Source organism: Ectobacillus panaciterrae DSM 19096, assembly GCF_000430785.1.
Classification (GTDB): domain Bacteria; phylum Bacillota; class Bacilli; order Bacillales; family Bacillaceae_G; genus Ectobacillus; species Ectobacillus panaciterrae.
In genome coordinates this window covers 24,889-82,559 of the sequence record NZ_KE387251.1, presented here as the reverse complement: position 1 = coordinate 82,559, position 57,671 = coordinate 24,889, and the positions used below count along the sequence as shown (strand labels likewise).

General features: G+C 37.3%; 42 protein-coding genes, 3 pseudogenes, 3 riboswitches and 2 other annotated features (1 of these 50 running past the window's edge). Of the genes and pseudogenes, 29 read left to right on the top strand and 16 right to left on the bottom strand.

Going from position 1 to position 57,671, the window contains the following annotated elements:
- Nucleotides 1-173: the 3' portion of a hypothetical protein gene (locus tag H540_RS0126740; RefSeq protein WP_028403178.1), read on the top strand. Its footprint begins 94 nt before the window's first position; 173 of the gene's 267 nt are visible here — the last part of the coding sequence; the start codon falls outside the window, past its left edge; its stop codon occupies nt 171-173.
- 543 nt (nt 174-716) lie between these two features.
- On the opposite strand, the gene H540_RS0126735 is transcribed toward H540_RS0126740, so the two are convergent.
- The 5 genes and pseudogenes from H540_RS0126735 to H540_RS0126715 form a co-directional block, all read right to left on the bottom strand.
- Nucleotides 717-1,604: a DMT family transporter gene (locus tag H540_RS0126735; RefSeq protein WP_028403177.1), complete on the bottom strand. Its 888-nt coding sequence runs from the start codon at nt 1,602-1,604 to the stop codon at nt 717-719.
- 38 nt (nt 1,605-1,642) lie between these two features.
- Nucleotides 1,643-1,729, bottom strand: a pseudogene (locus H540_RS32745) (FMN-binding negative transcriptional regulator); the annotation flags it as partial.
- 281 nt (nt 1,730-2,010) lie between these two features.
- Nucleotides 2,011-2,319 (bottom strand): antibiotic biosynthesis monooxygenase family protein, encoded by a 309-nt coding sequence (locus tag H540_RS0126725; RefSeq protein WP_034672004.1) that lies wholly within the window; start codon nt 2,317-2,319, stop codon nt 2,011-2,013.
- A 367-nt stretch (nt 2,320-2,686) separates the two neighbouring features.
- Nucleotides 2,687-3,118: a VOC family protein gene (locus tag H540_RS0126720; RefSeq protein ID WP_028403175.1), complete on the bottom strand. Its 432-nt coding sequence runs from the start codon at nt 3,116-3,118 to the stop codon at nt 2,687-2,689.
- A 336-nt stretch (nt 3,119-3,454) separates the two neighbouring features.
- Nucleotides 3,455-6,820 carry a trifunctional glycoside hydrolase family 18/polysaccharide deacetylase/glycosyltransferase family 2 protein gene (locus H540_RS0126715; protein WP_028403174.1) on the bottom strand — a complete coding sequence of 1,122 codons (3,366 nt, stop codon included), beginning with the start codon at nt 6,818-6,820 and terminating at the stop codon, nt 3,455-3,457.
- A 360-nt stretch (nt 6,821-7,180) separates the two neighbouring features.
- On the opposite strand from H540_RS0126715, the gene H540_RS0126710 reads away from it, so the two are divergent.
- The 4 genes from H540_RS0126710 to H540_RS0126695 all read left to right on the top strand — a co-directional run bounded on the left by H540_RS0126710 (nt 7,181) and on the right by H540_RS0126695 (nt 9,594).
- Nucleotides 7,181-7,423: an ArsR/SmtB family transcription factor gene (locus H540_RS0126710; protein ID WP_028403173.1), complete on the top strand. Its 243-nt coding sequence runs from the start codon at nt 7,181-7,183 to the stop codon at nt 7,421-7,423.
- A gap of 88 nt (nt 7,424-7,511) precedes the next feature.
- Nucleotides 7,512-8,117, top strand: a complete 606-nt coding sequence (locus H540_RS0126705) for an SET domain-containing protein (RefSeq protein ID WP_028403172.1) — start codon at nt 7,512-7,514, stop codon at nt 8,115-8,117.
- A gap of 198 nt (nt 8,118-8,315) precedes the next feature.
- Nucleotides 8,316-8,606, top strand: coding sequence for a hypothetical protein (locus H540_RS0126700; protein WP_028403171.1), 291 nt, complete (start codon nt 8,316-8,318; stop codon nt 8,604-8,606).
- A 682-nt stretch (nt 8,607-9,288) separates the two neighbouring features.
- Nucleotides 9,289-9,594 (top strand): hypothetical protein, encoded by a 306-nt coding sequence (locus H540_RS0126695; protein WP_028403170.1) that lies wholly within the window; start codon nt 9,289-9,291, stop codon nt 9,592-9,594.
- A 662-nt stretch (nt 9,595-10,256) separates the two neighbouring features.
- On the opposite strand, the gene H540_RS0126685 is transcribed toward H540_RS0126695, so the two are convergent.
- The 3 genes from H540_RS0126685 to H540_RS31615 all read right to left on the bottom strand — a co-directional run bounded on the left by H540_RS0126685 (nt 10,257) and on the right by H540_RS31615 (nt 16,245).
- A complete protein-coding gene (locus H540_RS0126685; RefSeq protein WP_425388189.1) occupies nt 10,257-12,767 on the bottom strand; it encodes a peptidase G2 autoproteolytic cleavage domain-containing protein in 2,511 nt (836 codons plus the stop codon).
- Nucleotides 12,768-13,680: 913 nt separating this feature from the next.
- Nucleotides 13,681-14,769 carry a GerAB/ArcD/ProY family transporter gene (locus H540_RS0126680; protein ID WP_028403168.1) on the bottom strand — a complete coding sequence of 363 codons (1,089 nt, stop codon included), beginning with the start codon at nt 14,767-14,769 and terminating at the stop codon, nt 13,681-13,683.
- A 345-nt stretch (nt 14,770-15,114) separates the two neighbouring features.
- Nucleotides 15,115-16,245, bottom strand: coding sequence for a CAP domain-containing protein (locus H540_RS31615; RefSeq protein WP_051317301.1), 1,131 nt, complete (start codon nt 16,243-16,245; stop codon nt 15,115-15,117).
- A 516-nt stretch (nt 16,246-16,761) separates the two neighbouring features.
- Here H540_RS31615 and H540_RS0126665 point away from each other — a divergent pair.
- From H540_RS0126665 to H540_RS31005, 10 genes and pseudogenes are all read left to right on the top strand, one after another.
- Nucleotides 16,762-17,265, top strand: coding sequence for a PepSY domain-containing protein (locus H540_RS0126665; protein ID WP_028403167.1), 504 nt, complete (start codon nt 16,762-16,764; stop codon nt 17,263-17,265).
- A gap of 275 nt (nt 17,266-17,540) precedes the next feature.
- Nucleotides 17,541-18,725 (top strand): PucR family transcriptional regulator, encoded by a 1,185-nt coding sequence (locus H540_RS31015; protein ID WP_245592370.1) that lies wholly within the window; start codon nt 17,541-17,543, stop codon nt 18,723-18,725.
- Nucleotides 18,726-18,803: 78 nt separating this feature from the next.
- Entirely contained in the window at nt 18,804-19,688 is an 885-nt protein-coding gene (locus H540_RS0126655) for a DMT family transporter (protein WP_028403166.1), read from the top strand.
- Between the two features lie 767 nt (nt 19,689-20,455).
- Entirely contained in the window at nt 20,456-20,662 is a 207-nt protein-coding gene (locus H540_RS0126645) for a heavy-metal-associated domain-containing protein (protein ID WP_028403164.1), read from the top strand.
- Nucleotides 20,663-21,433: 771 nt separating this feature from the next.
- Nucleotides 21,434-21,616: a YolD-like family protein gene (locus tag H540_RS0126640; protein ID WP_028403163.1), complete on the top strand. Its 183-nt coding sequence runs from the start codon at nt 21,434-21,436 to the stop codon at nt 21,614-21,616.
- Nucleotides 21,617-21,878: 262 nt separating this feature from the next.
- Nucleotides 21,879-21,962 (top strand): annotated as a pseudogene (locus tag H540_RS33705) (TerD family protein); the annotation flags it as partial.
- 548 nt (nt 21,963-22,510) lie between these two features.
- Nucleotides 22,511-22,783 (top strand): helix-turn-helix domain-containing protein, encoded by a 273-nt coding sequence (locus tag H540_RS31010; protein WP_051317300.1) that lies wholly within the window; start codon nt 22,511-22,513, stop codon nt 22,781-22,783.
- Between the two features lie 6 nt (nt 22,784-22,789).
- Nucleotides 22,790-24,412: a YceG family protein gene (locus H540_RS0126615; protein ID WP_081415294.1), complete on the top strand. Its 1,623-nt coding sequence runs from the start codon at nt 22,790-22,792 to the stop codon at nt 24,410-24,412.
- A gap of 14 nt (nt 24,413-24,426) precedes the next feature.
- Entirely contained in the window at nt 24,427-25,536 is a 1,110-nt protein-coding gene (locus H540_RS0126610) for a toxic anion resistance protein (protein WP_028403160.1), read from the top strand.
- A 359-nt stretch (nt 25,537-25,895) separates the two neighbouring features.
- Entirely contained in the window at nt 25,896-27,140 is a 1,245-nt protein-coding gene (locus H540_RS31005) for an MFS transporter (RefSeq protein ID WP_034672002.1), read from the top strand.
- 429 nt (nt 27,141-27,569) lie between these two features.
- Here H540_RS31005 and H540_RS31000 read toward each other — a convergent pair whose 3' ends face one another.
- Together H540_RS31000 and H540_RS0126590 are read right to left on the bottom strand one after the other, a co-directional pair.
- Nucleotides 27,570-28,532, bottom strand: coding sequence for an extracellular catalytic domain type 1 short-chain-length polyhydroxyalkanoate depolymerase (locus tag H540_RS31000; protein ID WP_051317298.1), 963 nt, complete (start codon nt 28,530-28,532; stop codon nt 27,570-27,572).
- Nucleotides 28,533-29,688: 1,156 nt separating this feature from the next.
- The gene (locus H540_RS0126590; protein ID WP_028403159.1) at nt 29,689-30,330 is read right to left on the bottom strand and encodes a DUF1232 domain-containing protein; all 642 of its coding nucleotides are present in this window, start codon (nt 30,328-30,330) and stop codon (nt 29,689-29,691) included.
- 140 nt (nt 30,331-30,470) lie between these two features.
- Between H540_RS0126590 and ytaF the strand changes: the two genes are divergently transcribed.
- Nucleotides 30,471-31,085 (top strand): sporulation membrane protein YtaF, encoded by a 615-nt coding sequence (gene ytaF, locus H540_RS0126585; protein ID WP_028403158.1) that lies wholly within the window; start codon nt 30,471-30,473, stop codon nt 31,083-31,085.
- A gap of 580 nt (nt 31,086-31,665) precedes the next feature.
- Here ytaF and H540_RS0126580 read toward each other — a convergent pair.
- The 3 genes from H540_RS0126580 to H540_RS0126570 form a co-directional block, all read right to left on the bottom strand.
- On the bottom strand, nt 31,666-32,460 hold the full coding sequence (locus tag H540_RS0126580) for a polysaccharide deacetylase family protein (RefSeq protein WP_028403157.1): 795 nt from the start codon (nt 32,458-32,460) through the stop codon (nt 31,666-31,668).
- Between the two features lie 273 nt (nt 32,461-32,733).
- Nucleotides 32,734-32,979, bottom strand: a complete 246-nt coding sequence (locus tag H540_RS0126575) for a hypothetical protein (RefSeq protein ID WP_028403156.1) — start codon at nt 32,977-32,979, stop codon at nt 32,734-32,736.
- Between the two features lie 359 nt (nt 32,980-33,338).
- A complete protein-coding gene (locus H540_RS0126570; protein ID WP_028403155.1) occupies nt 33,339-34,493 on the bottom strand; it encodes an FtsW/RodA/SpoVE family cell cycle protein in 1,155 nt (384 codons plus the stop codon).
- A 331-nt stretch (nt 34,494-34,824) separates the two neighbouring features.
- Nucleotides 34,825-34,935, top strand: a riboswitch (SAM riboswitch).
- Nucleotides 34,936-35,046: 111 nt separating this feature from the next.
- A riboswitch (cobalamin riboswitch) is annotated at nt 35,047-35,239 on the top strand.
- 158 nt (nt 35,240-35,397) lie between these two features.
- Between H540_RS0126570 and metE the strand changes: the two genes are divergently transcribed.
- From metE to H540_RS30995, 5 genes are all read left to right on the top strand, one after another.
- Nucleotides 35,398-37,698 carry a 5-methyltetrahydropteroyltriglutamate--homocysteine S-methyltransferase gene (gene metE, locus H540_RS0126565; RefSeq protein WP_028403154.1) on the top strand — a complete coding sequence of 767 codons (2,301 nt, stop codon included), beginning with the start codon at nt 35,398-35,400 and terminating at the stop codon, nt 37,696-37,698.
- Between the two features lie 528 nt (nt 37,699-38,226).
- A riboswitch (cobalamin riboswitch) is annotated at nt 38,227-38,416 on the top strand.
- Between the two features lie 151 nt (nt 38,417-38,567).
- On the top strand, nt 38,568-39,368 hold the full coding sequence (locus H540_RS0126560; protein WP_028403153.1) for a HoxN/HupN/NixA family nickel/cobalt transporter: 801 nt from the start codon (nt 38,568-38,570) through the stop codon (nt 39,366-39,368).
- A gap of 137 nt (nt 39,369-39,505) precedes the next feature.
- A complete protein-coding gene (locus H540_RS0126555; RefSeq protein ID WP_028403152.1) occupies nt 39,506-40,345 on the top strand; it encodes a methyltransferase domain-containing protein in 840 nt (279 codons plus the stop codon).
- An 80-nt stretch (nt 40,346-40,425) separates the two neighbouring features.
- Nucleotides 40,426-40,932, top strand: coding sequence for a DUF3189 family protein (locus H540_RS0126550; RefSeq protein WP_028403151.1), 507 nt, complete (start codon nt 40,426-40,428; stop codon nt 40,930-40,932).
- 495 nt (nt 40,933-41,427) lie between these two features.
- Nucleotides 41,428-41,674: a binding site (T-box leader), on the top strand.
- 35 nt (nt 41,675-41,709) lie between these two features.
- Nucleotides 41,710-41,992 (top strand) — a binding site (T-box leader).
- 183 nt (nt 41,993-42,175) lie between these two features.
- Entirely contained in the window at nt 42,176-43,114 is a 939-nt protein-coding gene (locus H540_RS30995; RefSeq protein WP_051317297.1) for a LysR family transcriptional regulator, read from the top strand.
- A 156-nt stretch (nt 43,115-43,270) separates the two neighbouring features.
- Here the strand turns inward: H540_RS30995 and H540_RS0126530 are convergent, their stop codons facing one another.
- Nucleotides 43,271-44,098 (bottom strand): TrmB family transcriptional regulator, encoded by an 828-nt coding sequence (locus H540_RS0126530; protein WP_028403149.1) that lies wholly within the window; start codon nt 44,096-44,098, stop codon nt 43,271-43,273.
- Between the two features lie 141 nt (nt 44,099-44,239).
- Between H540_RS0126530 and H540_RS0126525 the strand changes: the two genes are divergently transcribed.
- Nucleotides 44,240-44,869, top strand: coding sequence for a homoserine/threonine efflux transporter (locus H540_RS0126525; RefSeq protein WP_028403148.1), 630 nt, complete (start codon nt 44,240-44,242; stop codon nt 44,867-44,869).
- 565 nt (nt 44,870-45,434) lie between these two features.
- Here the strand turns inward: H540_RS0126525 and H540_RS0126520 are convergent.
- On the bottom strand, nt 45,435-46,148 hold the full coding sequence (locus H540_RS0126520) for an NAD(P)H-dependent oxidoreductase (RefSeq protein WP_028403147.1): 714 nt from the start codon (nt 46,146-46,148) through the stop codon (nt 45,435-45,437).
- A gap of 178 nt (nt 46,149-46,326) precedes the next feature.
- On the bottom strand, nt 46,327-47,235 hold the full coding sequence (locus H540_RS0126515) for a DMT family transporter (RefSeq protein WP_028403146.1): 909 nt from the start codon (nt 47,233-47,235) through the stop codon (nt 46,327-46,329).
- A gap of 187 nt (nt 47,236-47,422) precedes the next feature.
- Here H540_RS0126515 and H540_RS0126510 point away from each other — a divergent pair, with 187 nt between their 5' ends.
- The 7 genes and pseudogenes from H540_RS0126510 to H540_RS0126480 all read left to right on the top strand — a co-directional run bounded on the left by H540_RS0126510 (nt 47,423) and on the right by H540_RS0126480 (nt 57,344).
- Nucleotides 47,423-48,322: a LysR family transcriptional regulator gene (locus H540_RS0126510; protein WP_028403145.1), complete on the top strand. Its 900-nt coding sequence runs from the start codon at nt 47,423-47,425 to the stop codon at nt 48,320-48,322.
- 269 nt (nt 48,323-48,591) lie between these two features.
- The gene (locus H540_RS0126505; RefSeq protein ID WP_028403144.1) at nt 48,592-49,362 is read left to right on the top strand and encodes a DeoR/GlpR family DNA-binding transcription regulator; all 771 of its coding nucleotides are present in this window, start codon (nt 48,592-48,594) and stop codon (nt 49,360-49,362) included.
- A gap of 328 nt (nt 49,363-49,690) precedes the next feature.
- Entirely contained in the window at nt 49,691-50,659 is a 969-nt protein-coding gene (locus H540_RS0126500; RefSeq protein WP_051317296.1) for an ABC transporter substrate-binding protein, read from the top strand.
- Between the two features lie 74 nt (nt 50,660-50,733).
- Nucleotides 50,734-52,281, top strand: coding sequence for a sugar ABC transporter ATP-binding protein (locus tag H540_RS0126495; protein ID WP_245592367.1), 1,548 nt, complete (start codon nt 50,734-50,736; stop codon nt 52,279-52,281).
- Nucleotides 52,278-53,252, top strand: coding sequence for an ABC transporter permease (locus H540_RS0126490; RefSeq protein ID WP_028403141.1), 975 nt, complete (start codon nt 52,278-52,280; stop codon nt 53,250-53,252). The genes H540_RS0126495 and H540_RS0126490 overlap by 4 nt, the downstream gene beginning before the upstream one ends.
- Before the next feature lie 193 nt (nt 53,253-53,445).
- A pseudogene (locus H540_RS30990) lies at nt 53,446-55,482 on the top strand (glycoside hydrolase family 32 protein); the annotation flags it as partial.
- Nucleotides 55,483-56,441: 959 nt separating this feature from the next.
- A complete protein-coding gene (locus H540_RS0126480; RefSeq protein WP_028403140.1) occupies nt 56,442-57,344 on the top strand; it encodes an AEC family transporter in 903 nt (300 codons plus the stop codon).
- The last annotated feature ends 327 nt before the right edge of the window (nt 57,345-57,671 follow it).

Below are 57,671 nucleotides of genomic sequence, written 5' to 3'. Positions count from 1 at the left end.
TACTGTTGTTGGACATAGAAAAGCAGCTGGATAGGTGTATTATCAATTTAGAAAAAGAATACGGAACAAAAACAACCGAACTTGCAGAAATTCCGATTAATCGATTAATCTATCACATTTTAGATATTCGCAGGATAGTTTATCGAAAGAGAAGATCCTTAACGACTTTGTAATTTTAAAATGAAAAGTAGCGGTACCGCTACTTTTTTTCATGCTTGCAAAGGCAGGCCTTTATCAACACTCTAAACATCACAAAAAGACTTCATGTATCCCTGAAGTCTTTTTGCTCTTCTTTTGTGATGAAAGTGAGTTTATCTAATCGAATGTAAAATTGGAGGAAATTCTACATTTTTAAGATGCTCCAAATACCTCAATTTATACGCAACCTATATATGAGTGAATGATAATTTCGACATGTCCATGTACTATGTGCAACCAAAAGGGAGTATGGTATGCTTCTTCTCTCTGGTTTACCCTCGCATGAACCACTACAAAGGTTTGACCGCTGGATGATCTCTCCCCACTATCAAAAGACGGTTTTTTTATTCACTTGTATATAATTTATATAATCAGTGTTATTGGTAGTGTCCCATTATTAATTGTTTATTCTTTATTTGCCACTTATTTCTCAGTGAAAGCGATTTCAACAATGAATAATAGGAAAGCGAAAAGTAATTCCGCACTTGTAGACAATGTAATACTCTGCATTAACTCATCTATTCTATATTTTTCTTATAATTTAGTTTTAATAAACTTTTAAAATCTAGTTCAGCAATTAATACACTTAATAATAAGAGTGTTGCACCTAAGTAACCTTTAAATGTGAGAGTTTCACCTGTGAAAATGAAAGCAAAACCTGCTGAAAAAACAGGTTCTAATGAAAAAATAAGACCTGTATGTGTAGGACTCGTATATTGCTGTGCAGTTATTTGAACAATGAAAGCCATTGCCGTACAAAATATGCTTAATGCTAGGATTGAAAACCATGATTCGGAAGTGTCAGGAAGTTTTGGTGTTTCCATAAACATTGAGAAAATGATACTAAATAGGCCAACGAAACCAAGTTGTAAAACTCCAAGGGTAATCGAATTGACATGCTTAGTCATTGTGCCAGTAACGATGATATGAACTGCATAAAGTAAAGCACATAAGATACATAGTATATCACCATAACCTATCTTTAATTGGCTATTTAATGTTAATAGACCTATTCCTACTATGGCTAAAACAATTCCAAACATCACTTTTTTTTCAGGCCTTTGCTTTAAAAATATAGATGATAATACTGGAATAAATACGACTGTGAGACTCATTAAGAAACCAGCATTAGAAACAGATGTATACTTTGTACCGAAAGTCGCAAAAACATAAACTATAAACAAAATAGAAGCTAATGTAAAAGCATATTTTACAGTTTTAAAATCAGTCTTGATTAAGTGCTTGTAAAATACTATGCCTGACAAAAGAAAAGCAATAATAAAACGTAATGAGATTAAATTATATCCTTGTATGTAATCGAGGCCAATTTTTGTAAGTAAGATGGATGCACCCCAAAAAAATGTAATCATTAGTAGCATTAAATCAGCTTTTAATTGTATTTTCATCCCTATTCCCTCGTTAGTCTTTACTTTTTAAAATATTTCGTAATGATAGTTCCAAATGAGTTCTTTTGAATAAATTCCCTAATTTCATCTATATCTGTAATTTTAAAATGTTTAGGAATGTACATATTCTCACCTCTTTTTCTAAAAATTCTGTCGGTTTATATTCGATTATACTTAAAATTTGGCATGATCATAAGGGACAGATTATAAATAATTTACAGGGCCAGTTGATATTGTCCTTTCACTAAAGTAGGTATTAAGTAAATCCTCTATACATGTGAGATTTACATAACATGAGTTATCGGCAGTCAATATAATCTATAAGTATATAAAAACCTCCTCCAGCTAAGCGATCTGGAGAGGGTTCTTTGTTCACATAATCAGTGTTAGAGGAAGTAATAAGAAGCTAATATTTTGAGCTTTCAACCTCACATATCTTTAAAATAAATGATTCATACCATTGTTTTTTTCCTTGTTCTTGTGCTATTTGATGTTTTAAATGTTTTCCCCAGTTTTTTATAGCTTCTATGGACTCCCAATAAGATACCGCAATACCAAAGCCATCTTCCCCTTGTGCAATTTGTACCCCAAGAAATCCCTCTTGCTCTGGTGCTAGTTTGATCATTACGTCAGCCATTTCTCCATATCCCAGATCTCCCTCTGTTCGTTGCGAGGAGAAAATCACAGCATAATAGGGGATTTTAATATTTTTCATAATTGTTTTCACTCCTTTACGCCGCCCGTCTATATATATTCGCAAGAGGTCTTGTTTTTAAGGGGGTTAAATAATTTTTTTTATAAATAATTTGCTGGTTTATGAATGTCTAAAAAATATGATTACAAAATAAAAAACCTTCAGCCTGTGAGGCTAAAGGTTAACATAATCAGTGGTACATAAATCTGGTTTATTTAACATTGGCTACCTGGTGAAGAAGAATGATGATCAAATTATTTATCATAAATTAGGCGAGAATACCCCCACTTCAAGCGTGTGAATGGTGTAGTGTAACGGTAAGTGGGGGAGGTTCATTACATACAAAAAAGCACCACTTCACTTTGAGTAATATGGTGCTTAAAGAAAATCAACTATTATCAGCAACGAGTGTTGAAATTTGCCATTCTACGCCGAATTTGTCTGTTACTTGTCCATATGATGGGCTCCAGAAAGTTTCTTGAAGCGGCATTACTACTTGACCACCTTCTTGTAACTTTTTGAATACTTCTTTTGATTTTTCTACATCGTTTATCCTGATGGCTACGGTCACTTGTGATCCAATTTGGTATGGTTGGCCTGGGAATGTATCAGAAATCATGAGATCAGTATTACCGACTTTTAAATGTGCATGTAAAACACGGTCTTTCGCATCAACTGGAATAGAGAATTCTGGACTTTCAGGCATTTCTCCAAAAGTTTGAATGCTTTCAACTTTTGCATCCAATGCATTTTCATAAAATCTAACTGCATCTTGTCCATTACCATCCAAAACTAAATAAGGGTTAATACCTAAAATCATAAAAAACACCTCTTTTTTAAAATATTTTGGGTAGTAGTTAAATAATCATATTTAACTGTAAAACAGAACGAATGTTCTTGTTTATATTACCATATATTACATACGTATTCAATAACCTAATTCAACTATCCTGCCCCTTTCGTTAAATAAAGAACAATGCATATTGAAAGACTCTTGGAATATGATTTTGTCTTACCTTGATGGGCATGGGTCGGAACCCCACATACTAATAAATCACTCATGTAAATCATTAAATCTCAATTTATTTCTAATCATCAATGTCATGGTGAACCGTACCACAACTAACAGCAAAAGGAGAGTGGATGATCCACTCTCCTATGATGCCTCATTCTGTCCAAGGGATTGCTCAACACTTCCCATTCGTTTAAGTTTATTCCATCCTACCGCTATTCCTCGAATAGAAGAAAATATAGATTTGATTACAACGTAAGTCATAAATTGACGATAAATAAGGCGTTGTACAATTAACCAGGCTAATGGTTTAGGATTTTCCTTTTCTAATTTAAAGGCAAAGAGTGAAGCAAGCAGGTCAATTACAAAGAATAAAAGGTAAAATCCCAAAACTTTTAAAGGATGACTACTAAATATGCCCATAATCATTAATAGATCTGCTAATGGAGAAATCGATTGCGAAATATATTGGAATAGCCACATATTTGGTAATGCAATAAATCCTAATGTTTTATGCTTTACATTAAATAAGGCTTTTCGATGCTTCCAAAGACACTGGAGTGTTCCATACGACCAACGATATCGCTGTTTAATGAGACTTTTCACATCTTCAGGCGACTCCGTATAGGCATATGCTTTTTCTTCATACACAATTCGATATCCTTGACGCAAAAGCGTTAAAGTAAGATCCGTATCTTCCGCGAGTGTATCTTCACTTAAATATCCAGCTTTCTCCACACGTTTTTTATGCCATGCTCCGATAGCCCCAGGAACTACAGTGATACAATTTAACTCATCAAAGGCTCTGCGCTCTAAATTAAAGCCTGTAATGTATTCAACATGTTGCCATGTAGTCAACAGATTTCGTCTATTCCCCACTTTAACATTGCCTGAAACTGCAGCTACGTTATGATCTTCAAAATGTCTAACCATTAAAGAAATAGCATCTTGAGCAATAATGGTATCGGCATCTAAAGAAATAACAATTTCTCCTTGTGATTTTTGGAACCCTAGATTCATTGCGGATGCTTTACCGCCGTTTTCTTTTTGAATTAAACGAACTTTAGGATGTTTATGAAATGCTTCTTGGATTGCCTTTGACGTACCATCTTTCGAGCCGTCATCAACAATAATGACTTCAAAATCTCGATAATCACTATCCAAAATAGAACGAATCGTCTTGGCAATAACCTTTTCTTCATTATACGCTGCTATCACAACACTAACGAAAGGTTGATAAGCAGAATTAGTAAAGGAACGAGATGTAGTTTTCCTTTTTTGCCTGAACGCAAAATAAATTAAAAATAAGAAGCGGAAAATACCTAATCCAATAGCGATATAAAAAATAGTCGTTAAGGTGTGATTAAAATATCCCACCCCTGAAAAAACGGCCCGATCGTAAAGTAAGTATGGCTTATCATCAGAGTGAACGGAAGGCATAATATCATCCCGTTTTTTACCCATCAAATCTGAAATTGTCACAAAACTATACCCATGCTTTTTAAGATCTTTAATAATAATTGGCAGCGCCTCTACCGTATGAGCACGATTACCGCCCGCATCATGAAGGAGAATAACATGTCCCTCACCATTGTAAATGGATCTAAGAACACGTTTTACCAATTCATTTGTTGATGGTCTGGCCCAGTCTTCAGGGTCAACTTTTTCTCCAACCATTGTATAGTTCATATCTTGAGCGCGCAAAATAGGCAGTATCTCATTTGGTAAATACGGCTCAGCATCTGCTTCATATGGCGGTCTAAATAAAACCGTAGAGTGGCCAGTTATTTCCTGAATGAGTCGCTGAGTTGTATTCAACTCTACTTTTGTGCGCAGTGGAGAAGTATCTGCTATGTTAGGGTGTGTGAAGGTATGATTGCCAATTTCATGCCCTTCGTCGTATATTCTTTTAATAATACTAGTATTTAATTGAGCATTTTCACCCACTACAAAGAAATCAGCTTTTATTTTATACTTGTTCAATATATCCAGGATTTTCGGCGTGTAATTAGGATCAGGCCCGTCATCAAACGTTAGTACTACTTGTTTTCCTTTTGGTTGTCCGTAGCGTTGCACTTGATATGACGCTGGAAGTGACTGATACACTTCATCTGTAAGATAACCATCTTTGCCTACTTGGAAGTCCCTGGATCCGTTTTGACCCGCATTCGTAACCCTTAAGATTTCACCTTGACCAGAATAATCTACTTGATTTGTACTAGCGATTTTATGTAATGGGTTGGGGTTGTTTTGTACCCTTCTAGGATCTTTTAATGATTTCCATACAGTAGGATCTTCTGCTCCCAATCTCCAGAATGCAAATCCTTTTGCATCATTTTTCGATGCAATTTTCATTTGGTTGTAGAGAGTGACACCATCTAAAAACCAAACAATATGTTCTTGTGCTCCTTCTTTATATCGAAAATAAGGGTTCCCACTTATCTTATCCCATTGAATTTTTAAATCTGAATCATGAACCATTTTCATGATGTCTGAGAAAGTTAAAGACTCAGCAGAGTTTTTGCTATCCATCGTCCAATCATATCCATAGTTACCGAAAGCGACTATAAGTTTTTCTGAAGGAATATCTAAATGTTTAAGCGTATCCTCAAACCATTTATTTGAAGCAATCGGTCCGGGATTCCCCGCTTCATAGTGTTCATCGTACATCATCACAATCATACGATCTATTTCTTTGGCTAATGCTCCATAATCAAAGGTATTATCATCAGCAGGGACATCTTCCGTCACAAGCAAATGATGTTGGTGAAACACGGTAGTAAGTTCTTTCATGAAATTTGTTAATTCATTTCGATCTTCCTCAGGTATTGACTCAAAGTCGATATTAACGCCTGCAAATTGATTAGCTTCGATTTGTTTTTCTAAATCATTAATAAACTTTGTCTGTACATTAGCAGGAGCATGCAGCAACTTATCGATCACTGCACCATCAGGACCAGAACCTTTTTGAGTAAAGTTGTTGATTAAAGGCATGATTTTTACATGATTTGCTTTCGCTAATTGCATAATGTCAGGCTTAATCTCACTGCTAATTGTTAAATCTGCATTTAAATGATACCATTCTGGTACTAACATGGTTAGTGAACGGATATTATCCTTTAAAGAGGCGGTACTATTTTCATCCCAGTTTACATAAAAGCCATAGACTTCTTTAGGCTGCTTACTATTAGTTCCTGAACTTTGGGAGTGTTTCGTGTCATCTATTTGGGCATTAGAGTACTTGGATTCTTCATTCTTTAATTCTTTCTGCAGCTGCTGATCGCTGAGTTTTTCATCGATAGATACAATTTTTTTATCTTGATTTAGGAACAGTTTCATATATGGGAAATTCGCAGTTGAAAAAATACTTCGAAAGAAAAAATAAAAAACAATAATCATAATGACTACTGTGAGACATAGAAACCAATTGAAAAATACCTTTCTTCTCCCTTTAGCATCATAAAAAATAACTTTAGGTTCGTCTTTCTCTTGTTGCATTTTTTTCTCCATCATTTTTTTGATATACTCCTTTTATTTCCTTCTAGTACCAACATAAAATATTTTAATAAGTGGTTATTTCCAGCTTAACTAATTACTGAAAGTGATTATCATGCCAAAAACTCAAATTAAAATGTTTTCACTCGTTGTACGTTTCAAATACATATCCTTTCTCTTTCAATTCTTAAATAATCGTAAATAAGGCTCAAATAGACTGAGGATGAATATCATGCATTAAAATGACCTTTCTATTCTCCTTATATAATATTCGAACCAATTGAACGTTTTGTGGGGGTAGTTTGCTTGAAATCTATATGGAATCACGGTTTTGATGCAAATACGGTACGATCTTGAAAGGGGAATGTCGTAATGCTGAAAGAGAAGGTAATAGATAGTAAGAAATATCTAGATGCAGCTGAGTTCCTAAAAGTCACTGCACATGAGGTACGCCTTGGATTATTACAATTCTTGCTTGTAAATGGTCCTACAAATGTAACTACCTTATATCAAAAATTTGGGATGCCTCAAAGTAGTATGAGTCAGCATTTAGCAAAGCTAAAACAAGCTAAAATCATTAGAGGAGATCGGAAAGGCTTTTCTATTACTAATTTCTAATTTTTTGGATGTCTATCATCGTTAACAAGCTTGTCCCGACCGCATAGTATAGGTATAAAACCGATTATAAAAAGGAGCCAGAACACACATGATGTTTCCACATACGAAACTACGCTATATCAATGACCAGATAGGCTTTGGAGTTTTTGTAACTAAATTTATTCCTAAGGGGACAATAACGTGGGCTTTGGATGAACTGGACCATATACTGGAACCAGAGTTTGTTGCTAAATTGGATAAACAAAGACGCAAATTTCTCAATAAATACACTTATCGTAATAAAAACGGTCAATATATTCTTTGCTGGGATCTTGGCAGGTACGTAAACCACAGTTTTCATGCGAATTGCATGGGAACTGCATATGATTTCGAAATTGCTATTCGGGATATTCTTCCAGGTGAGCAATTAACAAGTGATTATGGAACATTAAATATTGGTACATCTTTTGAATGTATTCCAGAGGAAAGAACTGACCGAAAGAGAGTTAACCCTGATGATCTTTTACATTTTTACAAAGAATGGGATCAACAGGTGATTGAGGCTTTAAAACATTTTAATGATGTCGAACAACCGCTGATTCACCTCATTCGTCCTGAATTCAAGGAAAAAGTGATGGTTGCCGCCAAGAAGCATATTCTTCTCGATTCAATCAAAAGTAACTATTATGATCGTTCTTCTAAAAGCAAAAAATAGGGTGTAACACTTAAAAAATGTTATGAATTAAAATCATAAAAATTGCAATAGTGGAATTTTAAATATGTCTTAGCATTGTAAATCCGTATTTTCCTGACTGTACCCCTTAATTGGTTAAATGTACAAGCATAATTTTGATAGAGTGAATATGCTGTGTTAGTGAAATACTAATTTGAAATTACGGAGGAGTTGTTAGCTTTGACATATAACAACAATAAAAATTTATACAACGTTTGTGCACGACTCAAAAAACTTTTGAACAAAGCCGGAATGGAGAACATTGGAATACGCATTACTCTTACAAACGGATTGGAATTCCCTCTTTCCCAACTTTATGATGTTTCTCCTGCTAAATGTGTACTAGCGGTACATGAACCGGGAATTGATAAAAAAGTCTCTTTACAAATTTTTGACTGTAACATAATTAAGTCTGTAAAAGTATTCGTTAGTAGCCAGCGGACACTTGAAACATTCACTATTAATTTCTAGACATTAAAGAACTCGATACGACTTGTTTCGTTCAGAGTAAACAAGTACGATGATACAGTAAAAATCAGTAGTTATAAAAATAAATATATGGATGGAATCCATCTCTTTAAGTTATTTGACAAGCAATGTTCGTCTCTCAGGAATATTTTATATCACCGTTATTCAATATTGTTTACGTCCTATTATCCTTCTTAAACCGGGGAGAGGGGCGTTTTTTTACTTTTTCAATGAACCAGCACGAATTTTCTATAATAGGGATACCGCTAGCGAAACGGAAAAAAACCGCGCTAAGGATTTTTGAATCATTTTAATTCCAGTTTAAATTGTGTTGTATGTGAAAGTAGGTCATTTCGGTAAATTGGGTTGCATTAGCAGCCGTTTTCATTGGTGTTCTTAGGTTCTAACGCAACACAAATGATGTTGTGTTGTATTGAAATACTCTTAGTGGGGTATCAAGGACAGGACATATCAGGGCAAAGAGAAGAAGAAAATCTAAAGGGGTAGAAAATAAAGATGAACGGAGAAAACAAATAAAAGCAGTTTGTTAAGTTGAACAAGCTTTTTAAACATAATCATCGTTATTAGTAGTTAACTTATTTAAAATTCTATAAAACAAGAATATATATTTATTTTTAGGAGTATATAGAAGGTGTAAGTTTATCATGCTAAAGGGGGCTTTCTAATGGGTTTGTTTGATAAGTTATTTGGCAAGAAAGCACCGAAAATTATTTTAGTACATGTTCTTCATCCAGATTATGGTTATGTACAGCAAAGCTGGGAAGTAGGTAAAGATATCTCTGCAGATGTAGTTAAAAGAAGAGCAAAAGATAATGAGTTATATGTAATGTATGTGTTTAAAAATAGAGAAGAAAATAAATTGATTCTTGCAAAAGAATCGTTTTTAAAAGCGGTAACAGAATATCGGCAAATAGATGAAGACATAAAAGAACAACAGGAAAGAGCATTAAAAGAATTTGATCTAAAATAAAGTACGATTATAAAAAAGCGATGGGGACATGAGGGGGACATGGACTCGTCTCTATGTCGACACCAGGGGGACATTACCCCCGAAATAGGTGTACACGATGTGGACATTCGAACACTTTTATTGCTATCACGGTTTCGCTAGGCTTTGCCTAGTATATCACGCTATGTGATATCAAAAACCCCTTATGCTCTTCTGACTATGTTTAAATCTTTAAACGAAAAAACGAGACCTAAATAGGATCTCGTTTGCTACCTTATATAACCGCACTTATTGGAAGTTTTTAAGTTAAAGGTGTGGGTCCCAAAGTTCATAAACCATGCCTCCAACTAGTACAGCTAACGCTAACCCTAAACAAATAAATAAAAGTATTGGTTTTGTATTTTCTTTCATGAACTTTTTTCCTTTCCCTCATCTATTTTCGATGTAAGATTATTAACATTCTATACATATAAAAATGAAATTAGACAAAGAAAAAATTGATTGTATGACTTGATAAGAATAGTTTGTGATAGTGGGTTGTTTTAGAACAAATGGTTTTACTAACAACGATTATGAGGGTCAAAGCTATGAAGGGAAAAGGAGTAAAGTCTTAAAAAAGAGCCCCAACAGGAGCTCTTTTTCGTTTACATAATCAGTGTTATCGGTAGTTATATATTAGTTTTCTAACGAATTAAAATCATAATTTGATTTACTCCTGTACGTTTTAATACAAAATATCCTTTCTCCGCCTTTGTTGCAATTCCATCATCATTCGTCCAGCAATATCCTTGTTCTTCACAAGTCCCATCATCTCGAATGAGTATTTGACCCATTAACCCAACAGCCACCCATTCCGGGCGCTCTGTACGAGGGATATATTCTTCACTTGGATTCCATTCAGGATTGAGCATTGGATGCATTTCTTTTCTTTCAGGAATAAGAATATTTCCTTCATTGTCTTTTTCAGCCGGAATCGTCACTTCATGATATTTTTTTCGTCCCCATTCATCGGTCAAATATTTTCCTTGCCATCGTAAACCTGCACTATTTCCAATGAGACTAGGCGTTGCACTGGTGATACCTAAAATAAATTGATCACTTGAGGTGGCTTTTCGAATTTTCCCCTTTTCTACTGCTGTAACAAAGTAACCAACATCGATCGGGTTTTTATCTACTGTTTCAAACATTTCGGCATAATCGGCTGCTGGACTTAAATACGCCCCGTCGACAAACATATTACCATTATTCAGAAGTTTTCCGATGAGACCGGTAAGGTCATACGCAACAGCTCCAAAGGCTACATTCCATGAATAGGTTGGATCTCCATTGAAGTTGTTAACCGCTCCATTCCGTCCCATAATATGGGCTCCTTCGAAACCATTTGCTGTTGTACTCAATCCTTCAGTATGAGATAAATCCCCACTAGCAATTGTACCTGATCCTTCGGCATGTGAAGCAAATCCATTTGCCCTTGTACCTGATCCTTCCGCATGGGAAGAATCCCCACTGGCAATTGTACCTGTTCCTTCGGCATGTGAAGCAAATCCACTTGCAGTTGTACCTGTTCCTTCTGCATGGGAAGAAGTTCCACTTGCGGTTGTACCGTCACCTTCTGCGTGGGAAGAAGTTCCACTTGCGGTTGTACCGTCACCTTCTGCATGAGAAATATCCCCACCTGCGGTTGTGAAGTTACCTTCGGAATGGGCCGCAAATCCATTTGCCGTTGTATTATTTCCTTCGGCATGAGAAGAATCGCCACCTGCCGTTGTACCTGCACCTTCTGCATGGGCACCATTCGCATTTATACCTGTACTTGTTGATATGCCCTCCGCATGTGAATTAGATCCATTTGCTATTGTATTACTACCTTCGGCATGAGAAGCATCTCCATTTGCTATTGTACCTGCACCTTCAGCATGTGAATTAGATCCATTTGCGATTGTATTGCCACCTTCTGCATGTGAAGCATTGCCAAATGTTTGTGTTGAATCGCCTTCAGCATGAGAAGATCCTCCATTGGCTGTTGTGTTCGATCCTTCCGCGTGGGAAGATCCTCCATTGGCTGTTGTGTTCGATCCTTCCGCGTGAGAAGATCCTCCATTGGCTGTTGTGTTCGATCCTTCCGCGTGAGAAGATCCTCCACTCGCTGTTGTGTTTGATCCTTCCGCGTGGGAATCTGCTCCTTGGGCTTGTGTATTATTTCCTTCAGCATGAGATCTATCTCCACTTGCCGTTGTACCGCCACCTTCCGCATGGGATGAACTCCCACTTGCTGTTGTGCCACCTCCTTCAGCGTGGGATGAACTCCCACTTGCTATTGTGCTACCTCCTTCGGCATGGGAGTCATCTCCACTTGCGGTTGTGGAGTTACCTTCCGCATGGGATGAACTCCCACTTGCTGTTGTGGAGCTACCTTCAGCATGCGAAGAATTCCCACTTGCGGTTGTATTTTGACCTTCGGCATGAGAAAAAGATTCACTTGCTGTTGTACCGCCACCTTCCGCATGGGAAGATCCTCCGCTAGCTATTGTTCTTGATCCCTCAGCATGGGCAGCCCCATTACTTGCTGTTGTATTAAATCCTTCTGCATGGGATGCAGGTCCGCTAGCTGTTGCTCCTGATCCCTCAGCATGGGCAACTACATTACTCGCTGTTGTATTAAATCCTTCTACGTGGGCAGCAGTTCCACTGACTGTTGTTTTTGTGGCAACTCCTTCTACATGAGAAAAATCCCCTAGTGCCTGTGAAGCTGGAAATAAAGTAATATCTGGAGTTCCTCCTTCCGCATGTGAAGCATTCCCACTGGCTATTGTATTTTGACCTTCGGCATGAGAGGCTGTTCCACTAGCCGTTGTGCTTTCTCCTTCCGCATGGGAGCAATCCCCACTAGCTTCTGTATTACACCCTTCCGCGTGAGCACCTTCTCCACTTACAACGGTTGAATTGCCTTCTGCATGAGAAGCAGTTCCATTAGCTGTTGTTCCTGTTCCTTCTGCGTGGGAAGCAAAACCAGTAGCAGCTGTTCCGCTTCCTTCTGCCACGGAACATCCATTGGCCGGATCAGTTCTAATACAGAGCCCTGGTACTTGTATTCCTCCTATGGAGCCTACTATTGATCCTGTTGAACAACAAACCTTAATTGGTTCGTTAGATGGGGCTAATTTGATTGATTTATTAGATCGAGATAAAGACAAAAAAATAACCTTCTTTCTTTTAAACTGTAATATAGCTATATTAATTTTGATTCATTTTGCTTATATATTTGCCTATATTTGCTCGATATGAATCGATATATATCCATCCTATATATGTGAAGTAATGTATGCTTGTCCTAAGTCAAATGAAAAATATGAGATACAGTTGATCCATATCTATCAAAGTAGGCATTACTTTAGTTTCTAAGCTATAATCCATTGGAAATAAAGCATTTATGAAATTATTTATGCTATAAACAACCGCATCAAAAGAGGAATATGTTTAGATTTTAAAATCGTAGTGGAATGTCGTTATGTATACCGTATACATGTGAAGTTTACATAACATCTTATTATCGGAAGTTGCTTATTCACACACTCCCCATGATATCAACATTTCTTAGGATATCTGAAATTATCAAATATGCAGGGTTCTATACATTGCCGCAATGGTACGAGTTTTCGGCTCTTGGTTATGTGCTAGATATGCCAAAAGACTGTATAAAATCTTGCATATTCCAATAGCCAGGAAAGGTGTTGTTATTTGTTTCCTTATCGATTAAATGTAATATTTTACCGCTTGAAGTTATCCGTTTATCTGGATTATTATGAATTTGAATCGACATTTTACACGAAATACCTTTACATGCAAAAAGAGCCAAGTTTTAAACATGGCTCTTTTTGTATTTGGAATGTTGTCCCATAAACATCAACTTAAGAAAATAAAGAAACCCCAAAGCGATAAAATGAGCATCTTTGTGTCAGAGTACTCAAAATTTTTGTTCTGGGGGTGCTATAAAACTTTAACTTGATGGCGATGGGGCGGGACCCCTGATACAAAAACCATTCGTCTTTAGGTGTGAAATTATGAATTAAATGACACACTAGAACCTTATTTTCAATGCTGTATGGTTTATTTTTTCATTTTTTTCCGTATGATAGCGATGAGTAGGAGCAATGTCGGAATTAAAGTTAAAACAAAGGAGGTATAAAAAGGGAGAATGGTTGCTGTAAACTTGGAAGTTTCTCCTATGCTACGATACCCCCACATACCGAACAACATCAACAAAAAACCAAGTGGAAGGACGACTGAACGGTAATTAGAGAGATTCAACCATTGGGCAGTGCTTAGAACAAGAGCATAATAGAACACTGATATTTTGATGAATGTCCCTGTTACCCAAATAACTATGATAACTGATTCAACATGTTGAATAAAATTTCCGATTTGAATGTATCGAATAGCGCTAAATATCGGATAGACATAACTGCTTGTAGTTCCTCCAAATAAGAAAATAGCAATCAAATTAAAGATAATCATACTAAACATGATCGCAAGAACTGAGATCATACTCCATTTCATCCCTTTTTCACGATCCGTCAAAAAAGGAAGAAGCATAGAAATAAGAAACATTTCGCTAAACCAAGACTGTGGTGCAGCCGCTCCTAGAATCGAGGGCATTATACCATGTTCCATGATTGGAAACATATTCTTGAGGTCCAAGTCCTTAAGAAACAAGATAGTCAATATGAATAGCATGAAAATTAAATTTGGAATGAACAGTTGAGAGGCTCTCCCCAGCACTTCCACACCGCCTTGTACAGCAAAGGCACAGACCAAAACCATGCTTCCGATCACTACAATCATCGGGGTTTTAAGCAAAAAAGAACTTATAATGAAATCTGTATATTCTCTCAATATCATGCCATTCGTGTGCAGAAAAAAGAATAAGTAGGCAAACCCAAGTACCTTTCCTGGAATTCGACCAATAACATGTTCGCTGTACTGGATAATCGTTTTCTTCGGATAAAGATTATGTAACTGATATAAGACAAATACTGTAAGGAATCCGTTAAGTGACCCCCAAATTGGAGAGATCCACATATCGCGCTCCGCATATTTTCCCGTTATCGCTGGAACGATGAGAATAGCAGTTGAGAATATCGTTGGATACATCATAAGTGCCATTTGAAATGCGGAAATTTTTCCTTTTTCAATCACCTTTTTTACCTCATTACATTTTTCTTTTATTATTCCCATAAAATATATAGAAAAAAACTCTTTATGTCCGGTAATTATGGTTCTGGTGTCAAAATAACACCTTTATGTACATCTAAGAATACATGTAATATAAATTTGCTATAAGGGGTTCCACTGTATGCCAATCAAGCTAAGAAATCTACTTACTTTTGTACGTATTCAGTACCAGTTAACATAACATGAGTTATCGGTAGTTCATGTATCTATAAACCTACAAAAAATCCCTTCAGATCATGCTTACTGAAGGGATTTTTTGTTTACATAATCAGTGTTATCGGTAGTTAGTTCATAACAATTATTGATCTACTATAAATCGACACCATATATTCCCCAGTCACAGGTTGGGCTTCTGTCAAAGCCAGTTGCAGTGTACCTCGCCATGTGAACATGGGGACCGCCAGAAATTCCTGAAATATCAACCGTTCCAATTTGTTGCCCGAGATTTACATGATCCCCTATTTTAAGATTAGGAAGCGGAGTTACATGAACATATTGAGTAATATACTGATCGATATCACTTGTTATTGAGACTAGGTTCCCATCTCGCGGACAAGGTCCAGTAGGTGGATTACCACAAGGAGGGTTTCCTGATGCTAAAAAGTTGATAGTTCCTGCTTCTGAAGCATATACTGGCGTACCTATGGCAATGCTTGGAAACCATAAATCCTTAGCTCCTGGATGGTTAGGGCCACAAGGTGTGATTATTGAAACATCGTCTTCGGTGTTAAAAGGGTCTGTGAAATAAGCATGAAATGGAGTAGTAACGATTGGACATTCTAGGCAAATTCTCCATGGGGCGGTATTAACAGGAGTAGGAGCAGAGATAGGACCAAGAGCAGATTTACGTATTGCAATCATTGAAAAATTATTTTGAGTTGGTGCATTAGGTGAGTAATCGTATCCAACACCAATATGAGTCATATTAGGATTTAAGATATTTGCCCTATGTCCAGGGCTATTCATCCACCATGTAACTGCTTCTTCAGGTGTATATTGTTTTCCATTTCCCCAAAATATGTTTGCAACTGCATTTTCATATGGAATATTAGCGTTGTTTAGTTGAGCAAACTCGTCCCCTCCGAGTGTTGGACTATAGTGGGCAGGTGGTTGATAACGAGACATATCTTGTGCTTTAGCTCTAGCCACTTCAGTTAATTGACTGTCTGGTTGTAATGGAGATAATCCTTGTTTTTGTCTTTCTTGATTTATAAGATTTATAATTCGTGACTCATAAGATGAATCAATAGCGTCACCTCCATAATCATACATATTCTCATTTTGTAATCTTACAGCACCATCTTGACTCCCACATAACTTTGGAAAGTGTGCTCTAAACTGTTGGCTATTACAATGAATATCATCACTCTCATATTTATAGCCAAATTTGTTAGTAGTGTATGGCATATACTTTGAACCGTGTTTTTTACTATAAGCCATTTCTATTTCTTCACCTCTGAATTAAATGTTTTATCATACTTGTACATATTCAATATATACAAGATTCACGAAATGGCTTGGACAACTACCAAAAAAATTGATGTATATTTTATACATGTGAGGTTTACATAACATATCATTATTGGAAGCTCATAAATATCAGAAAATCAGATGTGGCAAGGATTCTGCCATCTTACTGTGTTTGTATGATATGTATAATTATATACGGGCTTGATAAGACAAGATTCTTCCGTTTTCTTCAATTTAAAAGATAAGAAAGTATATTCGCACTAAAATTTACCAAATTGATTTTCAGCTAATTTTCAGTTTACATTCAACTTAATCTCAGATTCAAATTACATAATAAAAGTACGGCAAGGCCAATAAATAACAGGAGTCAGGAATGGTGAGTATTGTAAGTGTTAATGAAATGAAACGGTTTAGTTATTAAAATGCCACATTTGAATGTTTCATAATAATTTTGTTCTTGTTAAAAAATAAAAAGGGGAGATAAACATGAAAAAGATAAGACAAATTCATTTCTGGGTTGGAATTATTACCGCTGCCTTTCTTTTTGTTCAATCTATCACGGGCATAGTTCTGTATTTTCAACAAAAAGGAGGGGATAAGGGCGGGCAGCCAATGGCAATGCAGCAGTCTAATTCCCAAAATGCAGGTTCTTCAAATAGCAGCAGCAAAAATACTAATAATAGTAGTGCAAGTAGCAACACAAATACTAATAATAGCAGTGCAAGTAGTAATAGTAATACGATGCAGGCTCCATCATTTAATGGATCAGGGGGACCTCAAAATGGCAACTTCCCAAATGGAGGAATGATGCAGAGACAAGCAGGAGGAGCTGGATCTTTAGAAATGCTGGTGAAGAGCCTGCACTCAGGTATTATCGGTTTAATTGCTGGAATTGGTATGCTAATTCTAACAGGAACAGGATTATGGACATCATGGCTGATTGCAAGGGCCAAGAGAAAGAGAAAAAGAGACGTAGCAACAGCATCGTAACTTCCTAAATTTAATTGTATAGAACTTAAATATACTGCTGTATTTCTTATATGTATTTAATATGCTTTCCCTAACATCTGTTTATTGAAATCTTGAACTAAAAAAATCCTAGGAATATCTGCTGCTTCCCAGGATTTTTTCTTTTTATTTAGGCTGTGTTAATGAACATTGTTGATATTCTTATGACCAACAGGGCAGCATTGAATAATATTTATCTAATCATGCTGCGATGCTTTATAATCATGTTATCTATGTTATTAAAAAGGGTGATATGCATGATGACCGTAAAGGATTTATTGCGGCTGTCAGTTACAAACGATTTTTCGGTTGTAGCAGGTGGCAATGCATTAAATAATCCAATCCAAAGTGTTGGAATTTTAGACTTTGAATTTACTGAAGGTATTCAGCCAGTGAGAGAAACTGCTTTCAGCCCTCATAGCCTTGTACTCAGCAGCTTATTATTTGCTAACCAAAGGCCAGAACGTTTAATCGACACGATTAAAAAGCTTATTGAATTAAAGGTAAGTGCCTTAGCCTATAAGCCAGTTATTTTTGAGGATTTACCGAACGAGGTCCTAAATTTTGCAAATGAGCAAGATTTCCCGATTTTACGTTTTGGTGGAGATGAATTTTTTGAGGATATCATTTTTGAAGTGATGAATTATATTAAAAATAAAGAACATGCGCTCTTTTTACAAAATATAATGAGATGCTTAATCGAAGAGGAGGTATCAGAGAAACAAATACAGTCCTTCTTACAACAAATGAATAAACCGTTTAAGAAATATGTATTTACAGCCAATATTCAAATGAAACAATCCGAGGGCTCCCAATGGATGCACTCCTTTTTCCAATTCGAATCATTTTTGAAGTCTAGTATAGTTTGTACATATAAACACAGCATTCTCATCCTTTTGACAGACAAATCCCAACAGCTCCAATTTGAAAAAATACTAAAGGAATGGATGGACCTTTATGCAATTCCATCAGATGGATTAACGATTGGTTACAGTCAAGTCCACCAGACGCATACAGAACTTCATCTAGCTGTTAGAGAAGCCTACTATGCTCGAATTATTGCTGAAATTGAAATGAAGTCTATTTGTAATTATGAACAACTCGCATCCGAACGGCTGCTTATAGAGCTTTATCGAAAGGATGCACAATTCGCTAACAATTATGTGAAAATGTATTTAGGACCGCTTGAAAAGGCAGATCGAGATTTACTGAATACTGCAGTGACATTTGTGTTAAAGAAAAGTAATGTGAAGGAAGTAGCGGACACACATTATTGTCATCCTAATACGATTCGTTATCGCATGGCGAAAATACGTCAATTAATAGATCCTTTTGGCAACGAGCTTGTTTTTTATGAGAATCTATCCGCAGCAGTTAAATTGTACTTACTGCATAAAACAATCGAAGGAACGACTATTGGATTGGAATCATTCCAAAAATAAGCTTAAAAGTTTAGAATTACAATCAAATTATTGTATTTCTTCTTGTGATATCCTTGTTGTAGTCAAGGAGGAGAAGAGATGAAACAATATATAGGTGATGGAATGCTGCTCATTACAGCGATTATTTGGGGCAGCGGATTTGTTGTAACCGACATTGCACTAAAATATTTAACCGCATATCAAGTGATGGCGGGAAGGTTTGTTTTAGCTACACTTTTACTCACAATGCTATTTGGATACAAATTCAAAAAAATTACAAAATCTGTCGTATGGAAAGGATCTATATTAGGAACTTTTTTATATCTAGGCTTTGCTTTACAAACGGTCGGTTTGCAATATACGACACCATCTAAAAATGCATTTTTAACAGCCGTCAATGTTGTAATTGTGCCGATCATCGCTTACCTAATTTATAAGCGAAGAATTGATCGATATGAAATGCTCGGTTCAGTCATAGCAATTGTAGGCATTGGCTTTTTATCAATGAATGGTTCTATGACGATCAATATAGGTGATGCATTATCCCTTGGGTGTGCAGTAGCCTTTGCTTTTGATATTTTTTATACAAATCTTTTTGTCCAAAAGGAAGATTCAATTTCACTGACGATTGTACAATTCATAACAGCATCTCTGCTAAGTGTAGTTACGATGTTCATTCAAGGTGATATACCGACAACGATCGAAAAGGAAGCAATGTATTCAATTGTGTATTTAGCAGTCTTTTCAACAATGATTGCATATCTTTTCCAAAATATGGCGCATCAATATACAACAGCTACAAAGGCAGCCATTATTTTATCAACAGAATCTTTTTTCGGGATGTTGTTGTCAGTTTTATTTTTACATGAAGTAATGACAGGTCGTATGGTTATGGGGGCTATGTTAATTATGATGTCCATCTTAATTGCTGAAGTAAAGCCAGCCTTCCATAAAAAACACACTGTAAAAAACGCGCGTGAGTGAATAAGTTGTTTTAAGCGGTTATTAAATAAAAATCATTTAAATAACTTGATCGTTTTCTGTAGATATTGTGAAAAATTGTACTTAAACGATAGGGTGCTTGAGTTGAACAAGAAGTAAAAAAAGACCGAATCAAATCGGTCTTTTTGTTTTAGCTAAAAATCAACAATGAGGTTTAACAGAGTTTTTATTTAAAATCTAAAAAAGGCTTATCGTTCTTTACTACGACAATTTTTGCATACTTGGATCGTTTGATTTGTATCCGTTTTATGTGGATACAATAGCTTAATTCTTGTTCTTCCACACAATGGGCATTTCCCTCTTCCATTTGAAGGCAGAGTGCTTAAGGCTTTTCCGCGATATCTCTTAGCCATTTCCATCCATCCTTATTCGTAATAATGCTTTCTCTTTATCTAATGATGGGATGAAATAAATATTGATGGGCATTCAATTGTTTTTTATTTATATATGAGTGAATGATAAATTCGACATGTCCATGTGCTGTATGCAACCAAAAGGGAATATGGTATGCTTCTTCTCTTTGGTTTACCCTGGCATGAACCACTATAAAGATTTGACCGCTTCTGTACGTCGCCGGATGATCTCTCCCCACTATAAAAAAATTCTCCTCTTGTTTCATGATCGAGAGAAGATTGCAAAGCTTCAAGTCAAACCTCCTACATATTTCTACTGCTATTGGGTATATATACAACAAGGGCAGTTAAGTGTTTTCCAGAACCATAAAAATGATTGGAAAGGAAGATCTATAATTGGCGGATACGACTATTTATGTTAAAGAAGCAACAAATGAACAACCAATTCAAACATTAGAAACTATTCTTGTACAAATGGATGGCATTGAATGGGCTTGGGTGGACATGGAAGATGGTGAAGTAAAGATTACATACAATGAAAACGAAGTTACGCAAGAACAAATCATAAACAGGATTCAACAACATGGGTTGCATCTGCTGTGATACATCATTTTTTGCAGGTAGAAGAAACTGATTGTATGAGATATTTCTCCCTCAACAAAACCTTTGTTAACATAGTGGAGACCACAGAAACATTACAAGAAAGATAAAATAAAGAAACAAAGAAAATCCCCAATATCTAGAAAAGGATTGGGGATTTTGTATATAAAGCCTAGGGTCTTACATATAACATCCATTCTTGTTGAACACACCCGGTAGTGACATGAGATTAGAAACGAAATCACATAACTTGTATATAACAAGTTGGGCTTTTTTGATGATCAGTATCATGATCCAGTTTGCTATATAAATACAATTTATAAGTTCACGATAGACAAAATCCAACTTCATGTCGAAAATTCATTTAGGATATATATATATGCAACTAAAAAAATCGACATAAAAACTTTTCTTTTAGGGGGGAGAGAGCATCCGACTAAGCGTAGAAGCGGTCAAACCCTTTTCGTGGCCCACGCAGGGGTAAATCATAGAGAGGGAGCGAGCGCAGTTTCCCTTTTGTTCTACGTGGCAAATAGATATGTCGGAATAACAAAGTGGACTTATATAGATTATACAAGAACCGCCAGAAGGATAGTTTGTTCAAAAATTCACAAATCGTTCAAACAATAGTGACAACGCTTACAGAATCCTGATATATAATAAAAACATAGCAGCTCATATCTTAAAGTTATGTGCTCTTCCTACCATTTTTCATAACTAGTCGATAATTTGAATATATTTGTTTAGACCATTAGTTAGAGAGGAGATACAAGTATGATCTTGAAAGAATTAACAAAAAAACGTGTACTCACCATTGATTATTACAAGAACGGATCGCTACAAACATGCAAGGGGCGTGTTTGTAACCTTGATTTATACGAACAAACTCTTTCTTTAAAAGATGAACAGCAAAAGGTCTTTTCTATTCGTTTATCTGGTATTAAAGACATTCATTAATCGCTTTCTTTGTCTATTAATGATTTGTATTTATGAACGAAAAGAAGATAACTCGAAAGGGCCTAATCCTTTGAAGTCGCCTGAAAGAAATCACCGTTTCTACTAATTCGTTGACTAATCAATGATTTAGAGAAAACGGTGATTTTTTTTATACAAGTGAACAAAAAAACCGTCTTTTTATGGAAAAATATCTCATTATATGTTAGTATTCACATTGTAAAATCACGTCATCGTGATTTTTAGATTAAAAAAGAGTAATTGTATGGCTATCTCATTAGCAAAAGGACAAAAGATAGATTTAACGAAAGGGAATGCAGGATTAACTTCGTTGTTAATTGGACTAGGAAAATGATAGCTGCTTCATTTGGATTCGAAGTGAAAGAATTTGTCTTTTTTGGTAGCCTTGTTCTTGTTTTTTTAGCAACATTTGCAGTCCATGCTTTCAATAAAAACTCAGTAAACGAGACAATAAACAAGTAAAGGGAGGGAGAGCGATCTCCCTTTTATTATAGTTTTACATCTAAACGATAATTATTTGCTGCTTATCCTTATCTTACTGAGTGAATAAAGAAATACTACTACAATTAGGGAAAACAAATAAATAATCCAAAACTTTAGCTTAGGATGCAGGAACGACTCTATAACAATAAATAAAACCCATGAAAAACCTAAACATTCAATGATCCGAATTATTTTTGACATAAGGATTTCTTGGGCAAGTTCTATTTCCTCTTTGGAAGTTTTTCGATTGAACCTATACTTCATCATATTTATAAACCTCCAGAGCAATTCTATATTCTATTAGTATGCACGGATGGAGTAGATATTATTCGAGATTAATTTATTAATCACAATTTCTATAATTTTATGGCTGATGACTGGAGGTGATACATTATGAAACAATTCAAAAATCCTGCTGCCTTGGCTACTGAAGATGAACAAGTTAACGAACTCAATCTAATGGATCCTAACATTCTAAGTTCCCATGAAGCAGTGACAGAATGGGGCATAAATGGTTCTACCCTAAGGAAAAGAGTAAAAGATTTTCCTTTGGGAACCATTCGGAAATTTGGAACTTCCTACGCAGTAACAAGAGAAGGGATGATAAGAGTGTTTGGCCTTCCTAAAAACTACAAAAAAGGAAAGATGGATGATGAAAGGGACTGAGGTATTGTGAATATCCAACCTATAAAAGTAGACATACATCAGAACGATTGGAAATCTCTTTTACACGCTGCTTTACCTCATAGGGGTCAATATGAATGTAATGAAAGTAACCTAACGTATATACAAGTAACAGGTCAATTTTTAGGGTGTTTACTTGATGAAGAAGAGTACCTAGAGTTTTTATTTGAATTGGTTCACGAGAGTGATGTGCCTATCCATCTTTTAAGTCAAGAATTAGATAAAAGAATAGAGAACGAGAGGTTACAAGCTATTCAAAACATCTTCAATATACATAATGTGGAAAAAGGACTATCGGCAAAAAGGTTTGTTGCTTTTATGGAAGGAGCTCAACTTCTGCCATTAAAAGAGAATCAAGATTTTTATCGTCATTTTCGGGAAGAATATATAAATCTGTTAAATCTATTTAAAGAAAACCATCAAAGTTTACTCCATCCCGATTTTCGAAGATTTATAGTAGATACAGTAAAATGGTCATGGAATCATATAAACAATTGGGTAAATAAAACGGATTTCAGACATGAAATACCTAGAATTGTCTGGTATGGAGATGCAAATAAAAGTGAGGCTTACTTTCTTTATTTTCTTATCAAACTTGGATTTGACGTATTATTATTCCATCCAGGAGGGAAGGATATATTAAGTGAAGTAGATAAAGAGGTTACACCAATATATATGTATCCAACTACCATACAAGTAGTTCCGTTCCCTGACATGAAGCCTATACGAAAGTCTACTATAGCAAAGAAAGCAACAAGGGAAATGGAGCAAGTTTTACATTCTGACGACTCCTTACTTTATAAATCGTGGCAATTTCGTTCCTATTGCACGCAAGCTATCACTTTAAAGACAACCTACGATGAATTATTACTTATCTCGAGAGAGAAAGCATTTATTCGACCTAATTTTGAAGTGAAAAACAATACAGTTTATATCCCAAATCTCTTTGCAAAGGTTTTGGGAATCTCTTTAAATAAAAAGGAATATTGGAATAGGGTTCATGAATTAGCGAAAGGTGACCTGGCTACTGTATTCACATCATTTCCGTTTGCCCATTCCGTTAAGGGAAACCAGCAATATCATTATCAGAATGCGCTCAGTAATGGAAGACTAGATCCTGAGAAAATGATAAAAGCAAATTGGTGGATGTGTAAAAAACTACCAGATGGATTGCAACTAGGCTTAGCTGCAGCTATATCTAGATACGTTGAGAAAGCGCTAATAAAACCCTTAGAACACGAAAATAAAGAACAAGTCAAACTGTATTTGTTTACACAAGCAATGGACTTGCCTGAGGAAGTTATCCGTCTGTTGCAACAATTTGATTATTCACAAGAGGTTCCAAGAGTAATGATTTATAATAACGGAAACAACGGAGAAATAACTCGGAGTGATGCAGCTTTATTGTTATTACTAAACGAGTTTGGTGTAGATCTCTTAGTATATAATCCCCGGGCCGAAAATGACATAGAGTTATTTATTGATGCGTCTTTGTTTGATTGTCATTGGTTAGAAGAAGTTAGTTTTAACGAGGTATATCAAAAGGAAACCTCAGCATTTAAAAAAGAAGGTTCTATGCTTAAGCAGCTCTTTCATAAATTACTATCATAAAGGAGAACACAATTATGTCTACGAATTTAAATGAATTACAAACTCTTACGTTAGATAAAAAAGAAGAAGTCTTACAAAATACTTCTGATGTGAAGGCGCAGCTCCGGCAAAATACAGAAGTGGTTAGTCTGTCTCAGGGGATAGACACAAAAGATCAAATTTCACTTCTTGAGTTTGGAAAAGAACCAGCAAATGAAATTTCAGCCTTTTCTGGTCGGGTTCTGAATACGATTAAGTCTAGTAGTATGGAAGAGTCCAGTGCGTTATTAAAAAGCTTAGGAAAAATCATGGATAAGTTTGATAGCAAAGATTTCGTTGAAGAAAAGGGGTTCTTTTCGAAATTATTTGGAAAAGGACAAAAGTTTATTGAGCGAATTATGGATAAGTACCAGACAATGGGGAGCGAAATCGATAAGGTATATGTTGAGATCAAGAAATATGAAACAGAAATGAAAAATTCTACTATGACACTTGAAAAATTGTATGAAGAAAACTTTAAATACTATCTTCAATTAGAAAAATATATTGTTGCATTAGAGTTGAAAATTGAGGATGTAAAGACAAATATGCTCCCTAGGCTTGAAAGCAGAGCAGAAACCGGCGATCAACTCGCGGCAATGGAGTTAGATTCTGTTCGAAACGCCCTAGAGTTAATGGAACAACGAGCTTATGACTTAGAAATGGCTAAACAAGTAGCATTTCAATCTGCCCCTCAGATTCGTTTGTTACAACGCGGAAATACAAAACTTATCGCTAAAATTAACTCTGCATTTGTTACAACCATTCCGATCTTTAAGACGGGATTAATTAATGCAATTGCTGCAAAACGTCAAAAACTAGTTGCTGATTCTATGAATGAGTTAGATAGACGTACCAATGAAATGTTAGTACGTAATGCACAAAATGTTTCTCAACAAAGTGTTGATATTGCACGTTTGGCTGGTACCTCTAGTATTAAAATTGAAACAATTGAACAAACATGGGGTATTATTATTAAAGGTTTAGAAGAAACAAAGGCAATTGAAGACGAAAATCGTCGTAATCGTGAAGATGGTAAACGTCGTTTAGAAGAGCTGCAAAATAACTATCAACAAACCAAGGATAGAATAGTGAAATCACATTAATATATAATACACATACTTAGTGAACTTATAAAAAGCAGCACGTCAATATTAACGTGCTGCTTTTTGTCAAACTTGGTACCTCACTGTATAAGTCATTTTTCCCATTAAATTACAAATTTTCCTTGAATCTTAGCATAGAATAAAGTAGTATGAAATTACTATGAAACGGAAGGGTGACGATAAAGCCAATGATCTACTAATCTTATTTTAAGAAAAGATTCGTATAGAACGAAAACATTTCTGGATAGGATTAGTGCGGGCTTTTATAGACAAAAAGGGAGTACAAGAGTACTTGGTGCGCTTGCCTTTTTGTATTTGATTTGCCCCCCTGTCCAGACGGATGGATAAGGAGGTTTTTTATGACGAAAACAAATTCAGACATTTCAACGGGAGCTTTGTTCCGGAATCAAGTTATCCGTACTATCCTGATGTCGGTGTTTTTTCTCCAAATCGGCATTTGGGTGCGCAACTACTCTATTTTGTTATACGTGATCGAGAAAACCAACGAAAACCCGGTAGCGGTCTCTCTCATTTCCGTTGCCGAATTTGCTCCGATCTTTCTGTTTTCATTTATCGGGGGGACATTTGCTGACCGGTGGCCTCCGAAACGCACAATGATCTGGTGTGATTTGCTCAGCGCGCTCTCCATTTTTGTTGTATTGTTGACGCTCATGCTTGGGAGCTGGAAAGTCATTTTCTTCGCCACACTTGTTTCATCCGTGCTGTCGCAGTTTTCGCAGCCTTCCGGAATGAAACTTTTCAAGCTTCATGTAAAGGAGGAGCTCATTCAGCTCGGCATGTCCATGTACCAGACAATATTCGCCGTGTTTATGATCCTGGGCCCTATTATCGGAACATTTGTTTATCAGCATTACGGCATTGGTGCAGCCATTGCCATCATGGGAATCGCCTTTTTGCTTTCTGCCGCAACGCTTATATTCCTTCCGCCTGACCGGGAGAGCGAGGAGAATAAAGAGAAAACAACACTCATGCAGGAAATGAAGGCCGGGTTCAGCTATGTACGGAATAGCCGGGCGCTGACTTTGCTTGGCGGCTGTTTTGCTGCGGCAGGTTTAGCCATAGGGCTTACACAGCCGCTTTCGGTTTTCCTTATTACCGAACGGCTCGGTTTACCGAAAGAGCAGCTGCAGTGGCTGATGGCGGCATTTGGGGCCGGGATGATTTTAGGCGGCGGACTTACGATGGGATTGGCGAAAAAAACTCCTCCCCAATTTTTGCTCGCCCTTGGAATGACGGTCAGCGCCACCGGATTTTTAGTGATGGGACTTTCCGAACAGTTATGGCTGACACTTACAGCGCAATTTATCAGCGGCTTGTTTATGCCATGCATTCACATCGGCATCAATACGATGATTCTGCAGAACACGGAAGCTTCTTTTATCGGCCGCGTCAACGGCATTTTAAATCCGATGTTTATGGGGACGATGGTCATCACAATGAGTACCAGCGGATGGCTGAAAGAAAGGCTCTCGCTTCTGGCGATATATGAATCTGCGGCACTGCTCTTTATTGTCGGTGTACTCGCCATCGTTCCGCTTTTCAAGCGCTCTCCTGCCGCATTGAAAAAAAGTGAAGAAATATAACTGTAATACAACAAGCAGCCTGGCGATTTTAGCGCTGGCTGCTTGTTTGTTTTCATACAGCCCAATCATCTTAGATGGGCATTTGCCTAAGTACCTTTTTGATACTGGACGCATATCTTGATTAAGAAGTTTAGAGAACGGGGGGAATACACATGGACAGACAAATACCTAGTTATGGAGCATATCCATATCATGACGGCCAATACCATCATCACTATCCATACCATATGGGTTATTATCCACATCACCACCATTATCCATATTACTATCACCACCATTATCCATATCACCACCACCATTACTATGGATATCACAGCGGCTACTAATGTAAAAACAAAAAACATCGAGAAATTTCAGAGAGGAAGGGTACTTCTTGGGGTACCCTTTTTCAGGCTGTTGAAAAACTAACTCGTAGAGATTACTATTTCTTTAATGAGAAGTAAAGAAATCCCACATCATTTGAGAGGCATTTGGCCCAGTGGGATCTGTATAGGAGCCTGTCGAGCTCCCGCCTGACCATGTGTGACGCATAGAGTTTACTAACACTTCTTTCATCCAGTTATTACCATTACTATCATTGAAATCATAAATTGTGTAACTGCGACCATTGGTTATTTGTCCGTTTGTTACTTTGTCTGCCGTTGCATCCATATTCACGCCTGCGTTTGTATTTGTTTTTGCCCACTGCTGAATCGTTTGATCTGCATTGATTGGGTTAACAAAGGCATCCGATTTACCATGAAAATTAATGACAGGAACAGATCGAGCATGGGCACCCATTTGCTGAAATGCCGTATTTCCATCAGCTATCGGGTTTAGTGTTCCATAGAGCATAACTAATGATCCAGTTGTTCCATCATACGCATAAGAATAGTCCCCGCCAGAATGTACACCTATCGCATGGAACACATCAGGATATGTTACCCCCATAATTGTCGACATAAATGCACCTGCTGACATTCCGGCGGCATAGACTTTGTTATTGTCAACCTTATATTGAGATTTGACCTCGTCAACCATTCCTTTAATAATAGCAGGTTCTCCAGAATTACGTACTTGGTTGTATTTGTAAAACCAATTCCAACAACCACTAAGGTTCGCTGCATAATTCATTTCAGGATACAAAACAATAAATCCTTTGCTTTCTGCAAGAGAATTCATTTGCGTACCGTTGGCAAAGTCATTGGCATTTTGTTGGCAGCCATGGAGCATGACCATCAGGGGAACGTTAGATTTACCGTCGTAAGTACTAGGAACGTAAACTTTGTAGTAAAAGCCGCTTCCATAATAATGTGTAGTCCACGTGCTTGCAGCAGAAGCCCCTTGAGCATTCCCAAAAACAAACATAAAAACCAAAAGCAACCCTGACAGAAGCGATGTGAAGTGCCTCAAAAAAATTCCCTCCTAAACAATTGAATGCGCTTACAACACAAGGATCATGCATTAGAGAGCCCTTGAACAAGCCGCTTAAAAACGAGCGAGCATTCAAAAATGTATTGTTTATTATGTTGAAAAGTGCACATGACAAGTGTTGAGCGATAAATCAAGCTTCTCTACATAAGACGTGAAAGTGTCAGCTGTAAAATGTGCAGCAGTTGAAGAGAATCATAAACATGTAATTCGATTTCTTGTATGCTAAATACTTATATACAAGTGAATAAAAAAACCGCCTTTTGATAGTGGGGAGAGATCATCCGGCGACGTGCAGAAGCGGTCAAACCTTTATAGTGGTTCATGCAAGGGTAAACCAAAGAGAAGAAGTATATCATACTCCCTTTTCGTTGCACATAGCACATGGACATGTCGAAATGATAATTCACTCGTATATAGATTATAGTCGTAAAAAGGGAAGAGAGATCAACAGCCATCTCTTTTTTCATCTATTATGTGTGGCTCTACAAAAAGAAGCTTTATTATAATTCTCGGCAGCTAGTGCTGTGACTGTTAATACAATTTTTTTGTTTAGCTTTACACTGACACCTTCCTTTCAAAGTGATTAAAACTATGATATTACTGTATTTTATATTAAAAGTTAAATTCCTCCATAAAATGAAAAATATTCTTACTCTTGTACTTAAACGATCCTGAGGTCTCCTTGGGAGGAGTCTGCCTATTTTTGAATAATCAACATTGATAGAATATACACCATTCTATATAAGTTCACTTTGTTATTCTGATATATCTATCGTTTGCCATGTAGAACAACAGGGAAACTGCGCTCACTCCCTCTCTCTCTCTCCCTGCATGGGCCACGAAAAGGGTTTGACCGCTTCTATGCTTAGTCGGATGCTCTCTCCCCTCTAAAAGAAACGTTTTTTTAGTTGCATTTATATATAAAACAAGTCAAAATACGATACGTGTTTTTAACCCCGATGTTTTGAAAGTGTTGAGAAGGCTTCAACATAAAAAACAAATCAGTTAACTTAATTGAAGGCTTAGTGACTTTAGCGTGTTGAATTTTTCTCAAAACTTTTTGTGGAAACAAGCACTTTTTTCAAGACTTGACAGGGATCGTTCAAATTACGCTGTCATAGTATGGTTGTCTTGCTCATTTCGCAAGACGATTCAATACAAATTGTACGGCGATTGCATCGTCTAAATAACCAATTGGAAAAACATAATCAGGAATAATGTCCGCAGATAAAATAAAGTATAACAACGCACTTCCGAGTATGGCACGTTCGGTAGTTAAAGTTGCATCATCACAATATTGAATATACATTTGCTTTAACTGTTCGATAAATGGCCCCACACTACTTACTTGCTCAACTTTCGTCTTAAAACCCTCACAAATAATCCGATGTCCTTCTTCTGTTTGTGCATATTGTTCGTACTTGGCTAATTCCTGCTCAACACGAGCCATAGTAAACTGTGTATCAACTAATTTAAAAGATTCAAGGATTTCTTGAATGCTATCCACTGAGTAATGAATATCTGATCGCAATTCTTCTTTTCTTCCGCCAACATCAAAACCAGCAGCCTCAATTAACTTCTCTAGCGAAATGTTTAGGTGGTAAGCAAATTGTTGTAAGTGATTCAATTTTGCTTGTTGTTTACCATTTACAATTCGTGAGATGGTTGCTGTATCGATTCCTGTGAGTACGCTAAGTTTACGCATGGACAGCGAATGTTTCTTTAACAATGACTTTAACAGTAAACCAAGGTTTTGTTCTTTATTTTTCTCTGACATCCCTGTTCAACCCTTTCGTGTTACTACATAACAAATTTGTTGAAGTTTTATCAATAGTATATGTAAGGGATAAGCACATTTCCTCAACATTTCGAATAGAGTACCTTATATTTTATTTTATTTTGTTGAGGGGGGTTAGAATGAATATTGGAAGTTTACTGCAAATGATTGCAATCGGTATGGCATCTAATTTGGATAATGCTGGGGTTGGCGTTGCATACGGAGTAAAGAAAATTAGAATTCCATTTATGGCAAACTCCATCATTGCACTGATGGGATTTCTATTTGCGCTTGTAGGAGGGCTTTTTGGAGGTTGGATGTCTATGTGGCTGCCGCCATTTATCTGCAATATCATGGGCATGGTTGTACTGGTTGCCATTGGAATTTGGGTATTAAGTCAACCATTGTTTGAGAAAAAGGTAAAACAGCGCTCTTCTAATCGTAATCTGTTATTACAAATTTTACAAAATCCTGAGGAAGCAGATTTGGATGCGTCAAAATCAGTAGGTTTTATCGAATCCATCATATTGGGGATCGCTTTATCCATAAATAATTTAGCTGGTGGATTTGATGCGGGTATCACTCATCTTAATATTTGGGTAACTTCACTCATTTCTGGAGCGTTCAGTTACGTATGTGTTGGGTTATGTGCTTACTTGGGAGCAAGATTTGCAGCTGAGAAATTAGGAAAGCAAGCAAGTTTTATCTCGGGTATTCTTCTTATTCTGGTCGGTCTTCATCAAGTGTTTAGCTAACATGGGTAGATGAGAAATGAGATGAAAGCTGTTTGCTTATAACCCTGAAAGGTACTATATACAAGTGAATATTTATAGTGGGGAGAGTTTATTCGGCGACGTGCAGAAGCGGTCAAACCTTTGTAGTGGTTCATGCAAGGATAAACCAGAGAGAAGAAGCATACCATACTCTCTTTTGTTCTATATGGCAAACGATAGATATGTCGGAATAACAAAGTGGACTTATATAGAGCTGGCAGCTAGCCGGCTTTTTTTTGTTTTTCTCTTGCTTTTTGGATAGAAGCTGGCCGGGGATGGGGCGGTTCTGGTATAAGAAATCTGGGGAATTTGAACAGATTGATACTGCCAATTACAAAAGGGCAGATTCAGCGGGTGAAGTCTGCCCAAAATAAAAACGAATGCATATACAAACTGTTTGGATTCGCTTCTTAATCCCGTATTCGAAAGAAATGAATCGAGCTGGGATTCCAGTGAATGGTTTTTTATTAGAAACATATATCAGTATAATAAAAACAAAAGATGAAAAAATGCCAAAATATAAAATGTGCTAATACATGGTTACTTCCAGCTTAATTTATTGCTACAAGCGATTATCATGCCAAAAATTCAAACTAAAATGCTCTTCCTCGTTGTACGCTTCAAACGCATATCCTTTCTCCTTTAACCCTTGAATAATCGTAGGTAAGGCTTGGACAGATTGAGGATGAATATCATGCATTAAAACGACTTCTCTATTGCCGTTAGCATGTGATAGTACATTGTGAACAATTGCAGGCACAGATTTATCAAACGGAACCTTATTATACTTCCAATCTAGCGAATCAATAGTCCAATCCCATATTTTAAAACCAGCCGCCGCGACTTGGTCACGCAGCTGTTGATTGAGTCCGGGCATAGATCCGTACGGAGGACGTGCAAGATTAGGCTCAGTGCCTGTTATCTGTTTGATAATCTGTTGATCCTCTTTCATTTCAGGGACGAAATTTCCTTGCACATATAATTTTTTATAATCATGTGTCATACTATGCATTCCGACATAGTCACCTTCTTGCACTTCTTGTTGCACGAGATTTTTATATTTTTCAGCGTGCGGTCCAAGTACAAAGAAGGTTGCCTTTATATGATATTGATTCAGAATATCCAATACTTGAGAGGTATATTCTCCAGGGCCGTCATCAAATGTTAAATACACTACCTTATTAGGATGACTGTTCTGTTCCTGTGACATGGGAGCAGTAGCAGCAACAGCATGTGCTTTGTGATTCTCCTTCTTATCCTGTGCAGAAGTTGTTTGTTGTGAAGAACATCCTGCAAGTATGGATAGAATCGCAACAGAAATAACTAAAAGTACAGTTATTATCCTCCAATTCCTCATATTTCTGTCCCCCTATGTGGTCTAAAATCATGAACCTTAATAATTCCTTAAAATTATAGCAAGGTTATGTAAATTTTTGTAGAAAAGAATGTAAAAAAGCAGATTTTATCGAATGAATTTGGTGAATAAAATGTTCGATTCTATTTTCATAAGCGGGGACCCCTGTATTTTAACGAAATAAGTGCTATATATGGGTTTACATTTGTTAAGAGGACATAAAAAAATAAAGAGGCTGGATTCATAATTAAACCCAGCCTTACATACATTCAATGATTACTCATTATACCCTTGCATTTTCTTGTGCTTTTTCTTGTGCTTTTTCTTGTGCTTTTTCTTTTTCTTATGCTTTTTCTTCGCTTCACTGTCAAAATTTGATCCATCGGAATTTTGACTGTTGCTTACTGATTGGTTAACGGACGAAGATACGTCTGATGCAGCTGAAACTGAAAAAGATCCAACTGAAAAAGCTCCTCCCAATAATACACTTACAGCAAGCAAAAAGTTAAGTAATTTCTTCACTATTCATTCCTCCATAGATAAAATGGTTCTGCTGTAAATTTAATTTGGCGTAAATTAACGCTAAATATTCATGAATTAAAAGTTATGATGCAGCGTTAGAGTAAGTGGTGGGTAGTTCAACTAGCGGTGGATCTGTTGTTTTTTTCTGAATAAGATACAAGGAAAACGGCTATAAATAACAAAATAAAAATCGCTTTTTTATATCGTCTGTTTACACAAGGCATAGTTCATGCTGAAACCATGCGTACCGTTTTTTTAACTTTTGACGATGGTCCCTCTAATAATACCTGGAGATTGAATCATAATTTGAACAAATCAAAAAGGAAGATGTGGTGCCATCTCCCTTTTTAGCAGATACATTATTCAAACATATACGATCGAGTACGTGAGTAAATATTCATCACAAAAGCTGCCCCAATTAAATATGAGACGAGAGAACTTCCTCCATAACTAAGAAATGGTAAGGTGATACCCGTAATAGGCATTAATCCAATTGTCATCCCGATGTTTTCAAACACTTGGAATGTAAACATTCCAATAACTCCTGCACAGATGTAGGTTCCAAATTGTTCGTTACTTTCTATTCCCGTATGAATCATCCGATAAATTAACAGGAAAAATAACGAAATAACAAGAGTCGCGCCAATAAAGCCAAAATGTTCACAAACTACAATAAAAATAAAATCGGTATGGGGTTCAGGGAAATAGACTCCTTGACCATGTGCGCTGATACCATTTACTCCTCCTGAGCCTGCCGCTAAGAGTGCTTGTGTCAACTGATATCCTTGGGTTTTATATTTGTAGGGGGCGAGCCATCCATAGAAACGGTCTAATTGATAAGACTTTAAAATATGTGCTGTAAAAAATGCTGTATCGGCAAAGTAAATATAAGCCAATATGGCAATAAAGATGACAGCAGCCAAAGCCAACCCTAACAGATAACGCCAGTCAATGCCTGACACAAGGAGAATAGCCGTGACAATAGCGGTCATTACAAGTGCTTGTCCTAAATCCGGCTCCTTTAATACAAGAATCGTGGGAGGTAAAGCTACGGCAAAGATTTTACCTAATAAACGCAAGTCACTTGTATTCGCACCCTCTTCATGATGTTTAGCAACAACATGACCTAACGTAAGAATTAAGAAAATTTTCATAAGCTCGGATGGTTGGAAGTTGCCGAGTCCGCCCATTCCATACCAAGCAGTAGCACCTTTTATGGTTAAAGCACCTGGAATATGCACTGCGAGACCAATGAGCAATACCATACCAAAGCCATACAAATACCAACAAATCTTGCGATATTGATCAAAGTCAAAAATCATAATAAGCGATGCAATAATTGCTCCTGCGACGTACCAGAATATTTGTTTTTTTACAAAGCCAACGGATTGTAAATAAGACGGTAACTCTTTTTGCGCAGTGGCAATAGCTATACAGCTTACAGAAGCAAGCAATATGACGATCATAAGTAAACCAAAATCAATTCGTATCTTGGAAAATATTTCTTTTTTCATACCCTTTCCTCTCTAATTGAAAAAATTGAAGGCAATTTCATCCCCCGCGAATTATTCTTTGAATAGCTGAACGCACATCAAATTTAAATATAGCAAGAGATTGCAATTTTCAACAGGGTAATTTATGGTCTTTATTCGTAATTACAAAAAAATAGAGCACTCATGTCATATATTCGCTTAACATACTTCCCACAAGCTGATTATAAAGAAAATGAGGGATTTAAAATATTTCCAATAGCAACATTATTAATATTTTTTGAAATTTTTTTGACAGCCAATGTTTATCATGCTAATATGTCTATTAAATTCAAAACATTATAAAATATTAAAACTCTTATTCAGAGAGGCGGAGGGACTGGCCCTATGAAGCCCGGCAACCATTCAACAACTTTGTTGAAAAGGTGCTAATTCCTGCAAAGCATATTGCTTTGACAAATAAGAGAGGATTCCATAAGTGATGAAGCCCTCTCTATTTTCAAATAGAGAGGGCTTTTGTCTTTAGGAAGGTATAAGCTAAGCGATCGTCTAGCTTCAATGCTTTTCTTATTAAAATTTCATAAAAAATGCATCAGGTGCTGTGTGAATCATTTACTCAGCTTAAAAGGGAAGACCGGTGAAATTCCGGCACGGTCCCGCCACTGTAATGGGGAGCGACTTATCAATTAACCACTGTTTCATATTGAAATGGGAAGGGATAAGAAGCGGTGAACCTAAGTCAGGAGACCTGCCTGTTGTATGCGCTTGTACCTACGGATGTATAGGGGGGAGTGAGGAATGCGTGTTGAGAAAACCAGAAGGTCTCAACTCTAGTTAGCTATGCGTATGAATCTCTCTTTTCTATTTGAAAAGGGAGATTTTTTAGTTGAGGACGAAAATACAAACATACAAGGAGTGTAAAAATACGATGAATAAAGTAAAAAGCTCGAATTTAGGTTATCCAAGAATTGGTGAAAAACGCGAATGGAAAAAAGCGCTTGAACAGTTTTGGGCAGGTAAACTAGAAAAAGAGGCATTCTTAAAACAAATTGAGGAGATTCGTCTGCAGCATCTTCAGAAGCAAAAGGATCAAGGAATTGACTTGATCCCAGTTGGAGACTTTAGTTTGTATGACCAGGTACTTGATACAGCTGTTATGTTCGGTCTAGTGCCGAAGCGCTTTGAATACGGCGGAGGTAAAGTATCGCTTGAAACGTATTTTGATATAGCACGAGGCACGAAAGGTGCGGTTGCAGCTGAAATGACAAAATGGTTTAACACAAACTATCACTATATTGTTCCAGAGCTGGGCGAAGCAGTACCTGCTCTTGTCGAAAACCGTCCGCTTCAATTTTATAAAGAGGCTAAACAAAAACTTGATATTGACGGAAAGCCTGTTATCTTAGGGCCTGTAACATTTGTAAAACTGTCAAAAGGCTATAAAGAAAGTGAGCTTAAAACAGTTGTTGATCAATTTGTGCCGCTTTATGCTGATATTTTGCGTGAATTACAAAAAGAAGGTGTAGAGTGGGTACAAATCGATGAACCGATTTTATCTACAACGATTTCAAAAGAAGAGGTTGCGTTATTTAACGATATCTATCAAACATTGCGTGAAGCAGCACCAAACGTAAAGGTGATTTTGCAAACGTATTTTGAGAGCATTGAACATTACGAAGATGTTATCGCACTTCCTGTTCAAGGAATTGGGCTTGATTTTGTACATGATTACGGTCAGAATCTTGCTGCTTTGAAAAAGTATGGTTTCCCAAAAGATAAGGTGCTTGCTGCTGGAGTCATTGACGGGCGTAACATATGGCGTGCGAATCTTGATGATAAGTATTCCATTCTTGCAGAGATTGCGGGGGTTGTTTCAAGAGACCGCCTTATTGTACAGCCTTCATCAAGCTTATTGCATACACCTGTGACAGTTAAGAGCGAAGAGACACTCGATGAGGTTCTAAAAGGTGCGCTATCCTTTGCTGATGAAAAATTGCATGAAATTGTTGTACTTACAAAAGGCTTACAAGATGGGAAAGAAACGATACAGGAAGAAATCGCAGCAAGTACAAAAGCTATTCAAGCATTGAATGAATCATCATTTCGAAACAACACACAAGTTCAGGAAGCCATTCAAAACTTGCATACGTATAGAGCTGAACGTGAAGCAGCATTTAAAGTCCGTCAAGGGGTTCAGGAAGAGGCTTTTCAATTGCCACTTCTTCCAACCACAACAATTGGGAGCTTCCCGCAAACACAAGAAGTAAGAAAACAGCGTTTAAATTGGCGTAAAGGCGAGTTAACTGATGCGGAATATGAAGAATATATAAAAGCGGAAATTAAAAAATGGATTGATATTCAAGAAGAGCTTGGCTTAGATGTGTTTGTACATGGAGAATTTGAACGTACAGATATGGTTGAATATTTTGGTGAAAAATTAGCTGGTTTTCAATTCACAAAATTCGGTTGGGTACAGTCATATGGCTCCCGTTGTGTAAAGCCGCCGCTTATTTATGGGGATGTGTCTTATCAAGAATCAATGACAGTCAAAGAAACTGTATATGCCCAATCGTTAACAACGAAGCCTGTAAAAGGGATGCTGACAGGTCCAATTACAATTTTAAATTGGTCGTTTGTACGCGATGATATTTCACGCTATGATGTTGCAAATCAAATTGCGCTTGCGCTTCGCACAGAAGTTGAAATACTTGAGGAAAACGGAATCCGTATGATTCAAGTCGATGAACCGGCAATTCGTGAAGGGCTGCCATTAAAGCGCGAAAACTGGGAAAGCTATCTGAACGCTGCGGTTTATGCGTTTAAACTTGCAACAGCGTCAGTACAAAACGATACACAAATTCATACTCATATGTGTTATTCGAACTTCGAAGATATTATCGATGCAATTAAAGCGCTCGATGCTGATGTTATTTCAATTGAAACATCAAGAAGCCATGGTGAATTAATTTATGCCTTTGAAGAAAATACGTATGGAAAAGGCATCGGTCTTGGCGTATATGATATTCATAGTCCGCGTGTGCCGAAGCTTGAAGAGCTGACAAGAAACATTGATCGTGCGCTTCAAGTACTTGATCCGAAGCTGTTCTGGATCAATCCTGATTGCGGTTTGAAAACACGCGGTATTGATGAGACGGTTGCAGCACTGAAGGTGATGGTTGAAGCGGCAGAACAAGCGAGAGAAAAGCTGTTCGTGGAAAAGGTACAATAATAAAGTAAACGCCTAGGGGTACGACAATGATTCGAGGAATGAGGAACATATCAATTTCTTAGAGGAATACACATGTAAAGCTATATACAACTGAATAAAAAAATCGTCTTTTTATAGTGGGGAAAGAGCATCCGGCGGAGCATAGAAGCGGTCAAATCCTTTTCCTGCCCCATACAAGGATGAGAGAGAAAGCGTGCAGGCTTTGGTTCTGTATAGCAGCGTTTCCTATGTCGGAATTATAAATCATTTATATATAGAGAAGAAGCATATCCCTTTTGATTGCACATAGCACATGGACATGTTGAATTTATCATTCACTCATATATAATTCTTCAAGTTCGCTGCGCTCATTGCTGCCCCTTAGAACGTAACACAACAAAGCCCGATATTCCTTAGGATAGGAAAATCGGGCTTTGTCTTTTGAAAAATAGGTTAGCGTACGATTTTCGTGTTATGACAAAAATTTTATAGTAAATTAGATTTTTTGTTAACCTATCAAGAGAGAAATGTTACTATGAAGATATGAATTTCATAAAAAGCAACTAGGTGCCCTTGTAAAGAGCAAGGGGTAACAGGGAATCGGGTGAAAATCCCGAGCGGTCCCGCCACTGTAACCGAGAAGTTCTCTTTCATGTATGCCACTCAATTATTTATTGGGGAAGGCGATTGAGTTCAATGATCCGGAAGCCAGGAGACCTACCTAGACTGCAACACCAAAAACCTTCGCGGAAAGGAGTGGTGTACGAAGATGAAGCGGCAATTTTACTTTACTAGTTTGTCGTCTATTCGCACGTACCCAAAAATCCTCAATCTGCCAAAGGTTGAGGATTTTTTTGTTTTATTTTATTTATAAAAGGAGGAGTTTGTACATGGAAACTGTATCACTTTTTTTACTTGTTTTTGTATTAGGGCTTCGACATGGGTTAGATGCGGATCATCTTGCTTTCATTGATGGACAAACCCGTTATAATTGGCGGATGGGCAGTCCATTTGCCCGCTGGGTTGGTACGTTATTTTCATTTGGTCATGGAGGAATGGTAGCTGTGACAGCTGGTATTTTGGGAATGGTAATGAAGAATTTTTCATTCCCAGCTTATTTTGATAATTTTGCATCATGGGTATCGATTATTTCTTTATTTCTTATTGGCACATTAAATACTTATAATCTATTACGCACGAGAAATAATAACGAAGAGTTTCAACTGAGCGGACTAAAGGGAAAGTTTATTCCAAAAGTTGCGAAGGGAACAACGAATCCCTTTCTTATTATTTTAGTGGGGGCTTTATTTGCCTTAGCTGCTGAGACTGTAAGTCAAACAGCTGTCTGGTCTTTAGCAGCAAGTAATTCAGGTAAATATACACCTTTATTTTTGGGACTTGTTTTTATGTTTGGCATGATGATTACAGATACAATTGATTCTATGATTGTCTATAAAATGGTGAATCAGTCAAGCAAACTCGGTCAAGCTGCGTCAAGACTAATGGGTTGGGTGATTGTCTTCTTAGCGTACGGGGTTTCCTTCTATCTGGCATTTACCTTCTTTAACCCTTGGGCAGAACTCGATTTCGAAATCGTGGGAATCATTCTTTTCATTTTCTTAGTCGCTTCATTTATCTTTGTAAGCGCTCGCTCTAAGAGACAGGATGTTGAAGTAAATACTACGAATTAATTAAAAAAGCTCTGGCAATTTCATAGTGTCAGAGCTCTTTTATCTGTTTTTATATTTACATGCAAGCAGTTTGCAGGCAACATAATGATTATTATGTTAAAAAATATTTAAATCATATAGTTTAGGGAGAGAAAAGAATGAAGATTGGAATACAAAAAGATTATGATTACATTGAGCTATGGAAAGAATCCATGATAGACCATGATGGAAATATACCGAAGCGATTAAAAGATGATCAGGCTGAAGAAGCCTTTTGGTCTTCTATGTTGGAGAGAAAGAAACAGCATAAACCAGATCCATATGCACAAGTCGTGCAGCGGGAGCTTCTTCCTCTTTTGAATAGCGATGATCATGTATTGGAAATCGGTCCGGGATGGGGCAATTATACCTTTGCGATTGCTGATAAGGTTCAGAAGCTCACATGTATAGACAGTTCAAAAAGTATTGTGCAATTTTTGGAATCTCAGGCTGCTGCTAAAGGTGTCCGTAACATGCAACTGATTCACGAAAAATGGGAAGGTGAAAAAGAAAGAGAGAAATATGATGTTGTGTTTGGATTCAATTGTTACTACCGTATGTATGATATAGGGGAAGCATTATTAAAAATGAATGAGTCAGCAAACCGTCTAGTTATTGCAGGAATGACAACAGGTCCAGAAAAGCCTCACTACATGGAACTGCATCAAATGGGATATAAAATCAATTTGAGACGCCGGGATTATATTCATATCTTGCATGTACTGTACCAGCTTGGAATTTTGGCAAATTGTAAAATCGTGAAATTGCAAAGCAAGAAAAGCTATTCTTCTTATGAGGAATTGATTCGCGATAATACTACAAAGATTCTGGATGCGCACTATAATGATCATGAAGTGGAGACCATTATTAATAAATATGTGTTAGAACAAGACGGTAAATATGAGTACGTATATCCGTTTCATGCTGCTTTAATGTATTGGAGTCCGGTGCGTATATGAAAAATGGAGGGTTTGCTTTGATTAACGTACGAATAAATGGTGATAATAGATATGAATAGATAAATACAAGGGATGATACTGTGATTTACATATATAATGATTATGGTGGAACACATACCACTTCTTTGGCAGCAGCATATCATTTAAAACAATTGCCTACTGGTCGAAAGCTGACTAAAGAAGAAATATTAAATGTAAGCTATTTCAATACGTTAACTACTTCTGATATGGGAAAGCTTATTTTTCACGGGGTAGATGAGGATGGAAACTCTGTTTATACAATTGGTCGCGGGATCTCCAAATATGTTGTTCCAGCTTTAAAAAACCTAAGCCTATTATTGCAAGTTAAATATCAATGTCAGGAAAACGTAGTTTTTTCCAATACATCACCAACTGTCCCATTCGCCATGACAATGGGAGGATTGTTTTCCAGAAGATTAAAAATCGATTCCATCGGTGTGCCGTTATTAGTTTTAGGTGCCAAACAATGCTGTGATAATATCGTTCGAATGGTTGAGTACACGAAACAAATAGGAAAGTCGACGAATGAAAAAGTGACTATATTAGAGAATAAAAGCTTTAAGTAACAGTTTTTATTGCATGATACTCTGAGTTATGTAAAGAAGTCTGTTCAAATAAACAGGCTTCTTTTGCTTGCCTCTAACCAAAAAAACGTTCGCAAAAGTTTATCATAAATTAGGCGAGAATACCCCCACTTCAAGCGTGTGAATGGTGTGTAACGGTAAGTGGGGGAGGTTCATTTTTATGAACTATGAAGCTTCCGATAACGCCTGATTATGTCACCTATATTTACAAACAAAGAGGTGTATTGGCGGCTGTAATATTTTACCGCTTGATATTTCTGTTTTATCTAATTATTATGAATTTAAGTCGTTGTTTTACACAAAATACCTTTACAAAGCCACGTTTTAAAACGTGGTTCTTTTTTTATCTTTGAACTGTGCCAAGTAAATTTTGAACACTAACACTGTTCGAAAATAAATATTGACTTTATTCCCATCACATAATACAATCGAATAAATTCAGTTAATTTGATTTGTTTTATAAGTTTGAAAATTAAATGAAACGCAATGATTAGGATTAGTAAGGATCGATGATTTCGAACAGAGAGCTGCGGGACGGTGCGACGCAGACGAAATGTCACCTGAACTCACCTAGGAGCGGTAAGGCTGAACATAGATGATCCGATTTGTCATCTAATTAGGTCTTAACGGTTTACCTCCGTAATCGGGTATTACAAGGTGGATTCAAGAACAACTTGAATCAATAAGAGTGGTACCGCGGAAGGCACAGCCTATCGTCTCTTTTTATAGGAGATGGTAGGCTTTTTTTATTAAATAGCAAGAAACACGATGATCAAGAGTAGTAAGTACAAACCAATGGTACAGAAAGCTGCGGGGTGATGTGACGCAGTCCATTGGAGTACTGAACTCGCTTGGGAGTGGCATTGTTGATTCAGTATAGTTACTGTTAGACAATGACGGGTAACCTCCGTAATTGGGTAGCTTCGATCGGAACAAGATATCAGATTCGTAAATACCGGTTTATTCGAAGCTTTAAAGTGGACTCGCTGGTTCGAGTCAACAAGAGTGGTACCGCGTTGGGTAAAAGCCCGTCGTCTCTTATTAGAGATGACGGGCTTTTTTTAATCATTTAATAATTGGGGGACAAAATGAGTGAAAAACGGATTCGAATTTTTGATACAACGTTGAGGGACGGAGAGCAGGCGCCTGGAGCCTCATTGTATCCTGAGAAGAAAACAGGAACTAATATTTTAGAATTTAACGTCACGAATAAGAAGGTGTATATATGCGTATTGAACAACTTTTGTATATTATAGAAATTGAAAAAACCGGATCCATATCTACTGCATCCGAACTTCTCCGTGTTTCACAATCAAGCATAAGGCAAGCTATTGCAAAAGTCGAACAAGAATTTAATAGTAAAATATTCATTCGCTCTAAACAAGGGATGGAGCCTACAAAAGAAGGAGAGAGGATTATCCTGAAAATGCAGGAAGTTTTGAATAAGTGGGAGGAATTAAAAGAGGAGGCCCATGTGCAGCAGCAGGAGGTCAGAGGAAGTTTATCTATTAGTGCTGTTCCGGATTTATGCAGAAGCATTATTCCTAAGACGGTTGCTGCCTTTAAGTCAAAATTTCCAAATGTTAAAATCGAGCTTCGTGAAGCTGAGCTGTATGGGATAAAGAAAGATGTTTTGAGTGGAAAAGTGGATTTAGGATTGATCGGGGTACCTTTTACTTATGTGGAAGATGATCATCAGCTCATTGCAAGACATTTTTTGAGCAGCCCTGTCATGGCATGTGTCGGGAAATGTTCCGGCCTCACTAAATGGAGCAAAGTTCCTATGAATGAGATTATAAAGCATCCTATCGTTACCTTTCTTGCAAACCATGGGATGGATCGTTATTTTTATCAAACTCTTCGCAAATACGGAAACCCTAATATACTATTTCGCTCAGAAAGCCATGAGGCTGCCAAGCATGTAATCGCCGAGGGGGAAGCTGTTGGGTTTTATAGTGCATTGCCTTTATGCTCCGATCCATTTGTAAAGACAGGAGAAATTATTCCTATCCCTGTGGAAGATGAGAACATGAGGATTTCCTTTTGTTGGATTCGGAATAAAGATCATTATTTCACTAATGCCGGCCGGGAATTTTTACAGGAGCTCCAAATACAGGCTTCCCATTTTAAGGAGAGTTCTGGCGAGAAAATAGCGGTTTCGTGAGGAAAGAAAAAATGAACGAAAGAGTCGATCTCGAATTAAGGTCGACTTCAAAACTCTTATTGAAGAAATGCACTCGTTAGCTAAATAAGAAAAGCATTATTTGCTATGAAGTAATGCTTTTCTTATTATGTTGTATAAAACAAGAATAGTACAAATCTATTTCACATAATGTTTTTTAAAATCTGGATGGATAGAAAATTTGTGACGTAAATTGATGAGGTTTTTCCCAAAACTTTCCTCTAAAAGTTCTCTATGTTTCTCCATAATTTCCATGAGATACAAATCATGAATCATGACTTCTGTAATTGGCATTACTAAACCTACATGCATTGTCCATGCTGCACGGCTATCTTTCCCTAGCGAGACAATACCTGCTACTACTTCTGAATCATCTCCACTAATAACAAGCCATCGTCCACCATACTCTTCTGTAATTTCATGACCCATATAATGGAGATAAACATTAGCAAAATCAGAGACGATTTCCCCATAAGCAATAATCGTTACATTGACCCCTCTATTTGCTGCCTGTCTTAGTTCAGACTCCAATTCTTCGAATTCCTCTTTCCAAATCTCTAAGAGAATTCTTTTTTTAGCAGATAATATACAAGTTTTTACCTTATCGAGTATTTCATTGCGTCCCGTGATATTCCAGATATTTTCACGGTCATTTGCAGAACGTTCAAACTCCGCTAATGATTTTTCTGCCAGTTCAAAATTCTCTTCTGCTTTCATTCGACGGTTTTTAATTAGCTCCTTTGCAGGAACAGGAGTATACTGTGGTGTGTTTCCAGGACTAACCAGAATATCTCCGCGCATGGTGAGACTGTCCAGAACTTCATATATTCTTGAACGTGGTACACCGGAATTTTTTGCTACTGCATAGCCGGTTAATGGCGATTCTTCCAATAGGGTAAGATATGCTTTCGCTTCATATTCGGTAAAATTTAGATTTTTTAATGTTTCTAAAATGTTTTCTTTCATAAATCCTCCAATACAACCTTAGTCGCTACCTTTGTAACTAACATTTTAGCAAAATCTGTTGATTTTTTCCAAGAGCATCTGATATACTTACATGAGTAGTTACTTAGGTAGTCACTATTTAGAGAGGAAGGGAGAGATAGTATGGATAACTTACTAACATACATATCAATAGCTGCAATGATGGTTATTATACCAGGAGCAGATACTATGCTTCTGGTGAAAAACACGCTTAGATATGGTCCAAAAGCTGGACGTTATACGGTTCTCGGAATGGCAACGGGACTTTCTTTTTGGACGCTTATTGCTATTCTTGGATTATCTGTTGTCATTGCAAAGTCTGTGATTCTTTTCAGTACAATCAAATATTTGGGAGCCGCCTATTTAATTTATTTAGGGATAAAAAGTTTTTTTGCTAAAAGCGTGTTTTCTTTAGAAGAAATTCAAGCTCAAGCAAATACACCTACGAAGTATTCAAATCGGCATAATAAAGATTCCTTTATGCAAGCGTTACTTAATAATATTCTTAATCCAAAGACTGTTTTAGTTTATATAACAATCATGCCGCAATTTATCAATTTGAACGGAAATGTAAACCAGCAATTGATTGTATTAGCCTTCATCCTAACCTTACTCGCTGTATTGTGGTTTCTGTTTCTTGTTTATCTAATTGATTACGCAAAAAAATGGTTGAACAACTCCAAATTCCAGAAGGCATTCCAAAAATCAACTGCCTTAATTTTAGTAGGTTTTGGCATAAAAACAGGAATTTAAATTTATTTACTAACACACCTAATTTGATTCTCTCCGTTCAGAAAATTGAACGGTTTTTTCTGTTTATCATCGCTTGTTTTTAATGTGCAACTAACATCCTTGTTCAATTAACCTGCTTCGTAGTTGAATAAGAAACAGTGTCAAAACTTTTGAGTTTCGATACTCTGAATGAAAAAAGCTCACATCAAAAGACATGAGCATGCTGTATATCATATTTATATGAGGTTTACATAACATCTTATTATCGGAAGTGAAAAAAGATGGAAGGACCGCAACGACAGGGCATTTGGTCTTTCCATCTTTTTTATGATATACAGGATTTATGCGATGGCTTTATACCAAGGATTGTAAGTATCCTGTTAGTTTATTTCCCGTTCTAAACTTGCACAAAAATTTGTATAAACAGGTACAATTATTGTACAAGTAGACCGGCTAACTATGATCTACTAACGATTCTGACGATCTCCTTGTAAGTCATCGGTCCATTCTTTGTTTTGGAGGCACCATAGAATTTTAGCTTTATAGATATAGGGCAGAACCCACAAGATAGACTGAATGGAAATGGTTATCTATACTCAATCTTTAATTGGTGATTTTCGTCATAATGAGAAGCAGGATGATATGGAATAGAAGGAATTTCTGATAGATTATGTAAACGCTTTTTGTATTCTTCTAAATATCGCTTTCGATCTTCCTCATCATGTGATGGAGTCCAAGCAATGCATGGTTCAACGGGTTCTAGTCCAGCAAAATAGAGCATTCCATGATTTATATGATAAAGTAGCTTCTCATGGATATCACCGTCCATTCCATACGGAGTATATGCATGTTGAGGAGATCCTGTTGTGGTGGACAACATGGCTTTTCTACCTTTGAGTCCACCAGTATCATATCTTCCAATTCCTTTGCCGTAAACAAAACCTGAAGCAAATACCCTATCAAACCAGCCTTTTAAGATGGCGGGAACAAAGTACCACCATAGAGGAAATTGGAAAATGACAAAATCTGCCCATAGAAGTTTTTCTTGCTCTTCTTGAATATCCAGAGAAAAGCTATTCGTTTCTGCTGCATTTCTTTGTTCAATCGCATACTTGAAAAAATCCTTATTTTGAAGCGTTTGAAAGTCTTCATGATCTGCAACAGCTTTGAAATTCATAGCATATAGATCTGACACTTTGACTTGATGACCTAGAGCTGTTAATTCTGAAACGGCAAGATCCTTCAAAGCGCCGTTGAATGACTTAGGCTCTGGGTGTGCATAGATAATTAATACATTCATGATTTCAGCTCCTAAAGTTCTATCTTTTGTGTACTAACATACGTTTACCATTCATATTAGCTTTTGTAATCATTCATGATTCTGGTTCAGGATAACACATAAATAAATTCGGTATATCCAGGTAATCTTCCTCAGTTCGGAGGTCTTTCCCATGGTGTAATAGGTTTTTATTTACTGGTTATTCGGTTAGTTTAAAACCTTGGTTTCTTTTGGTGTAGCCATTTTTCATAAGTAGCCTTTTAAAATCTATTTGGGCAATGAATACACCTAACAAAACCATGATTGAGCCTAGATATCCTTTTGTTGTGAGTATTTCACCTGCGAAAACAAACGCAAATAATGCTGCAAAAACCGGTTCTAATGAAAAAATCAGACTTGTATGGGTTGGGTTTGTATGTTTTTGGGCTGCGGTTTGTACGATGAATCCAATGGCACTACAAAGCACACCCAATCCCAAAACAGCAACCCAAGACTCCGTTGTACTCGGAAGTTGTGGTGTTTCTAAAAGTATTGAAAATAATAGACCCCATGCTCCGGCAAATCCAAGTTGTAAAATTCCAAGAGTGATGGAATCCACATCCTTAGTTAGTTTTCCCGTAGCAATAATATGTATTGCATAAAACAATGCGGCTAAGATGCACAAAAAGTCCCCAGAATTGATTTTTAATTGCTTGTTTAAAGTCAAAAGACCTATTCCTATTACGGCTAATGATACTCCAAAAACAATTCTTTTTTTAGGCATCTTTCTTAAAAAGATAGCTAACAACAGCGGGACAAATATAACCGTGAGGCTAACCAAAAATCCGGCATTCGAAGCGGACGTAGATTTTAGTCCAAAAGTAATAGAGGCGAATACTGAAAACAAAATAGACCCTAATGTAAATCCATATTTGATTGTTTTATAACTTGCATGAATAAGTCGCCGGTGGTATAGGATTGCAGATAAAATAAAAGCAATCCCAAAACGTAATGCGATCAGGTTAAACTCCTGCATAACAACGAGCCCCATCTTCATGAACAAATAGGACGAACCCCAAAAAACGGTTACTATTAACATCATGAAATTCGCTTTTAATTGAGCGTTCATAACTATCACCTTCGCTTTATATAAATTATTCCAAAGTGGAAAGCATTCCTTGTTGAGTGAAAGCAGTATTCAGCAACTTTCCAAAATGTGATTGCTTACTTTGTAGTATACGTGTAAATTTTAGATAAGAAAAATGAATGTTTTTAAAGTTATAGTTGAAAAAAATTCATGTAATGGGGTGATTAAGATGTCACTTGCCAAGTTTGAGATTTTTAGTACCGTTGTAGAATTAGGGAGCCTGACCGAAGCTTCGGTGAAACTTGGTTTAACACAATCCGCTGTAAGTCATGCACTTGCTAGCCTTGAATCGGAGTGGGGATTTTCTATACTCAGTAGAGGACGTTCCGGTATCCATTTGACGAGTAACGGAGAACTTGTATTGCAATATATCCGTGAAATTTTAAAATGGAACGAGCAAATGGTGCAACAAATTGCAAATATCAATGGGTTAGAAGTAGGAACTATACGTATCGGTACCTTTTCAAGTGTATCCATTCAATGGCTGCCTGAAATCATGAATTATTTTAACGAATACTACCCTTCCATAGAAATTAAACTGCTCGAAGGGGATTATAATGAGATTGAACACTGGATATCAAGTGGTGCTGTTGATTTTGGTTTTCTATCTTTACCTACTTTGAAGTCATTTGAAGTTATTCCACTAAAAAAAGATCGAATGCTATGCATCCTTCCTGATAAACACCCTCTCACTCAACTAAGTGAAATTAATTTTGAACAAATTAAAGGGGAGATGTTGATCATGCCAAAGAAAAGCTGCGATAACGATGTAAGACGAATATGCAAAGAGAACAATATGATCCCCAATGTCAAATTTGAGTTGGCAGATGACCAAGCCATTATCTCAATGGTTCAGAATGGAATGGGTATTAGTATCCTTCCTGAAATGGTTTTGTATCGTGTCCCAGATAACGTTCGCATCCTTAGCCTAGAAGGAGATCATTATCGTTCAATTGGTATTGCTGCTACATCCTTTAAAAACGTTTCTCCAGCCGTCAAAAAGTTTATTACATATATTCAATCATGGTTAAACGAATCTACACAGGACAATATAAATTTTTCACAATAGTTGATGAACTAACAGAGGGTGAACATAAGAAGGTGCAGAATACATTCTGTACCTTCTTTCTTTAGCTTGATGGATGTGTGGCGGGACCCTTAGTTAAAAAAATACAAAAAGAGCCATTAATGTGGCTCTTTTTGCATGTAAAGGTATTTTGTGTAAAATGTCGACAAGACCTTTTAATTATGCAGTATACTTAAAAATGTATGTATTGAAAACACTTTCATCTGATGCGGTAGAAAGAAAAAATATATTATACAGAGGTGTAATGTTTCATGTTATATGCCGAAGAGCGGAAAAGGAAAACCATGGAGTATATTCAAGAAAATTTGAGAGCTTCTGTTCCAGAATTAAGTCAATTTCTCAATGTATCTGAGTCTACCATACGCAGAGACTTAAAAGAATTAGAGGAAGAAAAATTGTTACGAAGAACGCATGGAGGAGCTATTTCTCTTCAAAACGTCAACTTTGAACCAAGTTTTAATGAGAAAGAAGACAAGTTTCAGAAAGAGAAGAGAGCTATAGCGAGAAAAGCTATGGAATTTATTGAGGAAGAAGATACGATTTTACTTGATTCTGGAACGACCACATTTCAACTGGTAAAGGAGTTGTACGTTTTTTCTAGGCTAACTGTAGTGACAAATTCACTCGTTTTCGCACAAGAGTTACAAGATGTACCGGGAATTGAGGTAGTGATAGTGGGAGGGAATGTACGAAAAGAAACGTGTGCGCTGGTTGGTCCTATCGCAGAGTCTGCGTTGTCGATGATGAGAGTGGATAAAGCTTTTATTGCGACAAACGGATTTGAAGTAGAAGGAGGGCTGACGACGCCGAATCTCCTGGAAGCGGCAACGAAAAGAAAGATGATTGAGATGTCGAAGCAAGTGATCTTGTTAGCAGATCACAGCAAAGCAGAAAAAACCACCTTTGCTAAATTTGCCGAAATTGATAAGATAGACAAATGTATTATGGATGCACATACTCCTAAATCGTTTGTGAGAAAGCTGGAGGAAGCTGGGATAGATGTGTATCTTGTGAATGCATAGGTTATATAGTTGTTTTTTTTGTGACACCACATGAGATGATTTATTTTCATGTGGTTTTTTATGTTTACTTCTCTAATAGTAATGCTAAAAACTTGATGGAAGAATTATGAAAAAAATATTGTCATTTTCAGAATTATCAGATATAATCGTAAATAATCACAAATCATCATAATAAGTCAATTAAATAAGAGGAATTATGATTGATTTTGATTGAAACATCAATTGAGGAGACAACAATTATTCAAAAAACGCACAAGTGGGGAGGGTGGTAGCAAAAAGCTGCAGACAGAGTGGTCAAAAGAGAAAATAATACAGGGGAGGAACAAATATGAAAAAAGCATTTCGTATGGTAGTTGCACTTTTTATGATTTTACTGCTGCTCGTAACAGCAGCTTGTAGTAATGGAAGGAACAGTACTGCTGGAACATCGGAATCTGATTCTAAAGATAAGAAGATAAAAATTGGTTTAACAGTGGGTACGCTTAGCAATCCGTTCTTTGTCTCGATGTCAAAGGGAGCTAAAGAAGCTGCAAAAGAAATAGGAGGCGAAGTCATTGTTGTAAGCGCTGACTATGATTTAGCGAAGCAAACGGCGCAAGTTGAAGATTTCATCACGAAAAAGGTAGATATGATTCTTTTAAATGCAGTAGACTCAAAGGGCATTGCAGCAGCTGTGGCACAGGCGAAAGCTGCGGGTATTCCAGTTGTTGCAGTTGACGTGGGTGCTGAAGGTGGAATAGATGCTACTGTATCTTCTGATAATTATTTAGCAGGAAAACTTGCTGGCGAATATCTTTTAAAACGCTTACAAAATGGAGGTAACATCGCGATCATCGAAGGACCACCCGTAACAGCCGTAACGGACCGTATCAAGGGGTTCGAAGATGCCATTAAAGGATCAAAAATTAAGGTAGTAGCAAAGCAAAACGGAGAAGGAAACAGAGAAAAAGCATTAACGGTCATGGAAAATATTTTACAAGCAAATCCATCTGGAAAAATCGACGCAGTATTTGCTATTAATGATCCAGAAGCACTTGGCGTACAAATCGCTGCAGAACAGGCAAAAAGAGATAAAGAATTCTTTATCCTTGGAGTTGACGGTGCTCCAGAAGCAATAGAAGAGCTTAAAAAGAACAAGAGTTTCGCTGCTACGTCAGCTCAACATCCTGATGAAATTGTAAAGCAGGCGGTTGACATTGGTATGAAGATTATCAAAAGAGAGAAAGTGAAATCTGAAATTAAAGTACCTGTAGAGCTTGTGACACAAGATTCAGTAGATAGCTATAAAGGCTGGTAAGAACCCTAATATAATGATAGATAGTTGAAAAAAGTGTGTATGACATCGGTATCACATGAAAAAGGAGGGGTATTGTGCAGTATTCTATAAATGGGAATGATTCACAGCCTAAAAATTCTCCTATTCTTAAAATAGCGGGTATAAGCAAAGAATTTCCGGGAGTGAAAGCCCTTGATGATGTACAACTTGAACTTTATAGAGGGGAAGTTCATGCGTTGATGGGAGAAAATGGTGCAGGTAAATCAACACTAATGAAAATTTTATCCGGTGTGTATAAACCCGATGCCGGAACTATCGAATACAAGAATAAACATGTTGTGTGGAAAAGTCCTTTAGAAGCAAAAGTGAATGGAATCAGTGTCGTCCATCAGGAATTGAAGCTTTCTCCTAATTTGACGATTGCTGAAAACATTTACATGGGTACAGACTTGCCTAGAAACAAGCTAGGCATGGTCAAGTGGAAAGAGGTTCATGAGAAAGCATCAGAAGTTCTGCAATCTATCGGCTCAAATTTAAGTTCTAAAACGCTTGTCTCTTCTTTAAGTGTTGCCGAGCAGCAAATGGTTGAAATCGCTCGTGCATTGTCTTTTAAGGCTGAAATTTTAATCATGGATGAACCGACAGCAGCGCTTACGGATAAAGAAATCGATAAGCTGTTTCTTCTCATAGATGAATTGAAGAAACAAGGTGTTGCCATCGTTTATATCTCGCACAGGATGGATGAAATCTTTAAAATTTCCGATCGCTGTACGATATTTCGAGATGGACAGTGGGTAAGCAGTCTGCCGATTCACAAAACAAACCCGGATCACCTTGTCAAATTAATGGTGGGGCGTGAACCGAAAGATATCTTTCAAAGGAAGCCGAATATGAATTTATCTTTAAAAAGAAACATTCCTGCACTTGAAGTAAAGAAATTATCCGACCATAAGGTCGTGAAAGGTGTATCGTTGCAAGTGTATCCAGGAGAAGTTGTCGGGCTTGCCGGCTTAGTAGGTGCGGGAAGAACAGAGCTGGTTCGTACCATTTTCGGATCCTCGGCCCAAAAAACAGGCGAGGTGTGGATTCACGGAGAGAAAGTTGTCATTTCTTCTCATCGAGAGGCGATTAAAAACGGAATTGCCCTTGTGCCCGAAAGCAGAAAAGAGCAAGGCTTGTTTCTTGATATGTCTGTAAAAGAGAACATTGCTATGACGATGCTGCAAAAGTATCAAAAGTCAGGCGTGTTGAATTGGAGTGTTATCCATCAAGATGCAGAAGACTATATTAAAAAACTGGGCATTAAAGTTTCCTCTCCTGAACAAAAGGTACTGAACCTCAGTGGTGGAAATCAGCAAAAGGTTGTTCTTGCGAAATGGTTACTTATTCAACCGAAGATATTGCTTTTGGATGAGCCAACCCGAGGAGTGGATATAGGCGCGAAAGCGGAAATTTATAAAATCATTGATGAGCTGGCAAAAGCGGGAATGGCTATTCTCATGATTTCCTCTGAGCTTCCAGAAATATTAAGCGTCAGTGATCGGGTTCTCGTGATGCATGAAGGAAAGATAAGGGCGGACTTGTCAAGAGACGAAGCGAGCCAGGAAAAAATTATGTATTATGCGACGGGGGAGATAGCATGAGAACAGAAGCATATGCCTTACAGGCAAAGCATGTAAAGAAAAAAGCAAACGTGAAGGAATTATGGAACCGTTACAGTACGATTATTATCCTTTTGTTGATGTGTGTAGTGCTATCGTTTCTTACACCAAATTTCTTAGAGGTTAACAATCTTCTGAACGTATTGAAACAAATTTCTATCATCGCTATCTTAGCTGCCGGGATGACGTTTGTTATTTTGACAGGTGGGATCGACTTATCCGTAGGATCTACTGTAGCTTTATCAGGTGTTATATCCGTCATGCTTTCCCAGCAAGGAGTGAATGCTATTGCTGCCATGGCTGTCGGAATTATAGCGGGCATGATTGCCGGGTACATCAACGGTTACTTAACGGCTAAAGCAAAACTTCCAGCCTTTATCGTTACGTTAGGAAGCTTTACGTACATTCGGGGGATTGCTTATGTATTAAGCGCGGGATATCCGATTGTATTAACGGATCCGTTATTTAAATTCTTCGGTTCCGGCACTGTGTTGGCTATTCCTACACCTGTTTTTATTATGGCACTCGTTTATGTAATCGCTTTCTTTATTTTGAAATATACAATGTTTGGTCGACATGTCTATGCGATCGGAGGAAATGAAGAAGCAGCTAGTCTTACTGGGATAAAGGTAGGAGCAAACTTAATAAAGGTATATATGATAAGCGGCTTATTATCAGGACTCGCTGGAGTCGTTCTTGCAGGCCGATTGTATTCTGGACAGCCGACGGCCGGTGTTGGATTCGAACTTGATGCCATCGCTGCAGTTATTCTTGGCGGCACAAGCTTTACCGGAGGCGTTGGAACAATTCAAGGAACGATTATCGGGGCATTGATCATGGGAGTACTCAGTAACGGTCTTACTTTGTTGGATGTTAACTATTATTGGCAGCTTGTCATAAAGGGAGGAGTCATTATTCTTGCTGTTCTGTTAGACCGACTTCGTACTAAATAATCTTAGACTATAATATAGAAAATGTGGAAAACCACCTGCTGTTTAATACAACAAACAACAGCACTTTGCTTTTGGAGTAGAATTTAGCAAGCGTTTGAGGGAAGCATTCTAAAACATGCTTATGCTAAACGTCTGTACTGCACAACCCAAAGCTTCCATCACTATCAGCCATGGAATGAAAGAGGGTAGAGGAATGAAGAGAAGAGGGAAGAAATTGATACAAATAGGAACAATCTTTATATTGTTCCTATCAATGTCTTTGCCTGTTTATGCAGTCGATTCAAGCTACTACAATGAGGATTATCGGCCTCAGTATCATTTTACTCCTGAAGCAAACTGGATGAATGATCCGAACGGGATGGTATATTATGCAGGGGAATATCATCTATTTTATCAATATCACCCTTATGGTTTGCAGTGGGGACCCATGCACTGGGGGCATGCTGTCAGCAAGGATTTAGTTCACTGGGAACACCTCCCAATTGCATTGTCTCCGGATGATAAAGGCATGATTTTTTCCGGCAGTGCAGTAGTGGATTGGAACAATACGAGCGGGTTTCAGACAGGGAGCGAGAAACCGCTTGTAGCAATCTATACGCAGGATAATGAAGGGAATCAAGTACAAAGCATTGCCTATAGCAACGATAAAGGAAGAACATGGACGAAGTACTCCGGCAATCCGATCATTCCGAACCCAGGAATCAAGGATTTTCGCGATCCAAAAGTGTTTTGGCACGAAGAGACAAATAAGTGGGTTATGGTGGTTGCGGCCGGTGACAGAATAAAAATATATACATCTCCTAATCTGAAGCAATGGACTTATGCAAGTGAATTTGGACAAGGACATGGAAGTCATGGAGGGGTGTGGGAATGTCCGGATTTATTTGAACTTCCTGTGGACGGCAATCCTCATCAAAAGAAATGGGTGATGCAAGTCAGTTTGGGAAACGGAGCTGTTTCCGGAGGATCAGGTATGCAATACTTTGTGGGAAGCTTTGATGGAACGACTTTTGTGAATGAAAATGTACCAAGCCAAGTTCTCTGGACGGATTACGGCAAAGACTTCTATGCGGCTGTTTCATGGTCTGATATCCCGTCTTCAGACGGACGACGACTTTGGTTAGGCTGGATGAGCAATTGGCAATATGCCAATGATGTTCCTACAACACCATGGAGAAGTGCAATGTCCATTCCCAGAAAATTAGAATTGAAAACGTTACCAGAAGGAATCAGAGTAGTTCAAATCCCGGTAACAGAGTTGCAATTAATCCAAGGAGTTTCTCGCGAATGGACGAATAAGGAAATATCGCCCACAGGAAGCAATTTGTTGTCAGGTGTATCTGGAGATGCTCTCGAAATTAATGCAGAATTCCAAGTGAACACCTCTCAGGCTACTGAATTCGGTTTTAAGGTTCGAAAAGGAGGAAATCAATATACGACGATCGGTTATGACAAAAACAGCTCCGCACTGTTCGTCGACCGGAGCCAATCCGGCAATATCACCTTTAATTCAAGCTTTAACAACGGAAAACATAGTGCTCCATTGCTGCCTGTAAATGGAAAAGTGAAGATGCGCATTTTTGTTGACCGCTCTTCAGTCGAAGTATTTGGAAACGACGGACAGAAGGTTATCACGGACGTCATTCTCCCGGATTTATCCAGCAAAGATCTTGAGATATATGCTTTAAATGGAAGTGTAACATTAAACTCTCTTACTGTTCATCATATGAATAAGGTATGGGACGAGTCCCCTTTTCAATCCAATCTGAACGGTTGGACGACAGTGAATGGAACGTGGGCAGACACAATTGATGGAAAACAAGGACGCTCTGATGGAGATTCTTTCATCTTATCTTCACAATTCGGAACAGATTTCACTTATGAATCTGACATATCCATTAAAGATGGAAATGCAAGAGGGGCGGGAGCTCTTGTATTTCGGTCCAATAAAGATGCTAAAAACAGTTATCTTGCGAATGTGGATGCTAAAAACGATGTAGTAAAATTCTTTAAATTTGAGAACGGTTTGGCTACTGTAATTGCTGAATACCCAACTCCAATAGATGTAAATAAGAATTATCATCTTAAAGCAGTCGCTAACGGTAATAACTTTAAAATTTATTTGGATGGTCGTTTAGTAATTGATGCCAATGATTCTACTTTCACAACCGGAAAATTCGGTTTGAACGTTTGGGATGCTACAGCAACATTCCAGAATGTTACGCAGCAGGTTACAAAGCTTGAATTGCCAAATCATGATTTTGAAACAGGTGACTTGGATGGTTGGATAATCGTTAGTGGAAACGCTTTCAGTAATGGCGATGTAGCAGCAGACACAACTTTTTGGGGCGGCCCTTTTAATCCAAATGGTAAGTATCATCTCTGGGGATTCAAAGAAGGAGGAGATGATCAAACAGGCATACTCAAGTCACAGAACTTTGTACTTGGAGGCAATGGACAGATTGACCTTCTTGTTGCTGGAGGAAACGATATCAGCAAGCTTTATGTAGCATTAGTAAGAGCATCAGATGGGGCTGAACTTTTCAAAGAAACAGGTACAAACAATGAAACATATACAAGAAAATACTGGGATGCCTCAGCATTCGTTGGAACAGAATGCTATATAAAAGTAGTGGACAATGCAACAGGTGATTTCGGTCATATTAATCTCGATGACGTAAATGTTCCTGTTCAAGTGTTAAAATAATAGTTAGGAACATAATTTAAGATTCGCTATTTCCTTTGAGTAGGAAACGCAGTTCCTTTGTCTGAATAATTTCAGTAGCTCCGTATTTAGGTCTACTAAATTAAATATTTATAGGAAAGCTTCTTATCGAAAATAAGGGTTCTGGTGCAAATACTTCAGAAGAGATATAAAGAGGTGACAAGTTTCCTAGTGGAATCTATTTTATGCTGGAAGACCAAATAGTTGATGAATAAGGTTCATTTGATTTCGGACAGACTTTCCCCTTGGAGAGTTTGTCCTTTTTTCATCATATGCATCGCTTCTACTCCATAAACAATCTAAATAGTCACCTTTTCGTATTTGAAGCGGCATAAGCATATGTGCCGGAAGTGAAGCCTTCATGACATAATTGTGCTAAAATAATAATAGTTTTATAGAAGGTTCCGAGCGAACGTACTGCCAGGGTCTTTATAAATAAATTTTCGATAACGAAGGTGAATGTAATGGAGTTTCTTGAAGTTCTTCTGCCGATTTTCGGCATTTTTGTGCTTGGTTATATCGGAGAAAAAAAGATCGGATTTGACACGAAAACGATTTCTGCGATGTCCCTTTATTTGATGTCACCGGTACTTGTGTTCCGTACATTTTACACGACAAAATTCAATTCAGAGTATTTGTATATGGCACTTTATATGTTTGTTCTTTGTTTTGCGCTCATTTCCGTTGTGTATGTCGTTGCCTTTATTCGTAAATATTCAAAAGCTGAAACGTGCGGCATGATTTTAGCGTCGGTATTTATGAATAACGGCAACTACGGCACGCCTGTTGTATTGCTTTTATTCGGGGCGATAGGACTCGATTACGGAATTATTTTAATGGTCATCCAATCACTTGTCATGTGTACAGTGGGAGTGTATTATGCGGCAAAAGGAAGTCCGGATGGAGACGGTGTTCGCTCCGCTCTTCGTGCTGTCCGGCGCATGCCGATGATATATGGCGCCATGTTAGGCGCTTTATTTCAAGCGTTTCACATTCCGTTCGGGAAGTCCGTTCAGGAGGCTGTTGATTTAGTGGCAAATGCGGCTATTCCAACGATTATGATCGTATTAGGCATGCAGCTTGCGAAAATATCCATTAAAAATCTGGCAAAGGAAAAAATTTCGCTGTCGCTTATGATTAAGCTCGCCATTTCACCTGTCATTGCTTATGTATTAACATTATTTTTTCCTATCGATGGGATGGTCAAACAAATTATGATTATTATGGCGGCAATGCCGACAGCTGCCAATACGACGATGTATGCTCTTCAATTCGACACCGAGCCCGAGTTTGTATCGAGTGCGACGTTAATTAGTACATCGTTAAGCTTGGCTACTTTACCGATTATTTTTATGATTGTGCTATAAAAAAGAGGTTTTCTCTATTTGATTAGGAGAAAACCTCTTTTATATCTTGAGAAAGAGTATAAGAATCCAAACAAAAATTTTCATATGACATAAAAATAACATAGCTTTTCGTTAAAATGTGGGCGTAACCCCGACAAGAAAACACAAAAGACGAGGTCAATTCCTCGTCCTTCATGTGCATATTATTTTTACTTGTTTACCATTTCAATTCATGTATCTGTGGGAAAAAGAAAGGGTTAACGTTAGTATCGGATACATTCCTTAACTTTTGCTTAAGTGATCGAATTTGCTGCCAATAAAAAAACAGACAGCTAAAATAGCTGTCTG

Excerpts from the sequence above, each read along its gene's own strand:
- H540_RS0126735 (WP_028403177.1), bottom strand. The coding sequence starts at position 1,604 with ATGAAAATACAATTAAAAGCTGATTTAATGCTACTAATGATTACATTT.
- H540_RS0126725 (WP_034672004.1), bottom strand. The coding sequence starts at position 2,319 with ATGAAAAATATTAAAATCCCCTATTATGCTGTGATTTTCTCCTCGCAA.
- H540_RS0126720 (WP_028403175.1), bottom strand. The coding sequence starts at position 3,118 with ATGATTTTAGGTATTAACCCTTATTTAGTTTTGGATGGTAATGGACAA.
- H540_RS0126715 (WP_028403174.1), bottom strand. The coding sequence starts at position 6,820 with ATGGAGAAAAAAATGCAACAAGAGAAAGACGAACCTAAAGTTATTTTT.
- H540_RS0126705 (WP_028403172.1), top strand. The coding sequence starts at position 7,512 with ATGATGTTTCCACATACGAAACTACGCTATATCAATGACCAGATAGGC.
- H540_RS0126695 (WP_028403170.1), top strand. The coding sequence starts at position 9,289 with ATGGGTTTGTTTGATAAGTTATTTGGCAAGAAAGCACCGAAAATTATT.
- H540_RS31615 (WP_051317301.1), bottom strand. The coding sequence starts at position 16,245 with ATGGCTTATAGTAAAAAACACGGTTCAAAGTATATGCCATACACTACT.
- H540_RS0126665 (WP_028403167.1), top strand. The coding sequence starts at position 16,762 with ATGAAAAAGATAAGACAAATTCATTTCTGGGTTGGAATTATTACCGCT.
- H540_RS31015 (WP_245592370.1), top strand. The coding sequence starts at position 17,541 with ATGATGACCGTAAAGGATTTATTGCGGCTGTCAGTTACAAACGATTTT.
- H540_RS0126655 (WP_028403166.1), top strand. The coding sequence starts at position 18,804 with ATGAAACAATATATAGGTGATGGAATGCTGCTCATTACAGCGATTATT.
- H540_RS0126640 (WP_028403163.1), top strand. The coding sequence starts at position 21,434 with ATGATCTTGAAAGAATTAACAAAAAAACGTGTACTCACCATTGATTAT.
- H540_RS31010 (WP_051317300.1), top strand. The coding sequence starts at position 22,511 with ATGAAACAATTCAAAAATCCTGCTGCCTTGGCTACTGAAGATGAACAA.
- H540_RS0126610 (WP_028403160.1), top strand. The coding sequence starts at position 24,427 with ATGTCTACGAATTTAAATGAATTACAAACTCTTACGTTAGATAAAAAA.
- H540_RS31005 (WP_034672002.1), top strand. The coding sequence starts at position 25,896 with ATGACGAAAACAAATTCAGACATTTCAACGGGAGCTTTGTTCCGGAAT.
- H540_RS0126590 (WP_028403159.1), bottom strand. The coding sequence starts at position 30,330 with ATGTCAGAGAAAAATAAAGAACAAAACCTTGGTTTACTGTTAAAGTCA.
- ytaF (WP_028403158.1), top strand. The coding sequence starts at position 30,471 with ATGAATATTGGAAGTTTACTGCAAATGATTGCAATCGGTATGGCATCT.
- H540_RS0126580 (WP_028403157.1), bottom strand. The coding sequence starts at position 32,460 with ATGAGGAATTGGAGGATAATAACTGTACTTTTAGTTATTTCTGTTGCG.
- H540_RS0126570 (WP_028403155.1), bottom strand. The coding sequence starts at position 34,493 with ATGAAAAAAGAAATATTTTCCAAGATACGAATTGATTTTGGTTTACTT.
- metE (WP_028403154.1), top strand. The coding sequence starts at position 35,398 with ATGAATAAAGTAAAAAGCTCGAATTTAGGTTATCCAAGAATTGGTGAA.
- H540_RS0126560 (WP_028403153.1), top strand. The coding sequence starts at position 38,568 with ATGGAAACTGTATCACTTTTTTTACTTGTTTTTGTATTAGGGCTTCGA.
- H540_RS0126555 (WP_028403152.1), top strand. The coding sequence starts at position 39,506 with ATGAAGATTGGAATACAAAAAGATTATGATTACATTGAGCTATGGAAA.
- H540_RS30995 (WP_051317297.1), top strand. The coding sequence starts at position 42,176 with ATGCGTATTGAACAACTTTTGTATATTATAGAAATTGAAAAAACCGGA.
- H540_RS0126530 (WP_028403149.1), bottom strand. The coding sequence starts at position 44,098 with ATGAAAGAAAACATTTTAGAAACATTAAAAAATCTAAATTTTACCGAA.
- H540_RS0126525 (WP_028403148.1), top strand. The coding sequence starts at position 44,240 with ATGGATAACTTACTAACATACATATCAATAGCTGCAATGATGGTTATT.
- H540_RS0126520 (WP_028403147.1), bottom strand. The coding sequence starts at position 46,148 with ATGAATGTATTAATTATCTATGCACACCCAGAGCCTAAGTCATTCAAC.
- H540_RS0126515 (WP_028403146.1), bottom strand. The coding sequence starts at position 47,235 with ATGAACGCTCAATTAAAAGCGAATTTCATGATGTTAATAGTAACCGTT.
- H540_RS0126510 (WP_028403145.1), top strand. The coding sequence starts at position 47,423 with ATGTCACTTGCCAAGTTTGAGATTTTTAGTACCGTTGTAGAATTAGGG.
- H540_RS0126505 (WP_028403144.1), top strand. The coding sequence starts at position 48,592 with ATGTTATATGCCGAAGAGCGGAAAAGGAAAACCATGGAGTATATTCAA.
- H540_RS0126500 (WP_051317296.1), top strand. The coding sequence starts at position 49,691 with ATGAAAAAAGCATTTCGTATGGTAGTTGCACTTTTTATGATTTTACTG.
- H540_RS0126490 (WP_028403141.1), top strand. The coding sequence starts at position 52,278 with ATGAGAACAGAAGCATATGCCTTACAGGCAAAGCATGTAAAGAAAAAA.
- H540_RS0126480 (WP_028403140.1), top strand. The coding sequence starts at position 56,442 with ATGGAGTTTCTTGAAGTTCTTCTGCCGATTTTCGGCATTTTTGTGCTT.